General features: G+C 65.4%; 58 protein-coding genes, 1 pseudogene and 1 riboswitch (1 of these 60 cut by a window edge). Of the genes and pseudogenes, 30 read left to right on the top strand and 29 right to left on the bottom strand.

The window, feature by feature from the left end; translation table 11 throughout:
• The 5 genes and pseudogenes from J7359_RS12560 to J7359_RS12580 all read right to left on the bottom strand — a co-directional run.
• Positions 1 to 298 (bottom strand): annotated as a pseudogene (locus J7359_RS12560) (nitrite reductase large subunit); the annotation flags it as partial.
• A gap of 404 nt (positions 299 to 702) precedes the next feature.
• On the bottom strand, positions 703 to 1893 hold the full coding sequence (locus J7359_RS12565) for an ABC transporter substrate-binding protein (protein ID WP_209057252.1): 1191 nt from the start codon (positions 1891 to 1893) through the stop codon (positions 703 to 705).
• A complete protein-coding gene (locus tag J7359_RS12570) occupies positions 1893 to 2480 on the bottom strand; it encodes an ANTAR domain-containing protein (RefSeq protein WP_209057057.1) in 588 nt (195 codons plus the stop codon). The genes J7359_RS12565 and J7359_RS12570 overlap by 1 nt, the downstream gene beginning before the upstream one ends.
• 120 nt (positions 2481 to 2600) lie before the next feature.
• On the bottom strand, positions 2601 to 3314 hold the full coding sequence (locus J7359_RS12575; RefSeq protein ID WP_209057059.1) for a UTRA domain-containing protein: 714 nt from the start codon (positions 3312 to 3314) through the stop codon (positions 2601 to 2603).
• Positions 3311 to 4675 (bottom strand): formimidoylglutamate deiminase, encoded by a 1365-nt coding sequence (locus tag J7359_RS12580; RefSeq protein WP_209057060.1) that lies wholly within the window; start codon positions 4673 to 4675, stop codon positions 3311 to 3313. Before J7359_RS12580 ends, J7359_RS12575 begins: the two co-directional genes overlap by 4 nt.
• A 108-nt stretch (positions 4676 to 4783) precedes the next feature.
• Here J7359_RS12580 and hutI point away from each other — a divergent pair, with 108 nt between their 5' ends.
• The 10 genes from hutI (at position 4784) to J7359_RS12630 (ending at position 15760) form a co-directional block, all read left to right on the top strand.
• Positions 4784 to 5986, top strand: a complete 1203-nt coding sequence (gene hutI / locus J7359_RS12585) for an imidazolonepropionase (protein WP_209057061.1) — start codon at positions 4784 to 4786, stop codon at positions 5984 to 5986.
• A complete protein-coding gene (hutH, locus tag J7359_RS12590; RefSeq protein ID WP_209057062.1) occupies positions 5955 to 7508 on the top strand; it encodes a histidine ammonia-lyase in 1554 nt (517 codons plus the stop codon). The genes hutI and hutH overlap by 32 nt, the downstream gene beginning before the upstream one ends.
• Positions 7505 to 8296 (top strand): N-formylglutamate deformylase, encoded by a 792-nt coding sequence (gene hutG, locus J7359_RS12595; RefSeq protein WP_209057063.1) that lies wholly within the window; start codon positions 7505 to 7507, stop codon positions 8294 to 8296. Before hutH ends, hutG begins: the two co-directional genes overlap by 4 nt.
• Positions 8297 to 8300: 4 nt before the next feature.
• The gene (hutU, locus tag J7359_RS12600) at positions 8301 to 9965 is read left to right on the top strand and encodes a urocanate hydratase (RefSeq protein WP_209057064.1); all 1665 of its coding nucleotides are present in this window, start codon (positions 8301 to 8303) and stop codon (positions 9963 to 9965) included.
• Between the two features lie 41 nt (positions 9966 to 10006).
• Entirely contained in the window at positions 10007 to 10825 is an 819-nt protein-coding gene (locus J7359_RS12605; RefSeq protein ID WP_209057065.1) for a transporter substrate-binding domain-containing protein, read from the top strand.
• A gap of 52 nt (positions 10826 to 10877) precedes the next feature.
• Positions 10878 to 11525 carry an amino acid ABC transporter permease gene (locus tag J7359_RS12610; protein WP_209057067.1) on the top strand — a complete coding sequence of 216 codons (648 nt, stop codon included), beginning with the start codon at positions 10878 to 10880 and terminating at the stop codon, positions 11523 to 11525.
• Positions 11525 to 12187, top strand: coding sequence for an amino acid ABC transporter permease (locus tag J7359_RS12615; RefSeq protein ID WP_209057069.1), 663 nt, complete (start codon positions 11525 to 11527; stop codon positions 12185 to 12187). The genes J7359_RS12610 and J7359_RS12615 overlap by 1 nt, the downstream gene beginning before the upstream one ends.
• 1 nt (position 12188) lies before the next feature.
• Positions 12189 to 12962, top strand: a complete 774-nt coding sequence (locus tag J7359_RS12620; protein WP_209057071.1) for an amino acid ABC transporter ATP-binding protein — start codon at positions 12189 to 12191, stop codon at positions 12960 to 12962.
• Positions 12963 to 13088: 126 nt separating this feature from the next.
• Positions 13089 to 14375: an FAD-dependent oxidoreductase gene (locus J7359_RS12625; protein WP_209057073.1), complete on the top strand. Its 1287-nt coding sequence runs from the start codon at positions 13089 to 13091 to the stop codon at positions 14373 to 14375.
• Entirely contained in the window at positions 14375 to 15760 is a 1386-nt protein-coding gene (locus J7359_RS12630) for a VOC family protein (RefSeq protein ID WP_209057075.1), read from the top strand. The genes J7359_RS12625 and J7359_RS12630 overlap by 1 nt, the downstream gene beginning before the upstream one ends.
• Positions 15761 to 15767: 7 nt before the next feature.
• Here the strand turns inward: J7359_RS12630 and J7359_RS12635 are convergent, their stop codons facing one another.
• Complete coding sequence (locus J7359_RS12635; protein ID WP_209057076.1) at positions 15768 to 16343, bottom strand: DUF302 domain-containing protein; 576 nt, start codon at positions 16341 to 16343, stop codon at positions 15768 to 15770.
• A gap of 123 nt (positions 16344 to 16466) precedes the next feature.
• Between J7359_RS12635 and J7359_RS12640 the strand changes: the two genes are divergently transcribed.
• The 5 genes from J7359_RS12640 (at position 16467) to J7359_RS12660 (ending at position 20575) form a co-directional block, all read left to right on the top strand.
• A complete protein-coding gene (locus J7359_RS12640; RefSeq protein WP_209057077.1) occupies positions 16467 to 16850 on the top strand; it encodes a winged helix-turn-helix domain-containing protein in 384 nt (127 codons plus the stop codon).
• A gap of 100 nt (positions 16851 to 16950) precedes the next feature.
• Positions 16951 to 17703, top strand: coding sequence for a molybdate ABC transporter substrate-binding protein (gene modA / locus J7359_RS12645; protein ID WP_247740380.1), 753 nt, complete (start codon positions 16951 to 16953; stop codon positions 17701 to 17703).
• A 5-nt stretch (positions 17704 to 17708) separates the two neighbouring features.
• A complete protein-coding gene (modB, locus tag J7359_RS12650) occupies positions 17709 to 18401 on the top strand; it encodes a molybdate ABC transporter permease subunit (RefSeq protein ID WP_209057079.1) in 693 nt (230 codons plus the stop codon).
• A complete protein-coding gene (gene modC, locus J7359_RS12655; RefSeq protein WP_209057080.1) occupies positions 18401 to 19477 on the top strand; it encodes a molybdenum ABC transporter ATP-binding protein in 1077 nt (358 codons plus the stop codon). The genes modB and modC overlap by 1 nt, the downstream gene beginning before the upstream one ends.
• A gap of 180 nt (positions 19478 to 19657) precedes the next feature.
• On the top strand, positions 19658 to 20575 hold the full coding sequence (locus J7359_RS12660; protein WP_209057082.1) for a DUF2268 domain-containing putative Zn-dependent protease: 918 nt from the start codon (positions 19658 to 19660) through the stop codon (positions 20573 to 20575).
• Positions 20576 to 20577: 2 nt separating this feature from the next.
• On the opposite strand, the gene J7359_RS12665 is transcribed toward J7359_RS12660, so the two are convergent.
• The 6 genes from J7359_RS12665 to J7359_RS12690 form a co-directional block, all read right to left on the bottom strand.
• Positions 20578 to 21243 carry a rhomboid family intramembrane serine protease gene (locus J7359_RS12665; protein WP_209057084.1) on the bottom strand — a complete coding sequence of 222 codons (666 nt, stop codon included), beginning with the start codon at positions 21241 to 21243 and terminating at the stop codon, positions 20578 to 20580.
• Positions 21236 to 21448, bottom strand: a complete 213-nt coding sequence (locus J7359_RS12670) for a Trm112 family protein (RefSeq protein ID WP_209057086.1) — start codon at positions 21446 to 21448, stop codon at positions 21236 to 21238. The genes J7359_RS12665 and J7359_RS12670 overlap by 8 nt, the downstream gene beginning before the upstream one ends.
• A complete protein-coding gene (locus J7359_RS12675) occupies positions 21445 to 22071 on the bottom strand; it encodes an LON peptidase substrate-binding domain-containing protein (protein ID WP_209057088.1) in 627 nt (208 codons plus the stop codon). The genes J7359_RS12670 and J7359_RS12675 overlap by 4 nt, the downstream gene beginning before the upstream one ends.
• On the bottom strand, positions 22071 to 22985 hold the full coding sequence (trxA, locus tag J7359_RS12680) for a thioredoxin (protein ID WP_209057090.1): 915 nt from the start codon (positions 22983 to 22985) through the stop codon (positions 22071 to 22073). The genes J7359_RS12675 and trxA overlap by 1 nt, the downstream gene beginning before the upstream one ends.
• A 133-nt stretch (positions 22986 to 23118) precedes the next feature.
• Positions 23119 to 24072, bottom strand: coding sequence for an FkbM family methyltransferase (locus J7359_RS12685; protein ID WP_209057092.1), 954 nt, complete (start codon positions 24070 to 24072; stop codon positions 23119 to 23121).
• A gap of 128 nt (positions 24073 to 24200) precedes the next feature.
• Positions 24201 to 24986, bottom strand: coding sequence for an exodeoxyribonuclease III (locus J7359_RS12690; protein ID WP_209057094.1), 786 nt, complete (start codon positions 24984 to 24986; stop codon positions 24201 to 24203).
• Positions 24987 to 25131: 145 nt separating this feature from the next.
• Here J7359_RS12690 and J7359_RS12695 point away from each other — a divergent pair, with 145 nt between their 5' ends.
• The 3 genes from J7359_RS12695 to J7359_RS12705 all read left to right on the top strand — a co-directional run bounded on the left by J7359_RS12695 (position 25132) and on the right by J7359_RS12705 (position 28119).
• Positions 25132 to 26448: an MFS transporter gene (locus tag J7359_RS12695; protein WP_209057095.1), complete on the top strand. Its 1317-nt coding sequence runs from the start codon at positions 25132 to 25134 to the stop codon at positions 26446 to 26448.
• 53 nt (positions 26449 to 26501) lie between these two features.
• On the top strand, positions 26502 to 27476 hold the full coding sequence (locus J7359_RS12700; protein WP_209057096.1) for a glutathione S-transferase family protein: 975 nt from the start codon (positions 26502 to 26504) through the stop codon (positions 27474 to 27476).
• Between the two features lie 151 nt (positions 27477 to 27627).
• The gene (locus tag J7359_RS12705; RefSeq protein ID WP_209057097.1) at positions 27628 to 28119 is read left to right on the top strand and encodes a GNAT family N-acetyltransferase; all 492 of its coding nucleotides are present in this window, start codon (positions 27628 to 27630) and stop codon (positions 28117 to 28119) included.
• A 114-nt stretch (positions 28120 to 28233) separates the two neighbouring features.
• Here the strand turns inward: J7359_RS12705 and J7359_RS12710 are convergent, their stop codons facing one another.
• From J7359_RS12710 to pqqA, 7 genes are all read right to left on the bottom strand, one after another.
• The gene (locus tag J7359_RS12710) at positions 28234 to 28650 is read right to left on the bottom strand and encodes a VOC family protein (RefSeq protein WP_209057098.1); all 417 of its coding nucleotides are present in this window, start codon (positions 28648 to 28650) and stop codon (positions 28234 to 28236) included.
• Positions 28651 to 29143: 493 nt separating this feature from the next.
• On the bottom strand, positions 29144 to 29920 hold the full coding sequence (locus J7359_RS12715) for a quinoprotein dehydrogenase-associated SoxYZ-like carrier (RefSeq protein WP_209057099.1): 777 nt from the start codon (positions 29918 to 29920) through the stop codon (positions 29144 to 29146).
• A gap of 4 nt (positions 29921 to 29924) precedes the next feature.
• Complete coding sequence (gene pqqE / locus J7359_RS12720) at positions 29925 to 31073, bottom strand: pyrroloquinoline quinone biosynthesis protein PqqE (protein WP_209057100.1); 1149 nt, start codon at positions 31071 to 31073, stop codon at positions 29925 to 29927.
• Positions 31070 to 31363 (bottom strand): pyrroloquinoline quinone biosynthesis peptide chaperone PqqD, encoded by a 294-nt coding sequence (gene pqqD / locus J7359_RS12725; RefSeq protein WP_209057102.1) that lies wholly within the window; start codon positions 31361 to 31363, stop codon positions 31070 to 31072. The genes pqqE and pqqD overlap by 4 nt, the downstream gene beginning before the upstream one ends.
• Complete coding sequence (pqqC, locus tag J7359_RS12730; protein WP_348524381.1) at positions 31363 to 32112, bottom strand: pyrroloquinoline-quinone synthase PqqC; 750 nt, start codon at positions 32110 to 32112, stop codon at positions 31363 to 31365. Before pqqC ends, pqqD begins: the two co-directional genes overlap by 1 nt.
• Positions 32109 to 32990, bottom strand: a complete 882-nt coding sequence (pqqB, locus tag J7359_RS12735) for a pyrroloquinoline quinone biosynthesis protein PqqB (RefSeq protein WP_209057105.1) — start codon at positions 32988 to 32990, stop codon at positions 32109 to 32111. The genes pqqC and pqqB overlap by 4 nt, the downstream gene beginning before the upstream one ends.
• 72 nt (positions 32991 to 33062) lie before the next feature.
• On the bottom strand, positions 33063 to 33155 hold the full coding sequence (gene pqqA / locus J7359_RS12740; protein WP_043131127.1) for a pyrroloquinoline quinone precursor peptide PqqA: 93 nt from the start codon (positions 33153 to 33155) through the stop codon (positions 33063 to 33065).
• 193 nt (positions 33156 to 33348) lie between these two features.
• Between pqqA and J7359_RS12745 the strand changes: the two genes are divergently transcribed.
• From J7359_RS12745 to J7359_RS12795, 11 genes are all read left to right on the top strand, one after another.
• The gene (locus J7359_RS12745) at positions 33349 to 34356 is read left to right on the top strand and encodes a quinoprotein relay system zinc metallohydrolase 2 (RefSeq protein ID WP_209057107.1); all 1008 of its coding nucleotides are present in this window, start codon (positions 33349 to 33351) and stop codon (positions 34354 to 34356) included.
• A 108-nt stretch (positions 34357 to 34464) separates the two neighbouring features.
• Positions 34465 to 35802: an ABC transporter substrate-binding protein gene (locus J7359_RS12750; RefSeq protein WP_209057109.1), complete on the top strand. Its 1338-nt coding sequence runs from the start codon at positions 34465 to 34467 to the stop codon at positions 35800 to 35802.
• Positions 35803 to 35876: 74 nt separating this feature from the next.
• A complete protein-coding gene (locus J7359_RS12755; protein ID WP_209057111.1) occupies positions 35877 to 36872 on the top strand; it encodes a sugar ABC transporter permease in 996 nt (331 codons plus the stop codon).
• Positions 36872 to 38005: a carbohydrate ABC transporter permease gene (locus J7359_RS12760; protein ID WP_209057113.1), complete on the top strand. Its 1134-nt coding sequence runs from the start codon at positions 36872 to 36874 to the stop codon at positions 38003 to 38005. The genes J7359_RS12755 and J7359_RS12760 overlap by 1 nt, the downstream gene beginning before the upstream one ends.
• A gap of 10 nt (positions 38006 to 38015) precedes the next feature.
• Positions 38016 to 39542, top strand: a complete 1527-nt coding sequence (locus J7359_RS12765; protein ID WP_209057254.1) for an alpha-amylase family glycosyl hydrolase — start codon at positions 38016 to 38018, stop codon at positions 39540 to 39542.
• 18 nt (positions 39543 to 39560) lie between these two features.
• Positions 39561 to 40802: a sn-glycerol-3-phosphate ABC transporter ATP-binding protein UgpC gene (gene ugpC, locus J7359_RS12770; RefSeq protein ID WP_209057115.1), complete on the top strand. Its 1242-nt coding sequence runs from the start codon at positions 39561 to 39563 to the stop codon at positions 40800 to 40802.
• A gap of 83 nt (positions 40803 to 40885) precedes the next feature.
• Complete coding sequence (locus J7359_RS12775; RefSeq protein ID WP_209057117.1) at positions 40886 to 41857, top strand: GAF domain-containing protein; 972 nt, start codon at positions 40886 to 40888, stop codon at positions 41855 to 41857.
• Positions 41858 to 41967: 110 nt separating this feature from the next.
• Positions 41968 to 43494: an aldehyde dehydrogenase gene (adh, locus tag J7359_RS12780; RefSeq protein WP_209057119.1), complete on the top strand. Its 1527-nt coding sequence runs from the start codon at positions 41968 to 41970 to the stop codon at positions 43492 to 43494.
• 241 nt (positions 43495 to 43735) lie between these two features.
• A complete protein-coding gene (locus J7359_RS12785) occupies positions 43736 to 44065 on the top strand; it encodes a DUF779 domain-containing protein (RefSeq protein WP_209057121.1) in 330 nt (109 codons plus the stop codon).
• 69 nt (positions 44066 to 44134) lie between these two features.
• Entirely contained in the window at positions 44135 to 45052 is a 918-nt protein-coding gene (argC, locus tag J7359_RS12790) for an N-acetyl-gamma-glutamyl-phosphate reductase (RefSeq protein ID WP_209057123.1), read from the top strand.
• A gap of 170 nt (positions 45053 to 45222) precedes the next feature.
• Positions 45223 to 46137 carry a M10 family metallopeptidase C-terminal domain-containing protein gene (locus tag J7359_RS12795; protein ID WP_209057124.1) on the top strand — a complete coding sequence of 305 codons (915 nt, stop codon included), beginning with the start codon at positions 45223 to 45225 and terminating at the stop codon, positions 46135 to 46137.
• Between the two features lie 189 nt (positions 46138 to 46326).
• Here J7359_RS12795 and J7359_RS12800 read toward each other — a convergent pair whose 3' ends face one another.
• The gene (locus J7359_RS12800; protein ID WP_209057125.1) at positions 46327 to 46641 is read right to left on the bottom strand and encodes an antibiotic biosynthesis monooxygenase; all 315 of its coding nucleotides are present in this window, start codon (positions 46639 to 46641) and stop codon (positions 46327 to 46329) included.
• 147 nt (positions 46642 to 46788) lie between these two features.
• Here J7359_RS12800 and J7359_RS12805 point away from each other — a divergent pair, with 147 nt between their 5' ends.
• The gene (locus tag J7359_RS12805; RefSeq protein ID WP_209057126.1) at positions 46789 to 47841 is read left to right on the top strand and encodes a glycosyltransferase family 61 protein; all 1053 of its coding nucleotides are present in this window, start codon (positions 46789 to 46791) and stop codon (positions 47839 to 47841) included.
• Between the two features lie 3 nt (positions 47842 to 47844).
• On the opposite strand, the gene trxC is transcribed toward J7359_RS12805, so the two are convergent.
• From trxC to rpe, 9 genes are all read right to left on the bottom strand, one after another.
• Positions 47845 to 48285: a thioredoxin TrxC gene (trxC, locus tag J7359_RS12810; protein ID WP_209057127.1), complete on the bottom strand. Its 441-nt coding sequence runs from the start codon at positions 48283 to 48285 to the stop codon at positions 47845 to 47847.
• A 76-nt stretch (positions 48286 to 48361) separates the two neighbouring features.
• Complete coding sequence (gene gcvP, locus J7359_RS12815) at positions 48362 to 51202, bottom strand: aminomethyl-transferring glycine dehydrogenase (protein ID WP_209057128.1); 2841 nt, start codon at positions 51200 to 51202, stop codon at positions 48362 to 48364.
• Positions 51203 to 51217: 15 nt separating this feature from the next.
• The gene (locus tag J7359_RS12820; protein WP_209057129.1) at positions 51218 to 51562 is read right to left on the bottom strand and encodes a VOC family protein; all 345 of its coding nucleotides are present in this window, start codon (positions 51560 to 51562) and stop codon (positions 51218 to 51220) included.
• 85 nt (positions 51563 to 51647) lie between these two features.
• Positions 51648 to 52004 (bottom strand): glycine cleavage system protein GcvH, encoded by a 357-nt coding sequence (gcvH, locus tag J7359_RS12825; RefSeq protein WP_209057255.1) that lies wholly within the window; start codon positions 52002 to 52004, stop codon positions 51648 to 51650.
• Positions 52005 to 52019: 15 nt separating this feature from the next.
• On the bottom strand, positions 52020 to 53144 hold the full coding sequence (gene gcvT / locus J7359_RS12830; RefSeq protein WP_209057131.1) for a glycine cleavage system aminomethyltransferase GcvT: 1125 nt from the start codon (positions 53142 to 53144) through the stop codon (positions 52020 to 52022).
• A gap of 151 nt (positions 53145 to 53295) precedes the next feature.
• A riboswitch (glycine riboswitch) is annotated at positions 53296 to 53386 on the bottom strand.
• Positions 53387 to 53477: 91 nt separating this feature from the next.
• Positions 53478 to 54557 (bottom strand): ABC transporter ATP-binding protein, encoded by a 1080-nt coding sequence (locus J7359_RS12835; protein ID WP_348524383.1) that lies wholly within the window; start codon positions 54555 to 54557, stop codon positions 53478 to 53480.
• Between the two features lie 36 nt (positions 54558 to 54593).
• The gene (locus tag J7359_RS12840; RefSeq protein WP_209057132.1) at positions 54594 to 54761 is read right to left on the bottom strand and encodes a hypothetical protein; all 168 of its coding nucleotides are present in this window, start codon (positions 54759 to 54761) and stop codon (positions 54594 to 54596) included.
• Positions 54761 to 55540: an SDR family oxidoreductase gene (locus J7359_RS12845; protein WP_209057133.1), complete on the bottom strand. Its 780-nt coding sequence runs from the start codon at positions 55538 to 55540 to the stop codon at positions 54761 to 54763. Before J7359_RS12845 ends, J7359_RS12840 begins: the two co-directional genes overlap by 1 nt.
• Positions 55541 to 55742: 202 nt before the next feature.
• Positions 55743 to 56035 carry the 3' end of a ribulose-phosphate 3-epimerase gene (gene rpe, locus J7359_RS12850; RefSeq protein ID WP_209057134.1) on the bottom strand. 391 nt of this gene lie beyond the right edge of the window, so only the last 293 of its 684 coding nucleotides appear in the window; the start codon falls outside the window, past its right edge; the stop codon is at positions 55743 to 55745.

Consider the following 56035-nt stretch of genomic DNA (forward strand, 5'->3'; position numbering starts at 1 on the left):
ATTCGGCGCTGCTGTGATTGGAATGGACCACGCGGTTTTCGCGGTCGATCTGCACCACCGCCTGCCCAAACCGGCAATCGACGCCGTGGGCCCGATACCAGTCCTCGTCATGTGTGACGATCTGCTCATATGTCTTCTCGCCCGATAGCACGGGCGACAGCATCAGCCGGTTGTAGTTGCCGCGTGGCTCGCCGTTGAACAAAGTCACCTGCCAGGCGTCCGGGGCGGTGTCGAACAGATGCTCCAGCAGGCGGCCCGAGGCCATCCCGGCGCCGATGACGACCAGTTTCTTCTTCATGATCATGCCTCGTTCGTGCGGCGCGCAGGGGCGAACGACACCCGATGCAGGATCAGGTCGGGCAGGGGCCGGGCGTTGCGTGAAATCCGGTGTGGAAAAGGCGGCATGGGATGCTCCGATTGCTGGCGTGAGGCGGATCGCGCAGGCATCAGTCGTGGCATCCCGAAGATGCCAGGGGCTGACCGCGCAATCAGGCTGTCATGAGATCCGCGTCCTCGCGGAATCGTGCCGCATCTTTGCGAGCGGGCGACTGCCGCATCGTTGCTGCCCGCCCATGTGGCGTATCGTTGCGCGGCGGACGTGGCATCGCAAGCAGGGCGACGCGGAATCGGTCCCGATGATCATGACCAGACTTCCGGCGCATGAAATTTAGGCGCCTGGATGTGCCTTTGCCCAACAGGTGATCAGTCTTGCGACGCGGACGTGTCCGGGGATTCGCCTGGCGGCTCGAACACGAACCCGTCGAAGAAGCGGTCTGCGCGCAATGTCATCTGGCCGCGCTCTGCCGCCACGACCCGCTCTGCCTCGATCATACCCTCGACTCGCAGCGAGGCGCCGGGCAACGATGCACCCGCCGGACGCAGATGCTGCCGGTACAGATCGGTCCTGAAATGCGTCATCGCGCGACGCATGGCAGCGTCGGGCGCAAGGTCGTGCCGCACTGCGATGCTGCGGGCGATCAGCGCGGCAAGGCTTTTCCAGGGGAAACTGGCCGCGCCGGCGTTGAAGGCCAGAAAATTCGGAACGGATCGCACCTCGCCCCCGGTGGAAATCAGCAGTCGCCCGGTCAGGCCGCGTTCGGCCAGCTCCGCCGGCAGGTCCAGATAGTCCGGGCGCGACAGGATCTCTGCGGCGGTGCCCCGGTGGTCGGGTTCGTCAAGCCAGCGCCCGGCCCGCCAGATCGCCCGCATCAGTGCGCCGGTCTGGTCAGGCCGGGTCACGGCAAAGTCGCGGCGCAGCACCAACCCCTTCTCCGGAGGAGAGGCCCAGATCGCCGGTCCCGGCAGCAACAGCGCGGCGATGCCGCGTTCCACCGCGAACGATGCCCAGGGTTCGCCCACGCAGAACGCGTCGATCTCGTCCGCGGCCAGCGCGTCGGCCATCATCGGCGGCGGCACCGTCTTCAGCCGCAGATCATCGGGCCGGAAGCCGCAACCGGTCAGCCAGTGGCGGATCAGTTCAAGCTGGGTCGAGAACGTGAACGGCACGCCGACCCGCAACCTGCCCGGCGCCGCGCGCCGCAGCGCCAGTCCCGCGGCGCGCGCGTCGGAAAAATCAAAGCCGTGCCCCTCTGCGCGCAGGCGCTGTTCGATCCCGGCGCTGATTGCGACGGCCTGCCCGCCATGGGCAAGAAACATGACAAGGTCGAAATCCGGCAGGCGCGGCCCCAGCCCAAGGGCCTGTCCGATCGGCATCGGGACCAGCATATGGGCGGCGTCGATCAGGCCCGCCCCCAGCATGTCGCGGCTTTGCGCCCACGCCCCCAGACGGACAAGGTCCAGCGTCAGACCTTCCTCGGCGGCAAAGCCCAATTCGTGCGCCACGATCAGCGGCGCTGCGTCGATCAGGGGGATATAGCCAAGCCGCAACCGCATCATCGTCCCAGCAACCCTGCCGCCGTGACCAGTTGCTGGGCGATCTCACCGATGCGTTTGCCCTGGTCCATGGCGGTCTTGCGCAGCAGCGCATAGGCTTCGGCCTCGTCCATCCCGCGCGCCTTCATCAGGACCGCCTTGGCGCGATCCACGATCTTGCGTTCCTCCAGCGCGGCGCGAGTCGCGGCAAGTTCGGCGCGCAGTTGCTGCAGCATGTGGAACCGCGCCACTGCGGCATCGATGATGGGCTTGATCCTGTCCGGTCGCAGCCCGTCCACGACATAAGCCGAGATTCCCGCCTCGATCGCGGATCTGGTCAGTTGTTCGTCGGACCTGTCCACAAACATGGCGACCGGACGTTCTGCCGGGCCCGAGGCCAGCGCCAGTTCCTCAAGGATGTCGCGCGAGGGATCGGCGATGTCGATCAGGACGACATCCGGGCGCAGTTCGGCGACCCGCCGGGCAAGCGAGGATTGTTCGGCCACGATCCGGATGTCGTGGTCGCCGGTCTCGGCCAGACCGTCGGCAATCGACTGCGCCCGGTCGGTATCGGCTTCGACGACAACGATGAGAAGGTTTTTCAGCATGAGACATCCGTGATCATGTCGCGGTCTCATGCGCGTCGATCCGGAACAAGAGTTACTATGCTATGCGGACGCGGCGGCATCGCGGGTGCCTGATAAACAGGCAGCGATGCCGCAGAACGGTCAGTCTTTCGAGTTCATGACATGGCTGTTGGGAAATGCCGCGCGCAGCGTCGTGATGGGGCCGCTGTCATTCCATGTCGTCCGCTGCAGCAGCAGGATTGCCTCGCGGGGTGGAATGTCCAGCAGCCGCGCATCCCGGTCGCTGGCGTTTCTGGCCGAAATGGCGATCTCGGTCCGGGTGTAGGGCGCGTTGCGAACCAGCCATTCATTGGCGTTCACATGCCGGAAATCGACCTCGTTCATTCCCGGCACGGCAGCTGGATTGATCCAGCGATCATCGAATTGGAAAGGTTTTCCATCACCGTAGTGCACCGCCCGCAGATGCAGCAGAACCTGACCTTCCGGCAGTCCGATGCGCTGCGCGATCTCGGCCGGGATCGGACTGCGGCGTTGGGCGATGACGCGATGGCCGTAGTCCATGCCGGCGCTTTCGACCTGCTCGCGCACGATCGGGATGGTGAAGGTCGCCTTGCGCACGGGGTCGATCGCGACGCGGGTTCCGGCCCTGCGCCGTCGTTCCAGCAGCCCTTCGTCCGCCAGCAATTGCAGCGCCTTGTTCACGGTCGCCCGCGCCGCGCCGAACTGCACGGCCAGATCCGCCTCGTCGGGAATCCGCTGGCCCTGCCGCCATTCGCGTTCGATGATGCGGCGCCGCACCTCGGAGGCGATCAGTTGCGCCTTGGGCGCGGTCGAGCCGGGGACGCGTTCGGTCACATTCGTTCCTTCAGGCTGTCGATACAGTTCAGATAATCGGTGAGGATGCGGTCGCGGTCCAGATGCCGGCCCGCGCGCACAACATGCCGTCCGGCCGCCCAGACATCGCCGATCAGCCCGTCGCCGCCCGCAAAGACAAGGCTGTCCAGCATCTGATCGCCCGTACGCCCCGCCATCACCGGATTGCGCAGCGACACCGCGCACAGATCACCCCACAGCCCGGCCCGAATCGCGCCGGTGTCGCGCCCGGCGGCACGGGCACCGCCCCGAAGTCCGCTGTCATAGAGAACGCGCCCCGTCGATCGCGGCGGGTCGGCCAAGATGGCGCGTGCGTTGTCGCGCAGGCGCTGACTGTATTCCAGCGTGCGCAACTCCTCGATCATCGAGATGCGGATATTGCTGTCGGACCCGAAGCCCAGCTCGCCGCCCGCATCACGCCACGTCGTGCCGTTGAAGATGCCGTCGCCCAGGCTGCTTTCGGTGATCGGGCACAGCCCGGCCACCGCGCCGGTCGCGGCAAGGCGGCGGGTTTCGTCCGTGGTCATGTGGGTCAGGTGGATCAGCGTCCAGCGCGCGTCGGGGGCGTGATGTTCCAGCAACCATTCGACCGAGCGCAGGCCATAGGCCGCGCTGACCTCTTCGATCTCGGGGATCTGTTCGGCCAGATGCATGTGCAGCGGGCGGTCGGGGCGCAGCCCGGCGCAGATCGCCAGCGCCTCGGGCGAGATTGCGCGCAGCGAATGCGGCGCGACCCCGATCCCGGCATCCTCGGGCAGGGCGTGCAGCGCGGCTTCGGCAGCGTCCAGAAGCCGGGCGAAACCGTCGGGGTCAGTTCCAAAGCGCGCCTGGCCGGGGCCAAGCGGACGGCGGTCGCAGCCGCCAAACTGATAGTGAACCGGCAGCAGCGTCAGCCCGATCCCGGTCTGCGCGGCCGCGGCGGCGATGCGCTGCGACATTTCGGCGGGATTGGCATAGGCAGAGCCGCCCGGCTGATGGTGCAGATAGTGGAATTCGACATTGGTGGCGTAACCTGCTTCCAGCATCTCCATCTGGACCAGCGCCGCGATGGCCTGAACGTCGTCGGGCGTCAGCTGGTCCAGAAAACGGAACATGATCTGCCGCCAGGTCCAGAACGTGTCGCGCGGATGCGGGCCGCGCGCCTCGGACAGGCCGGCCATGGCGCGCTGGAAGGCATGCGAGTGCAGATTGGCCATCGCCGGTAACAGCAGCTCGACCCGCTGCCCGTCGGGCGGCATGCCCGCCTGGACCGATTCGATGCGTCCATCCGCCGCCAGCGTCACCTGTACATTTTCTGCCCAGCCCTCGGGCAGCAGCGCCCGTTCCGCCCACAGCACAGTCATCTGCATCCATCCCCGCGATTCGCGTTTGACGAGAAATATCTTTAGACATAGAAGATAAATAAGTTTAAACATAGAATTGCAGCTTGCGCAATCTAAAGCGGGTGACCGATGCAGCTTCTCAGCAATGCAAGAATCGCCGGGATCGATGGAAAATCAGGCCAGTATGGCCTGTCTTCGCCCCAAGTCATCGCGATTGATGGGGGGCGGATCGCGTGGGTTGGCGAGGAATCGGCGATCCCTGCCGCGTATCTGCGGGCCGCGCGGCACGATCTGGGCGGGCGTGCGGTCACGCCGGGGCTGATCGACTGCCACACCCATGTCGTCTTCGGCGGCGATCGCGCACGCGAATTCGAGATGCGGTTGGAAGGCGCCAGCTATCAACAGATCGCGCAGGCGGGCGGCGGCATTCTGTCGACCGTGCGCGCCACGCGCGACACCGACGAGGCTGATCTGCTGGCGTCGGCGCTGCGCCGGGTGGATGCGCTGCTGGCCGAGGGCGTGACCACGATCGAGGTCAAGTCCGGCTACGGGCTGGATATCGACACCGAGCTGAAGATGCTGCGCGTGGCCCGGCTGATCGAATCGCGCCGCGCCGTCAGCGTGCGGACAACCTGGCTGGCAGCCCACGCCTTGCCGCCTGAATATGCCGACGACCGGGCGGGGTATCTGCGCGACGTCGTGATCGCGGGCATGGATCGCGGCCATGCCGAGGATCTGATCGACGCGGTGGACGGGTTCTGCGAAGGCATTGCCTTCACCCCCGCCGAGATGTCGCAGGTCTTCGATCATGCGGTCGGGCTGGGCCTGCCAGTCAAGCTGCATGCCGAACAGCTGTCCGATCTGGGCGGGGCGGCGATGGCCGCGCGTCATCGGGCGCTGTCCGCCGACCATCTGGAATATCTGGATGCGGACGGAATTGCCGCGATGGCGCGGGCGGGCACCGTTGCGGTGATGTTGCCGGGTGCCTTCTACACCTTGCGGGAATCGCAGCTTCCGCCGGTGCAGGCGCTGCGCGATGCGGGGGTTCCGATGGCGCTGGCCACCGATTGCAATCCCGGCACATCGCCGCTGACCTCACTGCTACTGACGATGAACATGGGGGCGACACTGTTCCGCATGACGCCGTCTGAATGCCTTGCGGGGGTCACCGTCCACGCCGCCCGGGCACTGGGTCTGGCGGATCGCGGCGCGATCGCGCCCGGACAGCGCGCGGACCTGGCGGTGTGGGACATCGATCACCTGGCCGAGTTGTCCTATCGCATCGGCTTCAACCCGCTTCATGCCCGTATCGTCGGAGGCGAATTTGTCTGATCTCATCCTTGTTCCGAACCAGGCCACGCTGTCGCAGCTGGAACAGGTCTGGCGGCAGACCGGTTCCGTGCGGCTGGCCGACAGCGCGCATCAGGGCATCGCCGAATCCGCTGCGCGCATCCATGCGGCGGCGAACGGTTCGGTTCCGGTCTATGGCGTCAATACCGGCTTCGGGAAGCTGGCCTCGGTCCGGATCGCGGCCGAGGATACCGCGACGCTGCAGCGCAACCTGATCCTGTCGCATTGCTGCGGCGTGGGCGAGCCGGTCGAGGCGCAGACCGTCCGGCTGATCTTGGTGCTGAAACTGCTGTCGCTGGGGCGCGGCGCGTCCGGCGTTCGCCCCCAGATCATCGCGTTGCTGCAGGACATGCTGGCGCGCGGCGTGCTGCCGGTGATCCCGTCGCAGGGTTCGGTCGGCGCCTCGGGCGATCTGGCACCGCTGGCCCACATGGCGGCGGTAGTGATCGGCGAGGGCAGGGCGGTTCTTGACGGGTCCGAGATGTCGGGGGCCAAGGCCGGGCTGTCGCCGGTGACCCTTGCCGCCAAGGAAGGGCTGGCGCTGATCAACGGCACCCAGGTCTCGACCGCCTTCGCGCTGGTCGGCCTGTTCCAGGCCTTTGCCGCCGCCCGCGCGGCGCTGGTCACATCCGCACTTTCCACCGACGCGATCATGGGTTCGACCGCGCCGTTCCTGGACGAGATCCACCAGCTGCGCGGCCACCGCGGCCAGATCGTCGCGGCGCGCGCGATCCGCGATCTGATGGCGGGCAGCGAGATCCGGGAAAGCCACCGCGAAGGCGATGCCCGCGTGCAGGATCCCTATTGCATCCGCTGTCAGCCGCAGGTCACCGGGGCTTGCATCGACCTGCTGTGGCAGGCCGCGCGCACGCTGCAGATCGAGGCGAACGCCGCCACCGACAATCCGCTGGTGCTGGTGCAGACCGATCAGATCGTGTCGGGCGGCAATTTCCACGCCGAGCCGGTGGCCTTCGCGGCCGACCAGATCGCGCTGGCCATCGCCGAAATGGGCGCGATTGCGCAGCGCAGGGTCGCGCTGATGGTCGATCCCACCCTCAGCCATGACCTGCCGCCCTTCCTGACGCCCGACCCCGGTCTGAACAGCGGGCTGATGATCGCAGAGGTAACCAGCGCCGCGCTGATGAGCGAGAACAAGCATCTGGCCAACCCCTGCAGCACCGATTCCACGCCGACCAGCGCCAATCAGGAAGACCATGTCAGCATGGCCGCGCACGGTGCGCGCCGGCTGCTGAGGATGAACGCGAACCTGTCGCAGATCCTGGGGATCGAGGCGATCTGCGCCGCCGCAGGGGTCGAATTCCGCGCACCGCTGACGACATCGGCACCGTTGCGCGCGGTCATCGCCCGGCTGCGCGCGCATGTCCCCGCGCTGGATCAGGACCGCTATCTTGCCCCCGATCTTGCCGAGGCGGCGCGTCTGGTGCGCGAGGATGTGCTGACCGGCGCCGTGCCGGGCGATCTGCTGGCCGAGGTGCATCCATGACCCCGGTCGAGATCTGCGAAGGCGACAGCCCGGTGATTCTGGGCCTGCCGCATACCGGCACGTTCCTGCCTGCCGAAATCGTCGCGCGCCTGAATGCGCGCGGGCAGCTGCTGGCCGATACCGACTGGCATATCCATCGTCTCTATGACGGGCTGCTGCCCGGCGCGACGACGGTGCGGGCAACCTTTCACCGTTATGTCATCGACGCCAATCGCGGCCCTGACGACGCAAGCCTCTATCCCGGCCAGAACACCACCGGGCTGGTGCCGCTGACCGATTTCGACGGTCAGCCGATCTGGACCGAACCACCGACCGAAGACGACATCGCCGACCGCAGGGTGCGGTATCACGCGCCCTATCACGCGGCCTTGTCGGCGCAGATCGACCGGATCCGCGCGCGGCATGGCGTCGCGATCCTGTATGACTGCCATTCGATCCGCAGCCACATCCCGTTCCTGTTCGACGGCACGCTGCCGGATTTCAACATCGGCACCAATCTGGGCGCGACATGCGATCCGCGCATCGAGAACGCGGTCTCGGACATCGTCAAGGCGACCGGACGGACCTGGGCTCTGAACGGTCGCTTCAAGGGCGGCTGGACGACACGCCATTACGGCGATCCGCGCAACGGCGTTCACGCCATCCAGATGGAACTGGCGCAGGCCACGCATCTGACGCAGGAAACGCCGCCCTTCGACCTTGATCCTGAAAAGGCCGCGCCGCTGCGCGCCGCCCTGGCCGATATCCTGCACCAACTTGCGGCTTTGGCCGCCGATCTGAAGGCATGATCCGATGACCAATCCCCGCCACAACACCCGCGACATCTATCCCGCCACCGGAACGCAGATCTCCGCCAAAAGCTGGCTGACCGAGGCGCCCTTGCGGATGCTGATGAACAACCTGCATCCCGACGTGGCCGAAAACCCGCACGAGTTGGTCGTCTATGGCGGGATCGGCCGGGCGGCGCGGACATGGCGCGATTTCGACCTGATCGTGGACAGCCTGCGCGCGCTGGAAGAGGATCAGACCCTGCTGGTGCAATCGGGCAAGCCGGTGGGCGTGTTCCAGACCCACAGGGACGCGCCGCGCGTGCTGATCGCCAACTCGAACCTGGTGCCGCACTGGGCCAATTGGGACCATTTCAACGAACTGGATCGCAAGGGTCTGGCCATGTATGGCCAGATGACCGCCGGATCGTGGATCTATATCGGCAGTCAGGGGATCGTGCAGGGCACCTATGAAACCTTCGTCGAGGCCGGGCGGCAGCACTATGACGGCGATCTGACGGGGCGCTGGATCCTGACGGCGGGGCTTGGCGGCATGGGCGGCGCGCAGCCGCTGGCGGCGGTCATGGCCGGGGCGTGCTGTCTTGCCGTCGAATGCGACGAGACGCGGGCGGATTTCCGGCTGCGCACGCGCTATGTCGATGAAAAAACACATGATCTGGACAAGGCACTGGCGATGATCGACCGCTGGACCAAGGCGGGCGAGGCGAAATCCGTGGCGCTGATCGGCAACGCGGCCGAGATCTATCCCGAACTGGTGCGGCGCGGCGTGCACCCGGACATCGTCACCGATCAGACCAGCGCGCATGACCCGATCCACGGCTATCTGCCGCAGGGCTGGAGCGTGGCGGAATGGCGTGCCAGACAGGAAAGCGACCCCAAGGCCGTCGAAGCCGCCGCGCGCGCCAGCATGAAGACCCATGTTGCCGCGATGGTCGATTTCTGGAACGCCGGCGTGCCGACGCTGGATTACGGCAACAATATCCGGCAGGTCGCCAAGGAAGAGGGGCTGGAAAATGCCTTCGCCTTCCCCGGCTTCGTGCCCGCCTATATCCGGCCGCTGTTCTGCCGCGGCATCGGGCCGTTCCGCTGGGCCGCGCTTTCGGGCGACCCCGAGGATATCTACCGCACCGATGCCAAGGTGAAGGAACTGATCGACGATCCGCATCTGCACAACTGGCTGGACATGGCCCGCGAACGGATCAGCTTTCAGGGCCTGCCCGCGCGGATCTGCTGGGTCGGGCTTGGCCTGCGCCACAAGCTGGGCCTTGCCTTCAACGAGATGGTCCGCAGCGGCGAATTGAAGGCGCCCATCGTGATCGGCCGCGACCATCTGGACAGCGGCAGCGTCGCCAGCCCCAACCGCGAGACCGAGGCGATGCGCGACGGCAGCGATGCGGTCAGCGACTGGCCACTTCTGAATGCGCTGCTGAATTGTGCATCGGGTGCCACCTGGGTCAGCCTGCATCACGGCGGGGGTGTCGGCATGGGCTTTTCCCAGCATTCGGGCATGGTCATTTGCTGCGATGGCAGCAAGGATGCCGATGCCCGCATCGCGCGCGTTCTTTGGAACGATCCGGCCACCGGCGTGATGCGCCACGCCGACGCAGGATACCAGATTGCGCTGGACTGCGCGCGCGAGCATCAATTGAACCTGCCCGGTATCCTGTGACGCCGGAAAATCATAACAAGCCACCCAACAAGGAGAATCTCATGAAACTCGCAACATCGCTGAAGGCCGCAATGATCGGCATGGCGGCGCTGGCCGTGGCGGCGCCCGCCTCGGCCGACCTGCTCGAGGACGTGAAGGCCGCCGGCAAGGTCGTCACCGCGACCGACATGCACTATGCGCCCTTCGACATGCTGAACAACGGCACCTACGAAGGCATGACCAAGGACCTGTTCGACGAGGTCAGCAAGGAACTGGGCGTCGAGCCGGTCTATCAGGACATTCCCTGGCCTGCGGAATTGCCGGGGCTGGAAGTCGGCAAGTTCGACATCATCATCGCGCCGGTCACGATCACCCCGGAACGCCAGGAACGCTATGCGTTCGGATTGCCGATCGCCGATGCGACCGTCGGTCTGGTGCGCGCGGCAGCCAGCGACGCGGTGAGCAAGCCCGAAGACATCGCCGGCAAGACCGTCGGCGTCCAGCAGGGCACCGCGCAGTTCAAGCAGCTTGAAGCCTATGGCGAAAGCCTGGGCGGCGTCTCCATCAAGGAATACGGCACCACCGACGAGGCTTATGCCGATCTGGCGGCTGGCCGGCTGGATGCGGTCGCGGGCTCGTTTCCGAACCTTGCCTATCTGGTCAAGAACCGCGGCGAGACCTTTGCCCTGACCGAACCCGCCACTTTCGGTGAACCGAAATACTTCGCCTGGGCGATGCGCAAGGACGACAATTCGGCCAGCTTCGTCGCGGCGGTGAACGAGGCCATCCTGAAGATGCACGATGACGGCCGGATGACCCAGATCCAGGAAAAATGGCTTGGCGCAGCGCCCGATCTGCCGCGCGAAGTGCCCGCCAACTGATCCGGCGTCGGGCGGGGTCTGACCCCGCCCACGCCCCTTCGAAAGGCCGGCGATGTTTTCCACCCAGACCTTTTTTGACAGCTTCGGTCCGCTGTTCTGGGCCGCGCGCTATACGCTGCTGGTATCGGGCCTTGGCATCGCGCTGGGACTGGTGATCGGCGCGCTGGTCTGCGCCGCGGCGCTGTCGCGGGTGCGAGCGCTGCGCCGGCTCGCCGCATTGTGGGTCAGCTTCCTGCGCGGGGTTCCGCTGCTGGTTCAGCTCCTGCTGATGTATTACCTGCTGCCGGTCATCGGCATCAATGTGCCCGCCATCGCCGCCGCGGTCATCACCGTCGGCATCTGCGCCAGCGCCTATATCAGCGAGATCTGGCGCGGCGCGATCGGCGCGCTGCCCCCTGGCCAGTCAGAGGCCGCCGCCGCGATCGGCATGGCACCGCGCGACATCTGGGCGCGGATCGTGCTGCCGCAGGCGGTGGTGATGTCGCTGCCCGCGCTGGTCAACGAACTGATCCTGCTGGTCAAGGCCTCGTCGCTGGTCTCGGTCGTCGGCATCCTCGAAGTCACCCGCGCCAGCCAGGCGCAGGCGGCGACGACGTTCCGCCCGCTCGAGGTCTATCTGGCCGCTGCCTGCATCTATCTGCTGATCAATCTCTGCCTTGCCGGACTGGGCCGCTACCTCGAACACAGGATGGCCGTCTGATGGAACTGAGCGTTTTTCAGGACTACGGCCCGATGCTGCTTCGCGGTTTCGGCGTCACCATCTTCTGCTGGCTGGCGGGCACCGTGCTGGGCATGCTTCTGGGTCTTCTGGTCGCGCTGGCACAGCGTTACGGCCCGCGCCCGCTGCGCTGGCTGCTGCAGGTCTATATCGAGGTGATCCGCGGCACGCCGTTCCTGGTGCAGTTGTTCGTCCTTTACTATGGCGGCCCGCTGATCGGGCTGCGGCTGGACGCGCTGCCCGCCGGGCTTCTGGGCCTGACCGTCTATGGCAGTCCCTATTTCGCGGAAATCTTCCGTTCGGGCTTTAACGCGGTACCCATCGGACAGATCGAGGCTGCGCGCGCCATCGGCATGGCGGAACCGTCGATCGTGCGGCGTATCCTGCTGCCGCTGGGGTTGGTCTCGGCGTTGCCCGCGCTGGTCAATTTCTCGATCATCCTGACCAAGGAAACGGTTATCCTGTCGATCATCACGGTCCCCGAACTGATGTATCAGGTCCAGCGCATGTCCACCGAAACCTTCCGCTATCTGGAAGCGAATCTGGTGCTGGCGCTGTTCTTCTGGGGGCTGGTCGAAACGATATCGCGCGCGGGGCGCAGGCTGGAAACCCGCATCACCCGACATCTGATCGAAAGGGTCTGAGATGGTTCAGGCATCCGCGGTCGAGATCCGCAATCTCGACAAGTTCTATGGTCCGTTTCAGGCGCTGAAGCAGATCGACCTGACGATCCCGCCCGGCAAGGTGACCTGCCTGATCGGTCCGTCCGGGTCGGGCAAGTCGACCTTGCTGCGCTGTATCAATTTCCTCGAGGAATACGACGCGGGCGAGGTCCGGATCGACGGCCAACTGATCGGCTATGAGGGTCCGGGCAGGAAGATGTCCGCCCGCAAGCTGCGGCAGATGCGGCGCTCGATCGGCATGGTGTTTCAGCAGTTCAACCTGTGGCCGCACATGACCGCGTTGGAAAACGTCGCCGAAGGGCTGATCCGGGTGCGCGGTTTGGGCAAGGCAGACGCCGCCACCCGCGCCGCCGAGGCGCTGCGCAAGGTGGGGCTGGAAGACAAGATGCAGAACCACCCGGCACGCCTGTCGGGCGGACAGCAGCAACGTGTCGCCATCGCCCGCGCCATCGCGATGGAGCCGCGCCTGATGCTGTTTGACGAACCGACCAGCGCGCTGGACCCCGAACTGGTGGGCGAGGTGCTGCAGGTCATGAAGACGCTTGCGGGCGAGGGCATGACCATGGCTGTCGTCACCCACGAGATGGGCTTTGCCGCCCATGTCGCCGACCAGGTCGCCTTCATGGAGGCGGGCGAACTGGTCGCCGTGAACAGCCCGGACGCGATCCTGCACAACCCGTCCGATCCGCGCATCTCGGACTTTCTGCGCACCTATCACGAACGCAACGCCTTCTAGGGACGGCGCGGCCAACCGGCTTTTGTCTGCCGCACAAAGGCCCTAGTCTGGCGTGGAACCGGATGTTCCGGGAACGAGATCGGGCATGATGACAGCACGCCACTTCCCACCGCGCAGGGGGCCGGCTTGAAGGCCGAGCCGACCTCGCTGTGGTCGATCAGCGCGGGCGAACGCATCCCTGCCGCGCCGCTGGATCGGGATGTCACCGTGGATCTGGCCATCGTCGGCGCGGGTTTCACCGGCTGCTCGGCCGCGCTGGAGGCGGCGCGCCGGGGGGCATCCGTGGCCGTGTTCGAGGCGTCTCGGGTGGCGTTCGGCGGGTCGGGCCGCAATGTCGGGCTGGTCAATGCCGGGCTGTGGCTGCCGCCGGACCAGATCATTTCGCAGATGGGCGAGGCCGACGGGACGCGCCTGATCGACCGGCTGGGTCAGGCGCCACGGCTGGTCTTCGACCTGATCGAACGCGAATCCATCGCCTGCGAGGCCACGCGCAGCGGCACGCTGCATCTGGCGCATTCGGCATCCGGGCTTGCCGATCTGCGGGACCGCTTTGCGCAGGGCAACCGGATCGGGGCGCCGCTGCGGCTGCTGGACGCGCAGGACACGGCCCGCCGTGTCGGCTCCGGGGCGTTCCATGGCGCGCTGCTGGACCCGCGCGCGGGGACGGTGCAACCGCTGGCCTATTGCGCGGGGCTTGCCCGTGCGGCGCAAGGGGCCGGGGCGCGGCTTCACGAAGGCAGCGCGGTCAGCGATATCGCCCGGCAGGGTGACGGCTGGCACCTGACCGTCAACGGGCGCACCGTGCGCGCGCGCGCCGTGCTGGTAGCCACCAATGCCTACCAGTCCGGTCTTGCGCGGCCCAGAACATCGTTCTCGACCGTGAACTACAGCCAGTTCGCCACCGCACCGCTGCCCGATGATCTGCGCGCCCGGATCCTGCCGGGCGGCGAGGGATGCTGGGACACCGGGCTGGTGATGACCTCGATCCGCACGGACAGGGCCGGTCGCCTGATCCTGGGCGGCATGGGCGATGTGGCGGGGCCGGGCGGCCGCGCGCATGCCGCATGGGCAAGGCGCAAGCTGCGCGTTCTGTTCCCGGAACTGGACGGCATCGCGTTCGAATACCAATGGTCGGGCCGCATCGCGATGACCTCGGACCATGTGCCCAAGGTGCTGCGCTTCGGACCGCGCGGACTGGCGATCTTCGGCTATTCCGGGCGCGGCATCGCGCCGGGCACCGCGTTCGGCACTGCCGCCGCGGCAGCCCTGCTGGACGACCGCCCCGAGGCGATGCCGCTGCCGGTCGTGTCAGGCCACACGGAACGCTTTACCACATTGCGCGGCGCCGTGTTCGAGGCCGGCGCGACCCTGATCCATGCGCTTCCCCCGTCACGTTTCCAAGGCAGATCCTGATGACCGACCATTTGCACGGCGACGAAATCCGCACGCTGTTCTCGTCGGCGATGTCCGACATGTATCGCACCGAGGTTCCGCAATACGGCACGCTGATCGATCTGGTGGCCAGGGTGAATGACGATGTGCTGCGCGCCGATCCGGCGCTGCGGGCGCGGATGCAGGACGCCGATGAACTGGACCGCCTGACGGTCGAGCGTCACGGCGCGATCCGTCTGGGCACGGCCGGGGAACTGTCCGCCATCCGGCGCATGTTCGCGGTGATGGGCATGTTCCCCGTCGGTTACTACGATCTGTCGGTCGCGGGACTCCCGGTGCATTCGACCGCGTTCCGGCCGATCGACCCCACTGCCCTGTCGCGCAACCCGTTTCGGGTCTTCACCTCGCTGGTCCGGCTGGAGTTGCTGCCGGACCGTGATCTGGCCGATGCGGCGGCGCAGATCCTGTCGCGTCGCCAGATCGTCACGGACGGCGCGATGCGGATGATCCGCAAGGCCGAAACCGACGGCGGCCTGACCCGTGACGAGGCCGCGATCTTCGTGGCCGAGGCGCTGCAGACATTTCGCTGGCATGCGCGTGCGACAGTCGATGCGCAGACCTATGCCCGCCTGCATGACGCGCATCGCCTGATCGCGGATGTGGTGTGTTTTCGTGGCCCGCATATCAATCACCTGACCCCGCGCACGCTGGATATCGACGCGGTGCAGGCGGCAATGCCCGCGCACGGCATCGCGGCGAAGGCCGTGATCGAGGGGCCGCCGCGCCGCGACTGCCCGATCCTGCTGCGCCAGACCGCCTTCAAGGCGCTTGAGGAACGGGTGATCTTCGATGGTGTCCCCGGCTCGCACACCGCACGCTTCGGCGAGATCGAGCAGCGCGGTGCTGCCCTGACCCCCGCCGGACGCGATCTTTATGATCGCTGCCTTGCGCGGACGCGGGCGGATGTGTCCGTCGCTGCGGATGGTCGGAACGCAGCCGACTATGTCGCGGCACTGAACGCCCGTTTCGCGGATTTCCCCGACGATCCGGACGCGCTGCGTCGCGCCGGGCTGGCACGGTTCCGCTATCGCGCGACATGCGGCGCGGTTGCGCCCGCGGACAACGTCGATCAGTTGATCGCGTCAGGGCATCTGGCCGTCGATCCGCTGACCTACGAGGATTTCCTGCCCGTATCCGCCGCCGGGATCTTTCAGGCGAATCTGGGATCGGACGGTCAGTCGAACTATGACGCGACCGCCAACCGCGATGCGTTCGAACAGGCGCTTGGCGCGACGGTCACGGACCCGGACGACCTGTATGAACGGACCGAACGCGCCAGCCTGACCGATGCGCTGACCCAGCTTGCGCAGGTGCATCTTCTGCCGGGCGCACCGGGACGCGACTGATCCGCGGCTAGAAGGCGCCCTCGGCGGCGCCGTCCATGACCGCCAGCATCGCCGCCCGCACCCCTTCGGCCTCTCCGCGCAGCTCGTCGGGCAGGGGCCTGCCGCCATACAGCATCAGGTCCATGTTCATCGTGATCAGCCATAATTGCCCGTCGCCATCCTCGACCAGGCTGATCCGGCAGGGCAGATAGGCCGCGAAGGCGGGCGAATATTCGACCATCCGCGCCGCCGTCAGCGGGTTGCAGAACAGATAGACCTGCAGGCTGCGCCAGTCCTTGCCCTGCATCGCGGCGACCTGTTCCCCCAGCGGCAGCTGGCCGACATCGCGCAGGTTCCGGTCCGCCGCCAGCGACCGGATCGACTGGTCCACCTCGGCAAAGCTCAACCCTGATGCGACCAGGCGCTTCCAGACCGTCGCCTCGGCCGGGTCGCCGGTCCTGGCCAGAATGCGCGCCATGTCCCAATAGACCGCGCCCGCGCGATCAGAGAAACCGCGAAACATCGTGAAGACCAGCACCGCGGCGACCAGCGCGGCCGCCGTCGCAACATATCCGATCGCGGCGAAGAATGTCCTGAAAGGCAATCGCGCCTCCTGTTCCAGCTTCGTGCAAAGACATTCCACGCCGGTCCCGCGCCCGCAAGCCCGCCATGCCACCGGGCGTGATATCGGTTGCATCGCGGATCGCGGCCTTGGCATAGATCGGACATGACCCAGCCGCAGCCCGACCCGACGGAAGATCCCCGCCTCAGGTTCCGAATCCTGTTCGGCCCCGACTGTTATCTGGGGCCGGGCAAGGCCGATCTGCTGGAACGCATCCGCGAGACCGGCTCGATCTCTGCCGCCGGACGGTCGATGTCGATGAGCTACAAGCGCGCCTGGCTGCTGGTCGAGGAAATGAACCGGATGTTTCGCGACCCGCTGGTCGATTCGACACGCGGTGGCAGCAAGGGCGGGGGTGCGCGGCTGACTGCTGCGGGCGAGGCGGTTCTGGATCATTACCGTGAACTGCACCGGATCATGACCGATGCAGGGTCGAACCGGATCGCCGCCTTGCAGGCGATGCTGGTCGATATGTCTGACAGGAAATAAGGCTTGCCCGCGCATGATCCCGCTGCGATATGTTCGTGAAAACATATCTGAGGAGGAAATTCCCTTGCCGCATATCGCGCAGGAAAGTTTGTCGGCGGCGCTGGCCGTCACCGGCGCGATCTGCGCCGGTTTGCTGTCGTCCAGCGCGGCGGCGGAACAGATCACTGTCTTCGCCGCTGCCAGCATGACCAATGCCATGGCGCGGATCGAACAGGATTTCGAAGCCGGGACCGGGCATGATCTGGTCGTGTCGCTGGCCGGGACGTCGGTGCTGGCCCGCCAGATCCAGCAGGGCGCGCCCGCGGATATCTTCATCTCGGCCAATGCGGACTGGATGGATGCGCTGGAACAGGACGGACTGATCGAACCCGGCACGCGGTTCGATCTGCTGGCAAACGCGCTGGTGCTGGTCGCGCATGGCAAGGACGCCAAGCCGGTCGCGATCGGCCCCGACACGGATCTTGCCGGTCTTGTGGGCGATGGCAGGCTGGCCATGGCGCTGGTCGATGCGGTGCCTGCGGGGATCTATGGCAAGGCGTCGCTTGAAAGCCTGGGTCTGTGGGACAGCGTCGCGCCCGCCGTGGCTCAGGCCGACAATGTGCGGGCCGCGCTGCGCCTTGTGGCGACCGGCGAGGCGAGGCTTGGCATCGTCTATGCCACCGATGCGGTGGCCGAAAAGGACGTGTCCGTGATCGGCAGCTTTCCCGCCGACAGCCACCCGCCCATCGTCTATCCGGCGGCCGACATCGCCGGGCGCGACCTGCCGGCCGAGACCGAATTCCTTGACTATCTGCGTGGACCACAGGCGCGCGAGGCTTTCGAGCAGCAGGGTTTCGTGGTCATGGCGCGGTAACCGGCATGGGCTTTCTGGCACCCGAGGAATGGCAGGCCGTCGCGCTGTCGCTGCGCGTGTCGCTGCTGGCGACGGCGGTCAGCCTGCCCTTGGGTATCCTTGTCGCCCACGCGCTGGCGCGCTGGCGCTTTCCGGGCAAGCAGATCCTCAACGGGGCGGTGCATCTGCCGCTGATCCTGCCACCGGTCGTCACCGGCTATCTGCTGCTGCTGACGATGGGGACGCAGGGGCCGGTCGGCGGGTTTCTGGCGGAACTAGGCATCGTCGTGGCGTTTCGCTGGACCGGCGCGGCGCTGGCCGCCGGCATCATGGCCTTTCCGCTGATGGTCCGGGCGATCCGGCTGTCGATCGAGGCGACCGATCCGGGGTTGGAACAGGCGGCCTCGACGCTGGGTGCCTCGCCGCTGTGGGTCTTCGTCACTGTGACCCTGCCGATGGCACTGCCGGGGATCATCGCGGGCGCAATCCTGGCCTTTGCCAAGGCGATGGGCGAATTCGGCGCGACGATCACCTTCGTGTCGAACATTCCCGGCCAGACCCGCACCATCCCGTCGGCGATCTATGCCTTCCTGCAGGTGCCCGGGGGCGAGGATTCGGCGATGAAGCTGGTCGCGGTCTCGGTCGTGGTGGCGATGGGCGCATTGCTGGCCTCTGAAATCCTGGCCCGCCGGGTCGCGGCGCGGGTGGGGGGGCGGTGATGCTGTCCGTCGCCGTCCGCCATCGCCTGGGCGACTTTGCGCTGGATGCGGAACTCACCGCGCCGCCGGGCATCACGGTGCTGTTCGGCCGGTCAGGATCGGGCAAGACCACGCTGATCAACGCGGTTGCCGGATTGCTGATGCCCGATTCCGGCCGGATCGCGGCGGGCGACTGGGTGATGCTGGATACCGCGCAGGGCATCCGGCTGCGGCCTCATCGCCGCCGCCTCGGCTATATCTTTCAGGAAGATCGGCTGTTCCCGCATCTGACCGTGCGCCAGAACCTGGCCTATGGCGCGTGGTTCGCGCCGCGGGACGCCACGCGCGAGGATACCGGGCGGATCGTCGATCTTCTGGGTATCGGACATCTGCTGGATCGCCGCCCCGGCCGCCTGTCGGGGGGCGAGAAACAGCGCGTGGCGATCGGGCGGGCGCTGCTGTCGGCGCCGCGGCTGATCCTTGCGGACGAACCTCTGGCGGCGCTGGACGCGGCCCGCAAGGCCGAGATCCTGCCCTATTTCGAACGGCTGCGGGACGAAGTGAACATCCCCATCCTCTATGTCAGCCATGCCGCGTCCGAGGTCGCGCGTCTGGCCACGACGGTCGTCGCGCTGGATGCGGGGCGCGTGGTCGCACAAGGATCGGCGGCCCAGGTGCTGGGCGACCCGGCGATCCTGCCCGCCGGGATCCGTCAGGCCGGCGCGGTTCTGTCCGCAACCGTCGCGGCCCATCACCCCGACGGGCTGACGCAGCTGGATGCGGGCGGTGTCGCGCTGTTCCTGCCCGCGCTGGCACGCGATATCGGCAGGCCCATCCGGGTGCGCATCGCGGCACATGACGTGATGCTGGCGGTGTCGCGACCCGACGGCATCTCGGCGCTGAACATCGTGCCGGGAACAGTTCAGCGCATCCATCGCGGCGAAGGACCAGGGGCGATGGTCGTGCTGGATACGGCGGCCGGACGGCTGCTGGCGCGGGTCACGCAGCGTTCCGTCGATGCGATGCAGCTTGTGGTCGGGCGAAACTGCCATGCGATCATCAAGTCTGTCGCCGTCGCACCCGAGGATGCCGGCTGATCCGATGTCCGGCACCGGATGCGCGGGACGGACAGACCTGTCCGATCGGCGGAACATGGCCGGAATCTGCCGATCGCGCATTCAGCGTGCGCGCCGCATGAGTTATAACGCCGACGCAAGGCTTGCCGACCATGCAGGCGGCAGGCAGGGATGCAATCGCGAAAGGTCCGATCAGTCCGCATGACAGTCTGGAACATTCATCTTCTGAACGCGCGCAACGCCCTGACCCTTCTTCTGCCACAGATCAGGGCAACCGCACGCGAGGCGGTGGCGCGCGTGTCCCAGCACGCCGATCTGCCGCGATTCGATCTTGTGGTGAAGGCGCAACCGGGTGGCGGTATCCCCGATTGGGGGGTCGGCGGTTACGCCGCCGCGCCGGGCCTGATCGAGGTGACACTGAACCCCGACCGCTTCGACGCCGCTCTGCTGTTGCGGACGCTGGTCCACGAGATGCATCACCTGATTCGCTGGGACGGCCCCGGCTATGGACGATCCCTGGGCGAGGCGCTGGTCAGCGAAGGGCTGGCGGGGCATTTCGTCCTGCAGGTGCTGGGTGGCAAACCCGATCCCTGGGACGCGGTCACCCCGGCTGCAGGCGTCGCACGGCAGGCGATGAACGAATGGGCACGGCTGGATCACGACCATGCGCGCTGGTTCCTGGGAAAGGGCGATCTGCGCAAATGGACCGGCTATGGGCTTGGCCACCGCCTGATCGCCGAACATCTGGCGCAGGCGCAGGGCGACGACGCGGTAACGCTGTCGACCACCCGCGCCGATGCGTTCCGCCCGGCGATGCGCCGCCTGGTCGGCACCGACGGCCAGTCGCCCGAGGATGAGATGGCCAAAGATGAGGTAGCCGAGGACGAGATGGCCGATCAGGACGCCACGACCGGCGACAAGCCGGGCGACGGCGCCGCCACACCCGCGTCCGAACTTGGCGATACCGACGCGGCTGCGGCCGACACGGTCCCGACTGACAGGCCATCAGACAGCGGCGCCGAAGATCGCTCTGCGCAGGACGACGAAACCGTGTCGACCGGCAAGCCTGCCCCGGGTGATGGCGACCCGAAGGCCTCGGCAGACGACAAGAAGGGCTGAGATCAGACCCGACGTGCGGCGGCCAGCGCCAGCCCGATCCCGATGACGGCACCCATTGCCGCGCCGCCCAGATGCGCCTGCCACGCGATCGAGGGCACCAGCACCGTGATGGCCACGTTCAGCGCCAGGATCAGCCCGACACTGCGCCACATCTGGCCCATCGGCCGCCGCCGGCGATGACCGACGATCGCGGCATAGCCGATCAGCGCCCCTGCGACGCCGAACACGGCGCCTGATGCGCCGATCATCGGCCCCGCCGCGGGTTGCATCACCGCGAACAATGCCGCCGCAGCGATCTGGCTGGACAGGTAGATCAGCGCCATCAGCCCCGGCCCGATCAGCCGGTGCAACTCTCGGGCGACGAAGGCCAGCGAGATCATGTTCATCGCCAGATGAATCGGCCCCGAATGCAGCAGCCCATAGGTCAGGAACATCAGCAGCGGCTGTCCGGGATACAAACCGTATCCGTCATGGATCAGCGGCGACCAGAACCCGGCCAGCATGAAGACGGCCTGCCGTGCAGAGGGATAGCCCGCAAGGATCGCTAGCTGCAGCGCGGCCTCGACCAGGCAGCACACGACGATCAGCACGGTGACCCAGCGCGGCAATTGCGATCTTGCCGCGGATGCAGGCGAGGGCTGTCGGATCAGCGGGATGCGGTCAGTCATCGGCCCTGATCTGCCGGGCCTCGTCGATCAGCATGATCGGAATTCCGGCGCGGATCGGAAACGCCAGCCCCGCCGCCTCCGAGATCAGCTCTTGCCGCGCGGCGTCATAGCGCAGGGTCGCATGCGTCACCGGGCAGACCAGTGCCTCGATCATGTGGCGGTCAAAGCCCGCGCCGCCGCCGGTCTCGTTCGGTGTTTCGGTCATTGCAATCGGTCCTCTTCATCGCCGCCATGCAGGGCGAACTCGATCAGTCCCTGCAACAATTCGCGCCGGTCCGACAGGGTCGGGCTTTCCAGCAGCGCCTGCTTGTCGCCCGGCGAAAAGGGCAGCATCATCGACAGCGAATTGACCAGCGTCTCGTCGCCCGCCCGCGCCGCAGCCTCCCAGTCGGTGGACAGGTCATGCGCCTCCATATAGCGGTGCAGACAGGCGAACAGCGCATCCCGGTCCAGCCCGGGATCGCGTTCCGATCCCGTCAGGTCGCGCCCGAACGGCGCCCAGTCGATGCTGCCCTGGATATAGGGGGCAAAGCCGTCCTCGGTGGCGATCAGCCGAAACCGCGACACCGCCTTCAGCGAAATCATCATCCGGCCGTCGTCGCCTTCGGAAAAGGCAATCACCCGCCCCGCAGTGCCGATCGCCGCCAGCCCGTCGCCCTCGGGCTGGATGATCCCGATCAGCCGGTGCTCGGTCTTCAGGACATCTTCCAGCATCTGCAGATAGCGTGGCTCGAAGACATGCAGGGGCAGGCGGGTGCGCGGCAGCAGCACCGCGCCCTCCAGCGGGAAAAGCGCGATCCGCCCGGGCAGATCGAAATGCGGCCGCATCAGGCGAAGATCATCGAAGACAGCCGGCGGCGGCCCTTCTGGCCGACCGGGTCGGTGGGCTTCAGGCTGTCGAAGATGGTCAGCAACTGCGCCTTGGCCGCGCCCTCGTTCCAGTCGCGGTCCCTGCGGAAACTGTCCAGCAGCACATCGATTGCCTCTTCGACGTGACCCGCCGCATGCAGGGCCTGGGCATAATCCAGCCGTGCCTGCTGGTCGTCGGGATCGGCCTCGACCCGCGCCTGCAACTCGGACAGCGGACCCGCGCTTTCCGCCTGCTGCGCCAGTTGCAGCTGCGCCCGCGCGGCTTCCACCGGGGCCGAACCTGCGGCCTTCTGCGGCACCTGCTGCAGGGTCGATGCGGCAGCCGCCGCGTCGCCCGCCGCCAGATGCGCCCGGATCAGCCCGCCCCATGCCTCGGGGCTTTCGGGTTCTTCGCCGATGATCGCGGTAAAGGTCTCGATGGCGTCACCATGCGCGCCCTCTTCCAGCATCGCCTCGGCGGCCGCCAGCGCATCGCCCAGCCCGCCATCTTCACCCGACATCGCCGCCAGCTTGTCCACGAACTGCTTCAACTGGCTTTGCGGCACCGCGCCCTGAAAGGCGTCGACGGGCTGGCCCTGATAAAAGGCATAGACGGTAGGGATCGACTGAACCCGCAACTGGCCCGCGATCATCTGGTTTTCGTCCACATTGACCTTGGCCATCTTCACGCGGCCCTTGTGGCGCATCACCTCGGCCTCAAGCTGCGGTCCCAGCGTCTTGCAGGGGCCACACCAGGGCGCCCAGAAATCGACGATCACCGGCACCTGCATGGACGCCTCGACCACCTCGGCCATGAAGTCGGCTTCGGTCACGTCCTTGATGAAGTCCGGGGATTGGGGGGCGTCCTGAGCGCCATCGAAAAGTATCGTCATGTCGTTCCCATTCAGTTCGGGCCGTTCGGCCAGAGTCAGTGCGGTTCGTCAGCAATATGGGGCGGCAGCCGCCCAAGCGAAAGGGTGGATAATGGCTGCGAACCAGCTCGCGGACATCAGACGAACCGACAGATCACATGCCGGCCCGCTGATGGCGCGGTATGGCGAACAGGACCATTTCGCGCGGCAGCCAGTGATAGTGCCGCAACTTGAAACTGTACCAAAGCCCGTAACTGTCGATCAGCCCCGGAATCCGGAATATGTCGCTTGGCCTGTGATAGATTGCGACCATGCAGGTCGGGCGATGGTTCCGCAACGTATTGACGGCACCGCGAAGGGCATCAACCTCGGACCCTTCGATATCGAATTTCATGAAGTTGACCTGCCGGATCTTTTCCTTTCTGACGAAGCTGTCAATCGTGGTCAGCTTCAATTCGGCCTTGTCCTGCGGGTCCTCGACATTGCCGACCAATGGACGTGTTCTGGGTCCTTGCAGCGCGAACTCGATCGTCTTCTCGCGTTCCGCGACGCCCAGATTGACCGCCGTGATCGACGGATACGCGGCGCAGTTCTGGCTGACGACCGGGAACAGCCGGGGATTTGGTTCGAACGTATAGACGCGGCCGGTATCGCCGACCAGCTTGGCGAACTGTATCGCGTTGTTGCCGTTGAAAGAGCCGATATCAAACACGACATCGCCGGCTTGCGGCTGGACCACGTCTTCGATCACATAACCGTTCAGGACATTGGTTTCGATGACCTCATCCAGATGCTCGCTGACGGTGCCGCCGGGCTCTTTCATCAGCGCATCCGCCCTTGATCTGTAGTCCTGCCAGCGCTGTTCGTTGTGAACACCCCGAAACGCCCGAAAACGCTTGAACCTGTCCGCCTTGCCCATCTCGCGCGATATCTGCCCGGCCAGATACCAATGGAACAGCGATCGCGACAGGTCGTCGTCAAAGCGGTCATGAAGCTCGTTGATCGAATCCCAATTCTCAAGAAGCTGTTCGACCCATCTCAGCGGACGGTCGCTTGTATCCGCCAACACCTGAAAGGCCAGCCGAAGAATCTTGGTTCTGGGGTCCATACTGCGCCTGTCCTTCCCGATGATCTGTAATCTGGAAAAGCTACAGGTTCAGTCTGGCCTCAAGACCGACCGATGTCACGGCTCGTGATGCGGTCGCGGTTTCCGGTCCGCACCGCGCGAGTTCTGGCCTACAGATCGAAGCTGGCAAAGACCGGAACGTGGTCGCTGGGTTTTTCCCATCCGCGCAGATCGCGCAGCACGCGGCTGCCGTGACCCGCATTGGCGATATCGGGGCTGGCCCAGATATGGTCCAGACGCCGCCCGCGATCCGAGGCGTCCCAGTCGCGGTTGCGATAGCTCCACCATGAATAAAGCTGACCCTCGGGGATGTCCTGGCGGGTGATGTCCACCCATTTGCCCGCGTCCTGCGCGGCCAGCAGATGCTCGACCTCGATGGGGGTGTGGCTGACGACCTTCAGAAGCTGCTTGTGCGACCAGACATCGTCTTCGCGCGGGGCGATGTTGAAATCGCCGACCATGATCGCACGTTCGGGCCGGTCGGCATGGAACACGTCGCGCATCTCGGACACGAAATCCAGCTTCTGGCCGAATTTCTCGTTCATCTCGCGGTCGGGCACGTCGCCGCCGGCGGGAATGTACATATTGTGGATGGTGACGCCGTTTTCCAGCCGTGCCGCGACATGCCGGGCATGTCCAAGCCGGGCATAGTCACGATCGCCCGCATCGGTGATCGGCAGCCGCGACAGGATCGCCACGCCGTTGTACCCCTTTTGCCCGCGCGCCACGATATGGCCATAGCCAAGCGCCCGGAACTGATCCATCGGGATCTTCTCGACCGGCGACTTGCATTCCTGCAGGCACAGGATGTCGGGGGCCTCGTCGCGCAGCAGCCGGGCGACCAGATCCTCGCGCAGGCGGACCGAGTTGATGTTCCATGTGGCCAGTGTGAACATGCGGATCTCCTTTTGCCGCGCGACCCTAGACCTGCCGCCACGGGGTGTCGAGCCAATGCCGCGGCGCCGCAACAAATCCTTGGTATTCCGGCATGCGGGGCGTTACGCAGTCTTACAGGCAAGGCGACCGGCAAGGGGCAAGGCGATGCGGCTGACCGTGGACGAGGCACTGGCGCGTGGCGGAACCGGGCGGTTCCAGTGGCGGCTTCTGGGGATTTTCGGGCTGGTCTGGGCGGCCGACGCGATGCAGGTGATCGCGGTGGGCTTCGCCGCGCCATCGGTCGCCGCAACCTTCGGCATCGACCGGGTGACGGCGTTCCAGATCGGCACGGTGTTCTTCCTGGGCATGTTTGTCGGCGCCTGGGGCTTCGGGCGGCTGGCCGACCGGATCGGCCGGCGCAACCTGCTGATCCTGACCGTCGGCATGGACGCGGTGTTCGGTCTGGCCTCGGTCTTCGCGCAGGATTTCACCCTGCTTCTGGTCCTGCGCTTCCTGACCGGCGCCGCGGTGGGCGGCACGCTGCCGGTCGATTACGCGATGATGGCCGAATTCCTGCCGCCGAAGAATCGCGGTCGCTGGCTGGTCTGGCTGGAAGGGTTCTGGGCCGTCGGCACCATCGTCATCGCGCTGACCGCGTGGATCGCCGCCGCCAACGGCGCCGTCGCCCCGTGGCGCTGGATCTTCGCCGTGGCGGCGTTCCCTGCGCTGATCGGGATCTTCCTGCGCATCTGGGTGCCGGAATCGCCCATGTATCTGGTCCGCAAGGGTCGTGCGGACCAGGCGCGCGTGGTCATCGACCGTGTGCTTGCCGCCAACGGGACGCAGGCCCTGCCGCGCGATGCCGAACTGGTCCCCGCCTCGGTGCCCGCAGGGGCGGAAAGCTCGATCTTCGCGCCGCTTCTGCGCAGCCGCACCATCGGCGTGCTGGCGGTCTGGTTCCTCGTCTCGCTGTCCTATTACGGGGTCTTCGTCTGGGTGCCGGGACAACTGGCAACCGACGGGTTCGGCTTCGTGCGCGGCTACGGGTTCCTGGTCATCCTGGCGCTGGCGCAGATCCCCGGCTACGCGCTGGCCGCCTGGGGGGTCGAGGCGGTGGGCCGCCGCGCCACGCTGATGGGGTTCCTGATCCTCAGCGCGGCGGGCTGTGCACTGTTCACCATGGCCTCGGGCACCGCGATGGTCGCCACCGCCCTGATCCTGATGAGCTTTGCGTTGCTGGGCACCTGGGGGGCGCTTTACGCCTTTACCCCCGAACTTTACCCGACCCATCTGCGTGGCACCGGCATGGGCACGGCCAGCGCGATGGCCCGGCTTGGCGGAATCCTGGCACCCAGCTTGCTTGCCGTCGTCTTCGCGCGCGGCTTCGGGGTGGCCATCGGGGTCTTCGCGGTCCTGCTGCTGCTGGCGGCGGCGGCGCTGCTGCTGGTCAGGGCCGAAACCCGCGATCAGGCCATCGGCTAGACGAAACCGCAGCGCATCCCCGACCGTTGCGTTGCGAAACGGAGGACATGACGATGGGCCAACTGGTTGACGGCGTCTGGAAGGACGAATGGTACGACACCGACGCGCATGACGGCGAATTCGTTCGCGACAGCGCGAAATACCGCAGCTGGGTGACCGCCGACGGCACGCCCGGCCCGACCGGCGACGGCGGGTTCAAGGCCGAAACCGGGCGCTATCACCTCTATGTCTCCTATGCCTGCCCGTGGGCGCATCGGGCGCTGATCTTCCGCGCGCTGAAGGATCTGACCGACCATATCCAGGTCTCGGCGGTCCATCCCGACATGCTGTCCGAGGGCTGGGAATTCCGCCAGGACTTTCCCGGCGCGACCGGCGACCTTCTGTTCGACAGCGCCTATATGCGCGACATCTATCTGCGCGCGAACCCCAAGGCGTCCGGCCGCGTCACCGTGCCGGTTCTGTGGGACCGTGAACGCGACACGATCGTGTCGAACGAAAGCGCCGACATCATTCGCATGTTCAATTCCGCCTTCGACGGAATCACCGGCAACGACGACGATTACTGGCCCGAACATTTGCGCGACCAGATCGAACAGGTGAACGCCCGCATCTACGACACCGTGAACAACGGCGTCTACAAGGCCGGCTTCGCGACCTCGCAGGCCGCCTATGACAAGGCGGTCGCGCCGCTGTTCGACAGCCTCGACTGGATCGAGGGGCTGCTGGCCCGGACCCGCTATCTGACCGGCCAGCGCATCACCGAGGCCGACTGGCGCCTGTTCACCACCATCGCCCGCTTCGATCCGGTCTATCACACGCATTTCAAATGCAACCGCCGCCGGGTCGTCGATTATCCGAACCTGTGGGGCTGGGCGCGTGAACTGTATCAATGGCCCGGCGTCGCGCCCACCGTCCGCCCCGACCATTTCGTGCGCCACTACTACTACAGCCACGACACGGTGAACCCGCACCGCATCATCCCCATCGGCCCCGACGAGGACTGGACCGCCCCGCACGGCAGGGGCTAAGCGGGCCTGCGCCGGCGGGCAACGGCTTGCCGACGTCGCGTCTGATACCAGCGAACGCCAAGGGGGTGCTTTGAGCTCTTTCAGGAAGTCGAATCCCTTGCGGCCCTGTCTTTCTTCCTCGACGCTTTCTCTCTACAGGTTGTGACCAGCCATGGACGACGTGCGGGTAGTGAAACTGGCAGCCGACGATCTGCCAATCTTCAAGGCGATCCGGTTGGAGTCCTTGAAGATGGCACCGGAGGCATTTGCCAACACCTTCGCGGACTGGTCATCCCTGTCAGACGAAGAATGGCTCGACCGCATGAAGATCCCGGTCTTTGTGACGCTGAAGGGGTCGGAACCTGTCGGAGTCATGGGGCTGATGCCCCAACGTGGGGAAAAGCGTTCTCACCGGGCGTCAATCATCATGGTTTACCTTCGCGAAAGCGAACAGGGGTCCGGCTTGGCGAATGTTCTGCTGCAGGCACTCATGGATTTTGCCAAGGAAAGCGGCGTGCGCCAACTCGAGCTCAACGTAAACCAAACCAACATTCGGGCCATCCGCTTCTACCAGCGGCACGGCTTCCAGACGGTGGGGCGAATTCCGGCAGCGCTGATCGCAAACGGCCTCGAAGTGGACGAACTGATCATGGTTCGTCGGTGAACCAGCCAAGGTCTGCTTCGTCCCTCGTAGCTATCGCAAAAGCGATGCAAAGATAACCTTGGTTGAAGCCCAAACCAGATGATTCTGCGCCTGAAAAAACTATTAGCTGCCGTGCTATTCGTCGCGCCCGGGCTCATTCGTGTCGCTCGAGAACAATGCGATCTTGTTGCCGTCCGGGTCACGAACATAAGCGACATAGAAGTGGGGACCATACATGGCCCGAAACCCGGGCTGCCCATCATCAAGGCCGCCCGCGGCCAGCGCGGCGCTGTGAAGGTCACGAACCTGCTTCTGCGATCGCGCCTGAAACGCGACCATGACACCATTCCCGGCCGACGCAGCTTGCCCATCGAAAGGTGATTTGACGTAGAAATCTGGTTGGACCGAGGGCTCGCCCGACCGTGCGGGCAGAATATAGCTCAAGTCTCCCTGATACTCTTCCAGCCCGTAACCAAGATCCGGCAGGAATGCCGAGTAGAAGCGTTCTGCCCGCGTGATGTCGTTTGCTCCTACAGTGACGTAAGCGATCATGATGTGCGTCCTTCTGGTGGTTCGGCGATGGTGATGGGTTCACCGGTATGGCCCGCATAGACGATTTCGGCTCCCTCGTCACATCGCGCCCGCCTCTGGCACGATCAGCCTTCCGTCCGGGGTGCTTCCTGCGCCTCTGTTGCGTGGCAGGTGGGGCGTGCAACGCGCGCAAGCGGTGTACAGGCTGTGCACGCCCTGTGCGCGTGTCGTGTACGCTGTGTGATCCGTGAAACGCAGCATTTGCAGGGATTTTCGCGGTCCCGCCGAAATTCCCTGCATCGCGCAACGCGCGCACCCGTTGCGCGGCTCTGAACCGAAAGATCCTGAAACGCGAAACCCCGGCGCGGGAAACGCCGGGGCATCAGAGAGAGAGGGTGTGGCCGCATCCGCCGACCACTGGGCTTCGGTGGTCTAACGCCCGCCACGCGGGGCGGTTCCCCAAAGAAACACATGCGCGAATTCCTGCCGTGACCGGCGTCGTTGCGTGCCGAAGTCAGCCGGAAACGTCGAAGCTCTGATCCCAGATATTGCCATCGACATCCTCGGCATGGACCCGGATCGGCTGGCCGTTCGGGCGATAGGCAAAGCGGAACACCGGGTCTTCACTGACCGAAATACCGGCCTTCATCGCGAACAGCAGATCGTCGCCCTGCTGCACCTCGAGCCGGTCGATGAAATTCGCGGGAATGTTCAGCAGAGTCACCTGATCGCGCTGCAGCCCCGAGAACATCGGATGCCGGATCATCAGCGTGCCGATGTTCCGGCCGTCCGCTTCGGCAGTTTTCCAGCGCATCTGGCCCTTGCTGGCCTCGACCGCTGCCATGTCCTTGCCGGCGGGCGCCGAACAGCCGCCCGAGGCCTTGACGAACCGCCCGGCCATGATCTTGCCGCCATCCACCCGAGTGCCGATCGCGCGCACGTCGGAATAGGCGTCCACGCGGACCCGCACCTCGAAATCCAGGGGCATCAGCGCGTCGCCGAAGCTGTATTCGGCGGCGACGGGGGCCGGATTCTCGTCGATGACCAGGGTCAGGTCGGTCAGGGGCGCGGCATCCGGGGCCTGGGTCAGCCGGATCGGCACGATGGCCGCGTCATTGGCACGGAACGGCGCGTCCAGATCCAGCGCGGTGGCATCGATCGGCGGTTCCTCGGTCAGCCCGACGACCGATTCACGCAGGTCGTTCCAGGTTTCCGAGGGCAGCAAGGGGTTGTCCTGCGCGAATGCGGGCGAGGCCAGCAGAAGCGCCGCGGCGGTAAGCCATGCCTTCATCACTTCATCCTCCCTTTTTCATGCGCCGGTAGATGAATTCTGCCGTATCGGCGGCCGCATCCTCCTCGGCCCGCGCGACGACCTGCGCATGCAGCGGTGATTTTGAACAGACCGGATCGGTTGCCCGCGCATCGCCCGCCAAGGCCATAGCTTGACACCGACAGCCGCCGAAATCCACGGTTTTCCGCTCACAAGACCGGCATGGTTCGGGCATCCATTCGGTGCCGCGAAAGGCGTTGAAGGCGTCGGACAGGTTCCAGATGTCGGACAGGCTGCGGTCGCGGACATTGTCGAACCGCATCCAATCGATGGATTGGGCGGCATGGCAGGGCAGGACCGATCCATCCGGCGCCACGTTCAGACCGGTGCTGCCCCAGCCGCCCATGCAGGCCTTGGGGTAGATCGCATGATGATCGGCGGGCACATAGTCGATGACCATCCGGCCGCGCAGCCGCAGGCGCGATTCGTTGACGATGCGTCGGGCGAAGGCGGCCTGTTCCTGCGTCGGCATCAGCGCGGCGCGGTTCAGGTCGGCCCATCCGTGGAACTGCACCGTTGCCACCTCGATCCGCCGCGCGCCCAGGTGTTCGGCCAGGTTGATCATGTCGGGCAGACGTTCCATGTTCTGGCGGTGGACGACGGCATTGATGGTCAGCGGAAAGCCGATTTCCGTGACCCAGTCGGCGAAACCCATCTTCTTGTCCCACGACCCCGGATGGCCGCTGATCCGGTCGGCCATGTCGGGACGGATCCCCTGCAGGGACAGTTGAACGTGATCGACACCGGCGCGGTCCAGTTCGATCAGCCGGTCGCGGGTGATGCCGATCCCCGAGGTGATCAGGTTGACGTAAAGCCCCGCGTCGCGGGCGCTGGCGACGATCTGGGCCAGGTCGCGGCGCGCGCCGGGTTCGCCGCCCGAGATATGGACCTGCAGGACGCCCAGATCGGCGGCTTCGCGGAACACCCGCGCCCAATCCTCTGCCGGCAATTCCTGCGCGGCGCGGGTCAGTTCGACCGGGTTGGAACAATAGGGACAGGCCAGGGGGCAGCGGTGGGTGATCTCGGCCAGCATCGCCATGGGCAGGCCGGGCGTGACCGGGTTGCCGTCAAGATCCCTTGGCTGAACAGGGGGCTGGCCGGGAAGATCCTTCATGTCGCCTCCTTCAGAAACACCATGCGGCGTTCGATCAGGCCGGTCAGGAAATCGCGGATATCGCCCGCGATCTGATCCTGCGGCGCGTTGTAGCGCGCGGCGAGATCGGCAGCGATCTGGGACATGCTTCGCACGCCGTCCAGTTCCGACAGGATCGCATCGCCGATCGGGTCCAGCTGCATGGCCCGTTCGGGCGCCTGCAGCACGCGAATGCCGCGCACTCGGTCATCTGCAAGCCGCACGCCGCGCGGCAGATAGGGAATGTCGGCCGGTTCGATAAGCGGTTCCATCAGGCCATGCCCTCGCCGGGCCGCCAGGCGCCGGGCGGGATGTTGCCTTCGACATAGCCGTGCCACAGCGCGTCCAACTGCGCCCACAGCACGTCGGTCTTGAAGATCAGCGCGGCGGCGGCGGCGTCCTGCTTTTCCTTGGTGTCGGCGTTGGTCAGGACGTAGTCGAGGCCGAATTTGACGTCCTCGGGCGCCTCGGTCAGGCGCTTTTTGAAGTAGGCCAGGCTGGTGTCGTCGGCGAAATCGTAATGGGCCAGCAGCCCCTCGATCCGCTGCGCGTGGATCCGTGGGGCGAACAACTCGGTCAGGCTGGCTGCGACGGCATCCAGCAGGGGCATGTCGCGCACGAAGCGCACATAGGCGTCCACGGCAAAGCGTGTGGCGGGCATGATGCCCGTGCCGCTGGCGACATAGTCGGGGTCCAACCCGACGGCCTGCGCCAACGCCAGCCAGCGGCGGATGCCGCCGCCTTCGGTGGTTCCGCCGTCGTGATCCTCGATCCGCTTGCGCCAGGCCCGGCGCAAAGCGGGATCCTCGACGCGCGACATGAAGGCCGCGTCCTTCATCGGGATGCGGGACTGATACATCCAGCGATTGATGACCCAGGCGCGCACCTCGTCGGGGGTGCATTGCCCACCGTGCAGGCGGGCGTGGAACGGGTGGCGATCGTGATAACGCTCGGCCCCGATGGCACGCAGCCGGGCCTCGAAATCCTCGCGCGATTGCGGGCCGTCATTGATGTCCTTCACAGCGTGATCTCCATACCGTCGCGGCCGATCTGCCATCCCTGCGCCTCGGCCCGTGCCGTCTCGGCGCTGTCCGGATCGGTCAGCGGGTTCGAATTGTTCATGTGGACGAAGATGCGCCGCCTGACCGGCACCCCGTCCAGCGCCGCGATCGTTTCGCTGGCGGCCATATGACCCATGCGGCGGCCGGTCTTGCGACCCAGCCCCGCCCGGATCATCTCGTCATCCTGCCACAGCGTGCCGTCGAACAGCAGCGCATCGGCGTCCTTGATCCTTGCCGTCAGCCAATCGGGCATCTCGGCGCAGCCGGGAATGTAAAGGGCGCGCCGACCGTTCGCGGCCAGTTCGACGCCCACGGTCGCCTCGCCCATCAGCCCGGTCTCGACGACCTCGCCTTCCTGGTACAGCGGCACCTTGCCGGGCACGGCGAACAGGGTCGCGGTCAGGCCCGGCGCCAGGTCGATGGCCTGATCCAGCGCGACGGTCCGACGCGGCACCAGATCCGGCTGCAACGCGGCCAGCATCGGGTTCTGCGCCAGCGCGTCGTGAATCGCGGCGGTCGCAAAAAGATCGAAGGGCTGACTTTCGCGCAGTGTCAGTAGACCCGCGACATGGTCGATATCGCCGTTCGTCAGCAGAACCGCGCGCAACGGCATGTCGCGCGGCCCCGTCGGATGCAGTGCGGGCGTGGCCGCCAGTTGCATCCTGATATCGGGCGACGCGTTCAGGATCGCCCAGTCGCGCCCATCGGCGCTGACCGCGATCGAGCTTTGCGTCAGCGACGGGATGCGACCCGCGCGCGCAGCGTCGCAATTTCGGCAACCGCAGTTCCACTGCGGCAAACCTCCTCCTGCGGCTGCGCCTAGAATGATGATGTGCATATCGGTCCAGACGAAACGGCCCTGCCCGAATAGGTCGGACAGGGCCGGTCTTGCGTCTGTTCTGTCAGTTGATCAGAACAGGACAGGCTCGTCCTCGGCCGGGGCATACATGTTGATTTCCATGCCGCAGGCGATTTCCTTAAGGATTGGTTTCGTCCATGCCATTCTTGCTTCTCCTCCAATAGCCGGAGCCGCAGAAATCGCGGCTGGATTTCATGTTAGATGAGGGGCAGGATGAATCAACACGACTAAGGTCGCAGTCACGGGAATTTGGCTGCGTGCGACCGTAGATCGGGAAGGTTCGGCAATGTTCCATCTGATACTGACTGCCTGCCTTGCTGGACCATCCGCGCCTTGCGTGCCGATTCTTCTGCCCCAGGGTGACGCCGCTTCCGGGCCGGCCTGCAGGCAGGGCGCCGCGCGAATCAGCAAGGACTGGTTGGACCGTCATTCCGATCTGGTCGCGGACGGGACAGAATGCGTGCCGACCGAAGATCTGCCCGCGCTGGATCTGCGACAGGTCGCGCCGGGGGTATTTGCGTTCTTCGGCCAGGCCGTCCAGCTTGAAGACAGCGCCGATGGCAGGATCGCCAATCTGGGGGTGGTGATCGGGCAGGATTCGGTGGCGGTCATCGACACGGGCGTGTCGCGGATGCAGGGCCAGCAGCTTTATGCGGCGATCCGTCGGCTGACGCCGAAGCCGGTCAGCCACGTCATCCTGACCCACATGCATCCCGATCATGTTCTGGGAACTTCGGTCTTCCAGGACGCCGGGGCGCAGGTGCTGGGCCATCACGCCCTGCCGCTGGCCCTGCAGATGCGGGCGGGCGGGTATCTGGAGAACATCGCGCGGCTTCTGCCGCCTGAAGAAGTTCTGGGAACCGAAGTCGTGCTGCCCGACACGACCGTGCAGGACAGTCTGCGGATCGATCTGGGGGGGCGGTCGCTGCTGCTGCGCGCGGAACAGACGGCACATACCGACAACGATCTGACCGCATTCGATGACACGACCAACACGCTGTTCTCGGGCGATCTGATCTTTCGTGAACTGACCCCGATCATTGACGGGTCGTTGACCGGCTGGCTGGGCTGGATCGCAGCACCGCCGCAGCCTGAGCCGCGCGTGATCGTGCCCGGCCACGGAGACGTTGCCCGTGAATGGCAGCAGGCGATCGCGCCACAATCGGATTTTTTGAAAGCGCTTGCGGATGTGACGCGATCGCAGATAGATGCCGGAACACCGCTTTCAGAGGCCGTCGAGATCATCGTTAATAATCTGAATTACATGAATAAAAATTGGAATTCCTTCCCGGCCTCGGTCGCCCGCGATGCAACGGCCGCATACAAAGAGCTGGAGTGGGAATGATAAGCGTTTGACAGCTTCGCCGAAGTTGTTGATTGATCGAAGCAAGGGTCGGAAACTGAACGTGATTCTGGCCTGACAAGGGAGGAAAAATTGAAGTCAGCATTTTTCATGACAGTCGCGGTCGCCGCGCTGTCTGCGGGGGCGGTCTGCGCGCAGATGGTCATCGAGCCGGGCAGCGACGATCGCATCGACTGGCAGAGCCTTGAAGACTTCAAGGCGGCGCACGGCGATCTGGACGGGCAATCCTTCACCATTCTCGGTCCCTGGCTGGGCGCGGACCAGGAACTGTTCACTTCGATCCTGCCCTATTTCCAAGAGGCGACCGGGGCGGTGGCCAACTATTCCGGGTCTGACAGCTTCGAACAGCAGATCGTGATCGACAGCGAAGCGGGCTCGCCGCCCGATGTCGCCGTGTTCCCGCAGCCCGGTCTTGCCGCCGACCTTGCCAAGAAAGGGCATCTCACGCCGTTGGGGGACGAGACGGCACAATGGGTGCGCGACAACTATGCCGCCGGTGACAGTTGGGCCAGACTTGGCACCTATGCCGGACAGGATGGCGCGGAACATTTCTACGCCTTCCCCTACAAGGCCGACGTGAAATCCCTGGTCTGGTTTGTCCCCGAGAACTTCGAAGATGCCGGATACGAAATTCCCGAAACCTACGAGGATCTGAAGGCCCTGACCGAACAGATCGCTGCGGATGGCGAAACCCCATGGTGCATCGGACTGGGGTCGGGTGGTGCGACGGGGTGGCCCGCGACCGACTGGGTCGAGGATCTGATGCTGCGCACCAACACGCCCGAGGATTACGACGCCTGGACGACCAATGCTCTGCCGTTCAACGATCCAAAGGTGGTCGCGGCGATCGATGAATTCGGCTGGTTCGCGAAGAACGACGACTATGTGTCCGGTGGCAGCGCGGCGGTCGCCTCGACCGATTTCCGCGACAGCCCGAAGGGTTTGTTCGAAAGCCCGCCTGCCTGTTACATGCATCGTCAGGCCAGCTTCATTCCGTCGTTCTTCCCCGAGGGAACCGAAATCGGGCTGGATGTCGATTTCTTCTACTTCCCGGCGCCGGCGGATGGCAGCCTTGGTCAGCCGGTCCTGGGCGGTGGGACGCTGTTCTCGGTGCTGTCGGACAACCCTGCCGCGCTGGCATTCGTCGATTTCCTGAAGACGCCCGCCGCGCACGAGATCTGGATGGCGCAGAAAGGGTTCCTGACTCCGCATACCGGCGTCAACACCGAAGCCTACGGTGACGAGACCCTGAAGAAGATGGGTCAGATCCTGCTGGATGCGACGACCTTCCGCTTCGACGGATCGGACCTGATGCCCGGCGCCATCGGTGCGGGGGCGTTCTGGACCGGAATGGTCGATTTCGTCGGAGGCAAGCCCGCCCAAGACGTGGCCGATCAGATCCAGCAGACCTGGGATACGATCAAGTAAAGACCTCGGTCGCATGACAAGGCTCTGGCGCGGCCACCGCGCCGGACCACAAGAAAATCCGGGGGGATTGAGGGATGGAACTGTTCTGGCTGGCGATCAGCACGATCGTGATTGGCGTATTCGGCTGCGTGGCGTGGTTCTGGGGATCGAACATGGTCCTGGACGCGATCTACCCGCCGCGCGGCGAGAATGCAGGCGACAATATCCGCAGGGCGAACCAGGTGCGGCCATGGCTGTTTCTGGGGCCGGCGCTGCTGTTTCTGGGCCTGTATCTGGTCTATCCGGTGATCGACAGCCTGTGGCGATCGCTGCACAATGCCGATGGAAGCCGCTTTGTCGGCGGGTCCAACTACAGCTGGCTTCTTGGCGACGGCAAGTTTCGCGAGTCCATGCGAAACAACATGCTGTGGCTGCTGGTCGTGCCGGCCCTGTCCACATTTTTCGGGCTGATTGCAGCGCAGCTGACCGACCGGATCAAGTGGGGCAATATCGGCAAGTCGCTGATCTTCATGCCGATGGCGATCAGTTTCGTCGGCGCCGGCGTGATCTGGAAATTCATCTATGAATACCGCGCCCCCGACGAGATCCAGATCGGTCTGCTGAACTGGATCGTGACCAAGCTGGGCGGCGATCCGCAGATCTGGCTGACGCTGCTTCCGTGGAACAACTTCTTCCTGATGATCGTGCTGGTCTGGATCCAGACCGGGTTCGCCATGGTGATCCTGTCCGCCGCCCTGCGCGGCATCCCCGAGGAAACCATCGAGGCCGCGATCCTGGACGGCGCCTCGCCGATGCAGGTCTTCATGAAGATCAAGGTGCCGCAGATCATGGGCACCATCGCCGTGGTCTGGACCACCATCACCATCGTCGTGCTGAAGGTCTTCGACATCGTGTTCGTGATGACCAACGGCCAGTGGGGCACGCAGGTGCTGGCGAACCTGATGTATGACTGGATGTTCCGCGGCAGCCCCGACTACGGGCGCGGGTCGGCCATCGCTATCGTCCTGATGATCCTGGTCACGCCGATCATGGTCTGGAACATCCGCAACGCACGCAAGGAGGTCCGCTGATGGAGGGCATGGCAGGACAGAAATCCTCGCTGACATGGGCGGTCAACATTGCGGCCTTCCTGCTGGTGCTGGCATGGACGATCCCGACACTGGGCCTGTTCGTGTCGTCGTTCCGCGATCGCGACCAGATCGCGTCAACCGGCTGGTGGCAGTCATTTTCGGGGTCCGAACAGACCGGCTTCGTGCGCACAGGCACTGATGACGACGCGACTCAGGTCGATGGCATGTATGTCATCGAGGGCAATGTGCTTGAGGGCGAGCAGAGCCTGATCGCCTGGGGCACCGGTGCCCGGCAGCCGGCAGAATTCCAGCCGGGCGAGACGGCCCAGATCGAGGACGGCTGGGATCTGACCGTGAACGAGGACGGCAGCTATCGCCTGAGTTCGGCCGAACCGTTCGAGATGCGACGAGGCGAACGGATCTTCACCACCACCGAGGTGCCGCCGAAATTCACCACCGCGAATTATCAGCGCGTTCTGACGGCCGAGGGGCTTGGCCGGGCCTTCATGAACACCATGACGGTGACGATCCCGGCGACGGTGATCCCGATCCTGATCGCGGCCTTCGCGGCCTATGCGCTGGCGTGGATGGAATTTCCGGGCAGGGCGATCCTGACTGCTGCGGTCGTCGGGCTGCTGGTCGTGCCGCTGCAGGTGTCGCTGATCCCGCTGTTGCGGCTTCACAACGATCTGGGCATCGGCAAGGGCTATCTGGGGATCTGGCTGGCGCATACCGGCTTTGGTTTGCCATTGGCGGTCTATCTGCTGCGAAACTACATGGTCGGCCTGCCGCGCGAGGTGATCGAAAGCGCCCGCGTCGATGGCGCGACCGAATTCCAGATCTTCCGCCGCATTATCCTGCCGCTGTCGTTCCCCGCGCTGGCCAGTTTCGCGATCTTCCAGTTCCTGTGGGTCTGGAACGACCTGCTGGTGGCGACTGTTTTCCTGGGCAACACCCGCGAACAGCTGGTCATGACCGGGGTGTTGCGCGAACTGATGGGATCGAAGGGCGGCGAATGGGAAATCCTTGCGACATCTGCGTTCATCTCGATCGCGGTGCCGCTGATCGTTTTCTTCGCAATGCAGAAATATCTGGTCCGCGGGCTGCTGGCCGGATCGGTGAAAGGTGGCTGACTTGACGGAAATGACGGCAGACTGGTGGAAGGGCGGGATCATCTATCAGGTGTATCCGCGCAGTTTTCAGGACACGACGGGCGACGGCATCGGCGATCTGGCCGGCATCGCGCAGCGTCTGCCCTATGTCGCCTCGCTGGGGGTGGACGCGGTCTGGATCTCGCCCTTCTTTACGTCGCCGATGAAGGATTTCGGTTACGATGTCAGCGATTATCGCGGCATCGACCCGATCTTCGGCACGATGGACGATTTCGACTGGCTGATCGAACGGGCGCACGAGCTGGGCCTGAAGGTGATGATCGATCTGGTCATGTCGCACACATCGGACCAGCATCCCTGGTTCAAGGAAAGCCGGTCCAGCCGCGACAACGCCAAGGCCGAATGGTTCGTGTGGTCCGACCCCAAGCCGGACGGCACGGCCCCCACCAACTGGTTGTCGATCTTCGGCGGCAGCGCGTGGCAATGGGATGCACGGCGCGAACAATATTACCTGCACAACTTTCTGGCCTCGCAGCCGGACCTGAATTTCCACAATCCCCAGGTTCAGGACGCGCTGCTGGAAATGGCGAATTTCTGGTTGGACAAGGGCGTGGACGGCTTCCGTCTGGACACGATCAACTTCTATTTCCATGACAAGGAATTGCGCGACAACCCGCCTCTGGCACCCGAACTGCGCAAGGCGGATACGGCGCCCGCGGTGAATCCCTACAACCACCAAAGCCACAAGTTCGACAAGTCGCAGCCCGAGAATGTGGCGTTCCTGGAACGCTTCGCGACCACCTTGAAGCCGCGCGGCGCCGTGGTGGTGGGCGAGATCGGCGACAGCGAACGCGGGCTTGAACTGCTTGAGGAATATACCGGCGTGCCGGGCCGGGTGCAGATGTCCTATGTCTTCGACTTCCTGTCGGGCGACAATCTGCCGGCGGACCGGATCGTGGCCGTTTTCGAGCAGTTGCAATCGGTCGCACCGAACAGCTGGCCGTGCTGGGCGATGTCGAACCATGACGTGATGCGCCACATCACCCGCTGGAATCTCAGCGATCAGGCGGCCAAGGCCTATTGCACGGTGCTGATGTGCCTGCGCGGCAGCGTCTGCCTGTATCAGGGCGAGGAACTTGGCCTGCCTGAAGCGGATCTGAACTTCGAGGATCTGCGCGATCCCTATGGCATCGAATTCTGGCCCGAATTCAAGGGCCGCGACGGATGCCGCACGCCGATGGTGTGGGATATGGGCGTTAATGGCGGATTCTCGACCAGCCAGCCGTGGCTGCCGGTGCCGCATGCGCATCTTCAGCGCACCGTTGTCGCCGAAGAGGCCGACGCACAGTCGGTGCTGCACCATTATCGGTGGGCAATCGGCCTGCGCAAGAAACACAGCGCGCTGCGCCTGGGCGCGATGACGGATATCCGTGCCGACGGTCCGGTCCTGTCCTTCACGCGGTCGGACAGCGAACAGACATTGCGGATAAAAGCCAATCTTTCCGAGGAAGAGGTTGGCGGACTGGGACCGTGGCAGGTCCAGATCATCGAGGGTTAACGGGGGGAGGGATCGCGAATGGCCGATCTGAAGCTGACCGACATCGCCAAGTCGTATGGCGACGTGCAGGTACTGAAGAATATCGACCTCGACATCAAATCGGGCGAATTCATCGTGTTCGTGGGCCCGTCGGGTTGCGGCAAATCCACGCTGCTGCGCATGATCGCGGGGCTTGAACGGATCACGGGGGGCGAGTTGCAGATTGGTGGGCAGGTGATGAACGACATCCCGCCCAGCCAGCGCGGCATCGCGATGGTGTTCCAGTCCTATGCCCTCTACCCGCACATGACGGTGCGCGACAACATGGCCTTCGCGCTGAAGATCGCCGGGCAGTCGAAAGATCAGATCCAGCAGGCCACCGACCGGGCCGGCAAGATGCTGCAACTGACCCCCTATCTGGACCGCCTGCCCAAGGCGCTGTCGGGCGGCCAGCGTCAGCGGGTGGCCATCGGACGCGCAATCGTGCGCGATCCGCAGGTCTATCTGTTCGACGAACCGCTGTCGAACCTGGACGCCGCCCTGCGCGTCGCCACCCGGATCGAGATTGCGCAGCTGAAGGCTTCGATGCCCGACCGCACGATGATCTACGTGACCCATGACCAGACCGAGGCGATGACCCTGGCCGACCGCATCGTGGTGCTGGCCGGCGGCGGCATCGCGCAGGTAGGCGCGCCGCTGGAATTGTATGAACGCCCGGTCAACGAATTCGTGGCGCAGTTCATCGGCAGCCCGGCGATGAACCTGCTGCCGGGCAAGGTCAAGACAGTGGGCCAGATGACCACGGTCGCGCTGGATGGCGGGCTGGAGGCGCAGGTGGCCATTCCGACGCGCCCCGGCGACGAGGGCATGTCCGTCAATCTGGGCGTTCGCCCCGAGGACATGCGCGAGACCGACGGAACCCCGGTCTTCGAAGGCAAGGTCGACCTGACCGAGGCCTTGGGCGAGGTGACGCTGCTGTATTTCGGCACGGCCGAGGATATCGTGCCGGTGACGGCCAAGCTGCCGGGCATCCATCCCGGCCTGAACGGCCGCACCATCCGGCTGACGGCCGACCCCGAGGCGCTGCATCTGTTCCACAAGGGAAACTCGCTTCTCTATCGCGACGGGGTGGACCTGCCCCCCTATCAGCCCCGCACGAACCGGCCTTCGGGCAGCGTGGGCGGCGAACACGGCGCCAGCGCGATGCCGTCGGAGGCGGGGGACGCATCCGATGGTCGCATCGACAATGGGCTGATCAAGCCCGAAGGCCCCGTCAGGTAAGGCGAGAACGCGCCGGGGCGCGACGAAAGTCGTAAATCGCGACCCGGCGTTTCTGATATACTCTCCCCACCGGGGGAGGAATCATGACGCAACGCAGCCACGCGGATCGGGTGGCCGAGCAGTCGCAGTCGAAATCCGCGACGTCGGCGCTTGCTGCATCCTGGCGCAGGTCGATGCTGAAATACGGGCTGGATCCGGGCGACGGGCGTCGCCCAGAACGGCTGAGCCTTGCCGAATTGTCCGTCCGCCGCCAGGCCATGGAACATTTCCTGAAGGTCGCGGGTCTACAGCTTGACCAGCTTTACACCATTGTCGGCCTGTCGGGCTGCAACGTCCTGCTGACCGACGCGACCGGCGTGGTGCTGGATCAGCGGGTCAGCGACGCCGATGCCGCCCAGTTTCGCGACTGGGGCCTGTGGCAGGGCATGGACTGGTCCGAAGCCGCACAGGGCACGAACGGCATCGGAACCTGCCTGGTCGAGGGTCGCCAGGTGACGATCCATCGTGACGAACATTTCCGGACCAACAATATCGGCATGTCCTGCATGGATGCGCCGATCTGGGGGCCTGACGGACGCCTGCTGGCCGCGCTGGATGTCAGCTCTGCCCGCGCCGATCAGACCGAACGCTACAACCGCCTGATCGGCGCGCAGGTCGCCCAGACCGCCCGCGCCATCGAGGCCGTGTTCTTTCATGCATCGTTCCCGCAGGCCCGGATCGTGGTGGCCGCCGATGACAGCGTGGACGCCACGATGCTGCTGGCGGTGGACAAGGACGATCTGGCCATCGGCGCGACACGGGCGGCGCGCCGCGCGCTGGGTCTGGAACGTGAAGGCGCGTTTCGTCCACGCCCTGCGGCCGACCTGCTGGGGCGCGATGACGATCTGCGCGGCTTTGACCGGGCCGAGCGCGCGGCTGTCGCACGGGCCTTGGCGCGGGCGGGCGGCAACGTCTCGGCCGCCGCGCGCGCGCTGGGGATCGGCCGGGCGACGCTGTATCGCCGCATGGCGCGGCTGGGACTGAGCGAAAAACAGTCGCGACTGTCTCACGGTTGAGACAATTGCCCGCGACCGCGACCTTGGTGTTGTTGAAACGAATCCTCACAGCGCCAAGCTAGGGACCAGACCCGAAGAAGGAGACTTCGGGATCATCAGAGGAGGATACGATGCCGAACGATCAGACGCATGAGTTCAAGGGCGTGGGCGTGATGCCCTTTGCCAAGCGGTATGACAACTTCATCAACGGCCAGTGGATGGCACCGAAGTCGGGCAGGTATTTCATGAATACCACCCCGATCACCGGCGGCGAAATCGGCGAGATCGCTCGCTCCGGCGCCGAGGATATCGAGGCCGCGCTGGACGCCGCGCACGCCGCCAAGGACAAGTGGGGCCAGACCTCCGCCGCGGAACGCGCCAATGTCCTGAACCGGATCGCCGACCGGATGGAAGCCAACCTGGAACTGCTGGCCACCGCCGAGACCTGGGACAACGGCAAGCCGATCCGCGAGACGATGGCCGCCGACCTGCCGCTGGCCGTCGATCACTTCCGTTATTTCGCCGGTGTCCTGCGGGCGCAGGAAGGCGGGATCTCGGAAATCGACCACGACACCATCGCCTATCACTTCCACGAGCCTCTGGGCGTCGTGGGCCAGATCATTCCGTGGAACTTCCCGCTGCTGATGGCGACGTGGAAACTGGCGCCTGCGCTGGCTGCCGGCAATTGCGTGGTTCTGAAGCCCGCCGAACAGACCCCCGCGGGGATCATGGTGTTCGCCGACCTGATCGGTGACCTGTTGCCGCCGGGCGTCCTGAACATCGTCAACGGCTTCGGCCTGGAAGCCGGCAAGCCCCTGGCCAGCAACCCGCGCATCGCCAAGATCGCCTTTACCGGCGAGACGACGACCGGCCGGCTGATCATGCAGTATGCCTCGGAAAACCTGATCCCGGTGACGCTGGAACTGGGCGGAAAATCCCCCAACATCTTCTTCGAGGATGTCGCCCGCGAGGATGACGATTACTTCGACAAGGCCATCGAGGGCTTCGTGATGTTCGCGCTGAACCAGGGCGAGGTCTGCACCTGCCCGTCGCGCGCCCTGATCGCGGAATCGATCTATGACAAGTTCATGGATCGCGCCTTGCAGCGCGTGAAGGACATCGTGCAGGGCGATCCGCGCGACAGCGCGACGATGATCGGCGCGCAGGCATCCAGCGAGCAGAAGGAAAAGATCCTGTCCTATTTCGACATCGGTCGGAAAGAGGGCGCCGAGGTTCTGACCGGCGGCGAGGCGGCCGATCTGGGCGGTGAATTGTCCAGCGGCTATTATATCAAGCCGACGGTCCTGAAGGGCCACAACAAGATGCGGGTCTTCCAGGAGGAAATCTTTGGCCCGGTCGTCTCGGTGACCACCTTCAAGGATCAGGACGAGGCCCTGTCGATCGCCAATGATACGCTTTACGGTCTTGGCGCCGGCGTCTGGTCGCGCGACGCGAATACCTGCTATCGCTTTGGCCGTGCGATCAAGGCGGGGCGCGTCTGGACCAACTGCTATCACGCCTATCCGGCCCATGCGGCCTTCGGCGGCTACAAGCAGTCGGGCATCGGCCGCGAGAATCACCGCATGATGCTGGACCACTATCAGCAGACCAAGAACATGCTGGTCAGCTATAGCCCGAAGAAACTGGGCTTCTTCTGAGAAGATGAACGGACCGGCCCCCTGCGGGGCCGGTCCTTCCCCGCGATCTGCGGGCGCCTGTGGCGTCGGGACCTAACGCCCCTCCCTGCCGGACAGTCCCGATGCCTCAGGCACCGCCACATCATGCCAGGGTGATACAGGCCCCGCCGGCTGACCAACGCCATTGCAAGGCCCAGGCTGGAAATGCCCTGCAGGATGGTTCACAATCCGGCAGGTCCACCCCGAAAAGGAGGTTGAAGACATGAGCACCGTGACGGCCACACCAGAGGCGCTGCAACTGCTTGAGGAAATCACCGCCGATCACGGGCCGGTCCTGTTCCACCAGTCCGGCGGCTGCTGCGACGGGTCCAGCCCGATGTGTTATCCGCAAAGCGATTTCAAGGTCAGCGACCGCGATGTGAAGCTGGGCGAGATCGGCGGTGCGCCGTTCTACATCTCGGCCAGCCAGTATGAGACATGGAAGCATACCGATCTGGTCATCGACGTGGTGCCGGGCCGGGGCGGCATGTTCAGCCTGGATAACGGGCGTGAGAAACGCTTTCTGACCCGGTCCGAGATGTGTTCGATCTGAAGCCCCCGACGCAATTGTGATGCCCCCGGGTTTCGCCTATAAACGGCGCGTTCACCCGGAGGGTCTATCATGGAATACAGCATCTTCATCGACGGCGAAGCCGGCACGACGGGTCTGCAGATCCGCGAGCGGCTGGAGGCGCGTGAAGACATTCGCCTGATCCAGATCGACCCCGCACGCCGCAAGGATGCCGATGCCCGCCGCGAAGCGTTTCAGGAAGCGGATGTCGCGATCCTGTGCCTGCCTGACGACGCCGCCCGCGAGGCGGTGGAACTGACCAGCGATCTGGACGTCCGTCTGATCGACGCCTCGACCGCGCATCGGGTCGATGACCGCTGGGTCTATGGCTTTCCCGAACTGTCGGACGAGATTCGCGACCAGATCGCCGAGGCGCAGCTTGTCAGCAATCCCGGCTGCTATTCCACCGGATCGATCGCGATCATCGCGCCGCTGATCGCGGCGGGGCTGATCGATGCGGACGAGCCTCTGGCGATCAACGCGGTCAGCGGGTTCACCGGCGGCGGCAAGGCTTTGGTCGCCGAATATGGGGATGGCGCGGCGCCTGCGCATTTCGTCTATGGGCTGAACCAGCGCCACAAGCATATCCCCGAGATCATGGCCCATACAGGCCTGATGCTGCAGCCGGTCTTCGCCCCCTCGGTCGGCAATTTCGCGCAGGGCATGGCGGTGCAACTGCCGCTGCATCTGGACGACGAACGGACCGTCAAGGCGCTGTTCGAGGCGCTGTCGGATCATTACGACGGACAGAAATTCGTCCGCGTCGTGCCTGCGGCCGAAATCGGCGCGCGCATCGTGCCCACCGCGATGAACGGCAGCAATGTGATGCAGATCAGCGTGCATGGCGATGATGACAATGGCTGCTGCATGGTGGTCGCGGTGCTGGACAATCTGGGCAAGGGCGCGTCCGGCGCGGCGGTTCAGAACCTGAACATCATGCTGGACATGGACGAGGGCGAGGGGCTTTGACCCCCGTGGGTTCACGCTTGGGCCGGCTTTCGCCTGTTGCGGGCCGCCGGATGGGCGGGACTGTTCCGACGACGCGCCGGCTCGCTTGACGCCCGGCGCGCTTCCGGCGCACCTCTGACGCTGAAATCCGGCGCGGTCGTGACGCCGGATACGGGCAAGAGGTCCAGCGCGTGGCTGTCATCAGATCGCAACATTCCTTCAACATTCTCAGCATCGACCTGCATCGGCTGGATTATGGTGCGACCGGTCACGATTTCGATGACAACGTCAATCTGAGATATGCCGGCCAATCCCACCGCGATGTCTATGAATACGCGTGGGAATTGCCGGGCTATCAGTACAGCAGCCGCTATATGGGCGACGACCTGCGGGTTTCCGGGTCGGGTGACCTGGCCTCGGGCGTCGTCGATACCTATTCCGAACGTGTCTGGACGGGATCGGACTGGTGGGAACTGTGGCGCATGAGCGGCGTGTCGATCGACGCCGGTGACCTGGCCGATGCCATTTCCAGCCCCTCGGTCGCCGATGATCGACGGCTGTATCGCGATGCGTTCTCGGGCGACGACCTGTTCCGCCTCAGCATCAACGCCGACCGCGCCTATGGATATGCGGGCGACGATACGCTGAAGGGGGGCGCGGGCAACGACACGCTGGCCGGGCAGGCAGGGCAGGACCGGCTGTTCGGCGGTCAGGGGAACGATTCGATGAATGGCGGGCCGGGGCGCGATCACCTGAAGGGGGATGGCGGTGCGGATGTCTTCATCTTCCAGTCCACGCGCGACATCGGCAACAGCTATGGCGGAAGCGATATCGTCGTCGATTTCCACGAGGGGCAGGACGTGCTGCACCTGTCAAGGATCGACGCCAGCACGCAGCTGGCCGGGAACAACGGGTTTGTGTGGCGCGGCGAAGGCGACTTCACGGGCAGCGCGAAGGGCGAGGTGCGCTATGACAGCATCGACCGTCCGGGCACCGCGAACGACGTCACGCTGGTCTATATCGACACCGACGCCGATCGCGGGGCCGAGGCAACGATCCGGCTTCAGGGGCTGCACGATCTGACCGCCGACGATTTCCTGTTCTAGCCGCGTCCGGCGCGGGTCGGTGCGTCATTCTGGACAAGGACGGTCCTGCGCGCTATCGGCAAGAAAATGCCGATAAACTCCGACCCGGCCTGTGTGGTCGATTTGCGGATCAGCAGGACAAGCCGACAATGGCCGAAATTTTCGCATCATCGAATTGTGGGCTGCCGCGCCTGACCGCAGCCGGGGTGATCAACGCCCCTCTGGCGGACGCGGCTCGACCAGAACGTCCTGAAAATAGCGCTTGCTGCGCTGGCCGGTCGTGATGGGGGTGATTTTTTCGATGCAGGCGCGGTAATGCGGGGTCTGACCATGGGCCTTCAGCGCCTCGATCCCGGTAAAGATCTCATAGACCGTGAACCGGTTCTGGTCCTCGGGGTCGCACAGAAGGTCAAAGCGCAGATTTCCGGGTTCCTGTCGCGTGCCTTCCCAATTGATGCGGAAGGCCTCGATGAACTCGTCCCGGTGGCCGGGCAAGACTTCGATGCTGACCAGTTGCACAAGCATGGGCGTTTCCTTGATAGGCCGTTCGAAGGCTGTCGGCCCGGCATTCCTAGTCGATTTTCCGAAACTCGGCCAGTGTCAGGGAAGCCATGCGTTCGGACATTCGGGACATTCGACGGTTTTTCGTTACCTCTACAAGGTTGATTTCAGATGTTTCATTCGATCAGACCCGTGACTTCGCGCCTGCGCCGGCTGGCCGGCCTTCCGCCAAGGGATTTCTTTCGGAACGCCGAGGAAAGCTGGCAGATTTCACCCGCCGAGACCATCCAGTTCCGGCCCGCCTACGCGCTGCCCGGGCAGGTCGAACGTATCGCCGGCACCATGTTCGCGTCGATGGCCGACACCGTCGAGGCCCTGACCCGCGATGGGGCGGCGTCGGAACGCGCGACCCGTGCCTGGCGGCTGCGCGGCGTCGATCTGATCGATGGCGTGCTGTATCACGGCGGCGGCGAATATCATCTTCGGACCCGCCGCAACCGGTTCGGGCTGGCGCGCCGCCCGCGCAGCGAAACCAGCGGCGCGCTGTACGAGACCTGGACGACGAACCGCTGGTTCGGAAGCTGGCTGATGGATGCCACGCTGGCGCATGGCCTTGCCGCAGCCGAAGGCCCCGCCCTGACAACCGCGCCCGAACCCGCGCCGGGCGGTCATCAGGCCGCGTATGAACAGCTGATCGGCATGACGCCGCAGCGCCTGCCGGGCGATGTTCATTTCCGCGAACTGGTTCTGTTCGATGATCTGCCGAACAATGGCGGCAAGGCCGCGCGCGCCAAGGCGCTGCGCCGTCGGCTTCTTGATGCGGCGCCGCCGGTCCCGGTGCCGGGTGTTTTCCTGTTGCGGGGCGAGGCGGGCGACCGTCGCGTGCTTGCAAACGAACGCCAGCTTGCCGACAGCCTCGCCGAAAGCCGGGGGTTTCTGGTCATGGACCCGCTGCAGGTGACGGTAGAGGATCTGATCCGTGCCTGCGGTGCCGCCCGCGCCATCGTCGGGGTCGAGGGCAGCCATCTTGTCCACGGCATCACCGTTGCACCCGAAGGCGCCGCGATCGTGCCGATCCAGCCGCCGCAGCGCGTCGCCGCCACGTTGAAGCAGATGACCGACCGGCTGGACCAGCGGTTCGGCCTGCTGGTGGCCGAGGGCAACGATACCGATTTCACGCTGGCGCGCGACGACCTGTTCGCGACGCTGGATCTTTTCGACTGAGGGTCAGCGACCTGCCATCGCGGCGTCGGTCATCCGCACAAGATCCGCCGCGGGGCGGGCGCCCGCCTGACGGCTGACCTCGCGCCCGTCGCGAAACAGGATAAAGGCCGGGATGCCGCGAATGTTCCAGCGCGCCGACGCTGCGGGATGGGTTTGCGTGTCGATCTTGACCAGCCGCGCCCGGCCCTTCAACAGGGCTGCGGCCTTTTCGAACTCGGGTGCCATCATCCTGCACGGACCGCACCACGGCGCCCAGAAATCGACCAGTAGAGGAACCTGATCGGTCCTGGCCGCCTTCTGCAGCGTCGCGTCATCGACGGCCACCGGCTTTGCCGGCATCAGCGCCGCGCCGCAGGTGCCGCATTTCGGGTTTGCGTCCAGTCGTTCCGACGGCACGCGATTGGCCTGTGCGCAGGACAGGCAGACAAGCTTCCGGGGCGACATCGCGGCCTCCTATTCCATGATTCGAATATGAAGCCGCGCGCGCGGTTTTCAAGATGATCGTGCGAGGCCTGCGGAATTATTCCGCAGCCTCGGCATAGCTGTCCAGCGGCGGACAGGTGCAGATCAGGTTGCGGTCGCCGAAGACGTTGTCCACCCGTCCGACCGGAGGCCAGTACTTGTCCACCCTGAACGCGCCCGCCGGGAAACAGCCCTGCTCGCGCGAATAGGGGCGATCCCAGTCCGCGACCAGATCCTCGACCGTGTGGGGCGCCCGGCGCAGCGGGCTTTCCTCGGCGGCGATCCGCCCTTCCGCGACCTCGGTGATCTCGTCGCGGATCGCCAGCATCGCGGCGACAAAGCGGTCGATCTCGGCCTTGGTCTCGGATTCCGTAGGCTCCACCATCAGCGTTCCGGCGACCGGCCAGGACATCGTGGGGGCGTGGAAACCGTTGTCGATCAGCCGCTTGGCGATGTCGTCCACGGTCACCCCGTGATCCGCGAAGGGCCGCGTGTCCAGGATGCATTCATGCGCGACGCGCCCGCGATTGCCCATGAACAGGATCGGATAGGCACCCGCCAGCCGCGAGGCGATGTAATTGGCATTCAGGATCGCCACGCGCGTCGCCTGGGTCAGGCCGGCGCCGCCCATCATCAGGCAGTAGGCCCAGGAAATCAGCAGGATCGACGCGCTGCCATAGGGGGCCGCGGACACGGCGCCGCTGTCGTCATCCCGCGGATCGCCCGGCAGATGCGGGGCCAGATGCGCCTTGACGCCGATCGGGCCCATGCCAGGGCCGCCGCCGCCATGCGGGATGGCAAAGGTCTTGTGCAGGTTCAGGTGGCTGACATCGCCGCCGATCTCGCCCGGCTTCACCAGCCCGACCAGCGCGTTCAGGTTCGCCCCGTCGATATAGACCTGACCGCCGTGGTCGTGGGTGATCCGGCAGACATCGCGCACCGTATCCTCGAAGACGCCATGGGTGCTGGGATAGGTGATCATCACGGCGGCCAGACGGTCGCCCGCCTTCGCCGCCTTGTCGGCGAAATCCTCCAGATCGATGTCGCCGTTCGGCGCGGATTTCACCACCACGACCTTCATGCCGCACATCTGCGCGCTGGCCGGGTTGGTGCCATGCGCCGACATCGGGATCAGGCAGATGTCGCGCTGATCATCGCCGCGCGCCCGGTGATAGGCCTGGATCGTCAGCAGCCCGGCATATTCCCCCTGCGCGCCGCTGTTCGGTTGCATCGAAAACGCATCATAGCCGGTGATCTCGCACAGCTTCGCGTCCAGATCCGCGATCGCCTCGGCATATCCCGCCGCCTGGTGGCGCGGCGCAAAGGGATGCAGCGCGCCGAATTCGGGCCAGGTGATCGGCATCATCTCGGCGGCCGCATTAAGCTTCATCGTGCAGGACCCCAGCGGGATCATCGCCCGGTCCAGCGCCAGATCGCGATCCGACAGACGCCGCATATAGCGCATCATCTCGGACTCGGCGCGGTTCATGTGAAAGACCGGATGGGTCAGGTAGTCGCTGTCGCGCAGCAGATCGTCGGGGATCGCGGGGCCTTGCGCGGGGGCGGGCGCGTCCTCGATGCCGAACGCGTCCAGCAGCCGCAGAATGACATCGGCATCGGTCGTCTCGTCGACGCTGATCCCGACGCGGTCGCGACCCACGCGGCGCAGGTTGATGCCGCGCTGTTCGGCCGCGGCCAGGATTCCAGCCTGACCGACCCCGACCTTCACGGTGACCGTGTCGAAGAATGCCTGCGGGGCGACCTCGGCCCCCGCGCGACGCAGCGCCTCGGCAATCGTCACTGCGCCCAGATGGACGCGCTGCGCGATGGCGCGCAACCCCTCGGGGCCGTGGAACACCGCGTAGAAGCTGGCCATGACGGCCAGCAGGGCCTGCGCGGTGCAGACATTCGAGGTCGCTTTCTCGCGCCGTATATGCTGCTCGCGCGTCTGCAAGGACAGGCGATAGGCCTGATTGCCCTTGGCATCGATGCTGACCCCGACGATCCGGCCGGGCATCGCACGCTTCAGTTCGTCGCGGCAGGACATGAAGGCGGCGTGCGGCCCGCCATAGCCCATCGGCACCCCGAAACGCTGTGCCGACCCGACGGCGATGTCCGCGCCCATCGCACCGGGTTCCTTCAGCAGGCACAAGGCCAGCAGGTCGGTCGCGACGATGGCCAGCGCCTTTGCGTCATGCAGCGCCTCGATCTCGGGCGTCAGGTCGCGGACATGGCCATAGGTGCCCGGATACTGAAAGATCGCGCCGAAGACCTCGGCGGCATTCAGATCGTCGATGGACCCCTTGATGATGCGGATGCCCAACGGCGCGGCCCGCGTCTCGATCACGGCGATGGTCTGGGGGTGCAGGTCATGGGCAACGAAGAACGCATCGGCCTTGGATTTGGCTTGCCGCCGCGCCATCGCCATCGCCTCGGCCGCCGCCGTCGCCTCGTCCAGCAGGCTGGCATTGGCGATGGGAAGCCCGGTCAGATCGGCGACCATGGTCTGAAAATTCAGCAGCGCCTCAAGCCGTCCCTGGGCGATCTCGGGCTGATAGGGGGTATAGGCGGTGTACCAGGCCGGGTTTTCCAGAATGTTGCGCTGGATCGCCGGCGGGGTGAAGGTGCCATGATAGCCTTGTCCGATCAGGCTGGTCATCACGGTGTTCTTCTTCGCCACGTCCTGCATGCGGGCCAGCAGCGCGGCCTCTGACAGCGCGGGCCAGCCTAGCGGCTCATCCTGACGGATTGCCTGCGGCACGGTCTGGTCGATCAGCGCATCAAGGCTTTCCGCGCCCACGACACGCAGCATCTCGGCCATTTCGACGGGCGAGGGGCCGATATGCCGGCGGTTGGCGAAATCATCGGGATGATAGTCGGTCGGGTTCCAGCGGGTCATACGCGCCTTCTTTCGTTATCCTTGGCCCTGCCCGGCATGGCAAAGCACGTTCACAAGATTTCCTTCCGGGTCGCGCAGATAAATGCGCCTGACGCCCCATGGCTCATCCGCCGGGCCATAGACGATCGCGTCGCCCGCCCGCGCAGTCACGGCCTCCAGATCGTCCACCTCGATCGAGATGACCGGCAGATCTGTGCCCGACCCGCCTTGCGAGGCCAGCGACAGCTGCGTGACCTGCGACTGCCCGCCAAGCGTGACGATGAATCCATGATCCATCGCCACGTCCAGCCCCAGCAATTCGCGATACCATTTGGCAAGACGCGCGGGATCGCGGGCGGGAACAATGCGCAGAACGCTCATCCTCGGCTTCCCCTTAAAGATACGGTGCGGCCCGGAGGCGCAAACCCCATGGGGTTTCGCCGGACCCTAACCCCGCGTGCGCCTGTCACCCGATCAGTTCGTCATAGGCGGCCTCGTCCATGAAACCGTCGATCGCGCCCGCCTCGGCGGGCTTGATCCGAAAGAACCATGCCGTCAGCGGATCTTCGTTCACCGCGCCGGGATTGTCGGCCAGATCGGCATTGACCGCCACGATCACCCCCGCAACCGGGGCCGAGATGTCTGACGCCGCCTTGACCGATTCGATCACCACGATCTCGTCGCCGGCCTCGACCTCGCGTCCTTCCTCGGGCAGTTCGACGAACACCACGTCACCCAGCTGTTCGCTGGCATGTCTGGTGATGCCCACGACGATCTCGTCGCCATCGGCGCGCAGCCATTCGTGGTCTTCGGTATATTTCAGCATGGGTCAGGCTCCTCAGCGTTTGTAGGACGGCGTGATGAAGGGCAGGGGGGTGACGGTGACCGGCAGGCGCTTGCCGCGCAATTCGGCGTAAAGGGTCGCGCCGTCGGGAATATCGGTGGGAATGCGGGCCATGGCCACCGGGCCGCCGACGCTGGGGCCGAAGCCGCCCGAACTGACCCCGCCGATCGGTGTTCCGCCCTCGGCATCGGCGAAGATCGGCACCCCCTCGCGGATCGGTGCGCGGCCTTCGGGGCGCAGGCCACGGCGGGTTTGCGCCGCGCCGCGATCCATTTCCGCCAGCACGATTTCTGCGCCGGGGAATCCGCCGGCGCGATCGCCGCCATGGCGGCGCAGCTTCTGGATCGCCCAGCCAAGCCCGGCGGCGGCCGGGGTCACGCCCGCATCCATGTCATGGCCATAAAGCGGCATGCCGGCCTCAAGGCGCAGGCTGTCGCGCGCGCCCAGACCGATCGGCGCGACCGCATCCTCGGCCAGCAGCGCCTTGGCGAAGGCCACAAGCTGCGCGTCGGGGACCGAAATCTCGAACCCGTCCTCGCCGGTATAGCCCGACCGCGAGATCCAAAGCTCCGTGCCCTGCCAGTCCAGGATGCGGCTGTCCATGAAGCGCATCGTGGCGGTCTCGGGGACGATCCGCGCCAGAACCTGCACGGCGTCCGGTCCTTGCAGCGCCAGCAGACCGCGATCCGTCACCGGCGTCACGACGACCTCGTCCAGTGTCTTCAGATGCGCGATGTCCTGATCGGCGCAGGCGGCGTTGACGACCAGCAGGTAATGGTCGCCGCGATTTGCGAACATCAGGTCGTCCAGAATCCCGCCTTCGGGATTGGTGAACAGGCCATAGCGCTGCCGCCCCTGCGGCAGGCCCAGCACATCGGCCGGGATCAGGCGTTCCAGCGCCAGCGCCGCGGTTTCCAACCTGCCGTCGCGCGGCGTGACAAGAACCTGTCCCATATGGCCGACATCGAACAGCCCGGCATGGGCGCGGGTGTGCAGATGTTCGGCCATCACGCCGGTCGCATACTGGACCGGCATTTCCCAACCGGCAAAGGGCACCATGCGCGCCCCATAGGTCAGATGCAGATCGTAAAGCCCGGTCCGGCGCAATTCCTCGGCCATCTGGCCTCCCTGTGGTCTTGCCGGGGATCCGGCATCGGTTGGGCAGGCGTCTTCAGCCTGCGTGACGATGCCCCCTCTGTCCTTGCCCGATCCGGGCGCCTGAGATCGTTATCCCTTCGGCGGACCTGTTGACGGTCCCTCTCCAGAGTCTTGCCGGAAAACGGTCTTTTTGCCTGAGAGTTTACCGGGGCGGTTGCTCCGTCGGCACCGGCGCGGGGGCCAGCTTCTCCCGAATTCCTGCCTCACAGCTAGCCGCCGCGCGGCGGCAAGGCAAGACCTTTGTCGCAGTTCGCGCGGGGTCCCGCAAAGGCGAACGGGCAGGTCACGGGGGTGCTAGCCCCGTGGAAAGACAAACACGCGGTCGCGCCGCAGCATCAGCCACATCTTGGTGCCTTCCGGCGGCAGGAACACCCCCGGCAGGGTCGCGTTCAGGGCGATCGCGTCCTGTTCGGTCCTGAACTCGACCAGCGATTCGCGACCCAGATAGCGCGCCCGCACCACGCGGGCCAGGGCGGCGCTGCCGTCTTCGGGCGTGGCCGCGGGCCCCTTTCCGCCGCGGTCAAAGTCGATCTTCAGGTGCTGGGGACGGATCACGATGTCGATCGGGGTGCCGTCGGGCAGGCCGGGGGTCAGGAAATCCCCGAACGGCGTGGCGGTCAGCGACCCTCGAACCAGACCCGTCAGCACGTTGATATCGCTGAAGAAGGCCGCCACCTGCCGGTCCGCCGGGGCGTTGTACAGATTATAGGGCGCGCCCTGCTGAACGATCCGCCCGTCGCGCATCAGCAGGATCTGATCGGCCATCCGCATCGCCTCGTGGGGTTCGTGCGTGACCAGCAGCACGGCCGTCCCCTCTTCCTTCAGCAGGGCCAGCGTCTCGTCGCGGATGCCGTCGCGCAGCCGTTCGTCCAAGCCGCTGAACGGCTCGTCCATCAGCAGCACGCGCGGCCGTGGTGCCAGCGCGCGCGCCAGCGCCACCCGCTGCTGTTCGCCGCCCGACAACTCGTGCGGATAGCTGTCGATATGGCTGGTCATGCGCACCCGGTCCAGCAATTCGGCAACCCGGGCGCGATTGGCCGCGTGCCCGCCCTTCAGCCCGAAGGCGACATTCTCGCTGACCGGCAGATGCGGGAACAAGGCGAAATCCTGAAACATCAGCCCGATGGCGCGGCGTTCGGGCGGAAGCCGGAAGACGGTGTCGCAGACCAGCTTGCCATCGACAAAGATCCGCCCGCTGTCCTGCATGTCCACGCCGGCGATCATCCGCAGCGTCGTGGACTTGCCGCATCCGGACGGGCCAAGCAGGCACGCGACCTGCCCGGCCGGGACGCCGAAGGACACATCCGCGACCACGCGCTGACCGTCAAAGGCGCGGTTCAGGTTCTGGACCTCCAGTCGGGGCGGCGTCGTCACGGCTTGGCTGATTCTTTCGGTTGGGCTTTTGCTGGCCTAGCAGCGGCTGTCCGGGTCCGCAACTGCCTCGGCCAGCCGCCAGCCATGCAGAGGGCTCAGCGCCGGCATCCGCGACCGGCCATGGTCTGACAGGGACCAGCGTGGCACGGGAACGGCCGGATCGATCAGCACCTGCGGATGGCTGAGATATCGCAGGACCGCCATCAGATCGTGACGTTCAGCGCGCCCCCGTCCAGCAGGATGTTCTGGCCGATGATGAACTTGGCGTGTTCGCTGCACAGGAACGCGCAGGTCGCGCCGAAATCCTCGGGCTGGCCATAGGTGCCGGTGGGGATGCCGGCCTGACGCTGTGCGCGGGCCTCGTCCATGCTGATGCCCTGCTGCTGCGACACGCCCTTGTCCAGGCTGTCGGCGCGGTCGGTCGCGTGAATGCCCGGCAGGATGTTGTTCACGCAGACCCCGTGCCCCGCGACCTGCCGCGACATGCCCGCGACAAATCCGGTCAGCCCGGCGCGCGCCGTGTTGGACAGCCCCAGCACCGCAATGGGCGAGCGGACCGATTGCGAGGTGATGTTGACGACCCGGCCCCAGCCGCGATCCATCATGCCGGGCACCAGCGCCTGCATCAACGCGATGGCGGTCAGCATGTTGGCGTCGATGGCCTTGATGAAATCGTCGCGGTTCCAGTCGGTCCACGTCCCCGGCGGCGGGCCGCCGGCATTGTTCACCAGAATGTCGATCTGCCCGGCTGCGTCCAGCACGCGGGCGCGGCCATCCTCGGTCGTGATGTCGGCGGCGACGGGGGTGACGCTGACGCCATGCCTGTCCGCGATCTCGCCCGCGGTGCGGACAATCTCGTCCTCGGTGCGGCTGTTGATGACCAGATCGACCCCGGCTTCGGCCAGCGCCTCGGCGCAGCCCCGTCCCAATCCCTTCGAGGCGGCGCAGACCAGTGCGCGCTTGCCCTTGATACCCAGATCCATCGCGTCCTCCTGTGATCGGGGCGCAGGGAAGCGCGCGGGCAGCAGAATGTCAAATGGCGATCTTCAAGGACGCCGGTGCCGCCGGGTATGCGGGGCATCGCCCCGCGGCGGCCAAGGGGCTCGATGCCCCGCAGGCCGCCTGTCCCCAGTATCGTCCCGGGTATTCTTACCATGCCCGGCGTGAAGGCGGGGCATCCAGCGCCTACAGCGTTGCCGCCTCACGGATGGCCCGGATATTCTCGCCATAGACCTGCGGTTGATCGACCGAGCCGCCCCGGAAGACCGCCGATCCGGCGACCAGCACATCGGCGCCGGCCTTGGCGACCAGCGGCGCGGTCTTCGGATCGATGCCGCCATCGACCTGGATATGGATCGGGCGGTCGCCGATCATGCCGCGCAGCCGGGCGATCTTGTCAACCTGGCTGTGGATGAATTTCTGTCCGCCGAAGCCTGGATTGACGGTCATCACCAGCACCATGTCGCACAGGTCCAGCA

It is taken from the genome of Paracoccus sp. R12_2, assembly GCF_017744015.1.
In the GTDB taxonomy this organism is placed as follows: Bacteria; Pseudomonadota; Alphaproteobacteria; order Rhodobacterales; family Rhodobacteraceae; genus Paracoccus.

What these genes read in the sequence shown, in the direction of transcription:
- J7359_RS12820 (WP_209057129.1), bottom strand. Translation starts at nt 51,562, where the DNA reads ATGAGCGTTCTGCGCATTGTTCCCGCCCGCGATCCCGCGCGTCTTGCC.
- gcvP (WP_209057128.1), bottom strand. Translation starts at nt 51,202, where the DNA reads ATGACCCGCTGGAACCCGACCGACTATCATCCCGATGATTTCGCCAAC.
- hutG (WP_209057063.1), top strand. Translation starts at nt 7,505, where the DNA reads ATGACCCCGGTCGAGATCTGCGAAGGCGACAGCCCGGTGATTCTGGGC.
- J7359_RS12565 (WP_209057252.1), bottom strand. Translation starts at nt 1,893, where the DNA reads ATGCGGTTGCGGCTTGGCTATATCCCCCTGATCGACGCAGCGCCGCTG.
- modC (WP_209057080.1), top strand. Translation starts at nt 18,401, where the DNA reads ATGCTGTCCGTCGCCGTCCGCCATCGCCTGGGCGACTTTGCGCTGGAT.
- J7359_RS12800 (WP_209057125.1), bottom strand. Translation starts at nt 46,641, where the DNA reads ATGCTTGTGCAACTGGTCAGCATCGAAGTCTTGCCCGGCCACCGGGAC.
- J7359_RS12640 (WP_209057077.1), top strand. Translation starts at nt 16,467, where the DNA reads ATGACCCAGCCGCAGCCCGACCCGACGGAAGATCCCCGCCTCAGGTTC.
- J7359_RS12700 (WP_209057096.1), top strand. Translation starts at nt 26,502, where the DNA reads ATGGGCCAACTGGTTGACGGCGTCTGGAAGGACGAATGGTACGACACC.
- trxC (WP_209057127.1), bottom strand. Translation starts at nt 48,285, where the DNA reads ATGTCGCCCCGGAAGCTTGTCTGCCTGTCCTGCGCACAGGCCAATCGC.
- hutH (WP_209057062.1), top strand. Translation starts at nt 5,955, where the DNA reads ATGCCCGTATCGTCGGAGGCGAATTTGTCTGATCTCATCCTTGTTCCG.
- J7359_RS12690 (WP_209057094.1), bottom strand. Translation starts at nt 24,986, where the DNA reads ATGTTCACACTGGCCACATGGAACATCAACTCGGTCCGCCTGCGCGAG.
- J7359_RS12665 (WP_209057084.1), bottom strand. Translation starts at nt 21,243, where the DNA reads ATGACTGACCGCATCCCGCTGATCCGACAGCCCTCGCCTGCATCCGCG.
- J7359_RS12765 (WP_209057254.1), top strand. Translation starts at nt 38,016, where the DNA reads ATGACGGCAGACTGGTGGAAGGGCGGGATCATCTATCAGGTGTATCCG.
- J7359_RS12660 (WP_209057082.1), top strand. Translation starts at nt 19,658, where the DNA reads ATGACAGTCTGGAACATTCATCTTCTGAACGCGCGCAACGCCCTGACC.
- J7359_RS12785 (WP_209057121.1), top strand. Translation starts at nt 43,736, where the DNA reads ATGAGCACCGTGACGGCCACACCAGAGGCGCTGCAACTGCTTGAGGAA.
- pqqB (WP_209057105.1), bottom strand. Translation starts at nt 32,990, where the DNA reads ATGCACATCATCATTCTAGGCGCAGCCGCAGGAGGAGGTTTGCCGCAG.
- trxA (WP_209057090.1), bottom strand. Translation starts at nt 22,985, where the DNA reads ATGACGATACTTTTCGATGGCGCTCAGGACGCCCCCCAATCCCCGGAC.
- J7359_RS12610 (WP_209057067.1), top strand. Translation starts at nt 10,878, where the DNA reads ATGTTTTCCACCCAGACCTTTTTTGACAGCTTCGGTCCGCTGTTCTGG.
- J7359_RS12840 (WP_209057132.1), bottom strand. Translation starts at nt 54,761, where the DNA reads ATGGCGGTCCTGCGATATCTCAGCCATCCGCAGGTGCTGATCGATCCG.
- hutU (WP_209057064.1), top strand. Translation starts at nt 8,301, where the DNA reads ATGACCAATCCCCGCCACAACACCCGCGACATCTATCCCGCCACCGGA.
- pqqE (WP_209057100.1), bottom strand. Translation starts at nt 31,073, where the DNA reads ATGAAGGATCTTCCCGGCCAGCCCCCTGTTCAGCCAAGGGATCTTGAC.
- J7359_RS12760 (WP_209057113.1), top strand. Translation starts at nt 36,872, where the DNA reads ATGGAGGGCATGGCAGGACAGAAATCCTCGCTGACATGGGCGGTCAAC.
- J7359_RS12750 (WP_209057109.1), top strand. Translation starts at nt 34,465, where the DNA reads ATGACAGTCGCGGTCGCCGCGCTGTCTGCGGGGGCGGTCTGCGCGCAG.
- J7359_RS12670 (WP_209057086.1), bottom strand. Translation starts at nt 21,448, where the DNA reads ATGACCGAAACACCGAACGAGACCGGCGGCGGCGCGGGCTTTGACCGC.
- J7359_RS12710 (WP_209057098.1), bottom strand. Translation starts at nt 28,650, where the DNA reads ATGATCGCTTACGTCACTGTAGGAGCAAACGACATCACGCGGGCAGAA.
- pqqD (WP_209057102.1), bottom strand. Translation starts at nt 31,363, where the DNA reads ATGGAACCGCTTATCGAACCGGCCGACATTCCCTATCTGCCGCGCGGC.
- J7359_RS12620 (WP_209057071.1), top strand. Translation starts at nt 12,189, where the DNA reads ATGGTTCAGGCATCCGCGGTCGAGATCCGCAATCTCGACAAGTTCTAT.
- J7359_RS12775 (WP_209057117.1), top strand. Translation starts at nt 40,886, where the DNA reads ATGACGCAACGCAGCCACGCGGATCGGGTGGCCGAGCAGTCGCAGTCG.
- J7359_RS12675 (WP_209057088.1), bottom strand. Translation starts at nt 22,071, where the DNA reads ATGCGGCCGCATTTCGATCTGCCCGGGCGGATCGCGCTTTTCCCGCTG.
- argC (WP_209057123.1), top strand. Translation starts at nt 44,135, where the DNA reads ATGGAATACAGCATCTTCATCGACGGCGAAGCCGGCACGACGGGTCTG.
- J7359_RS12605 (WP_209057065.1), top strand. Translation starts at nt 10,007, where the DNA reads ATGAAACTCGCAACATCGCTGAAGGCCGCAATGATCGGCATGGCGGCG.
- J7359_RS12580 (WP_209057060.1), bottom strand. Translation starts at nt 4,675, where the DNA reads ATGACTGTGCTGTGGGCGGAACGGGCGCTGCTGCCCGAGGGCTGGGCA.
- J7359_RS12705 (WP_209057097.1), top strand. Translation starts at nt 27,628, where the DNA reads ATGGACGACGTGCGGGTAGTGAAACTGGCAGCCGACGATCTGCCAATC.
- hutI (WP_209057061.1), top strand. Translation starts at nt 4,784, where the DNA reads ATGCAGCTTCTCAGCAATGCAAGAATCGCCGGGATCGATGGAAAATCA.
- J7359_RS12805 (WP_209057126.1), top strand. Translation starts at nt 46,789, where the DNA reads ATGTTTCATTCGATCAGACCCGTGACTTCGCGCCTGCGCCGGCTGGCC.
- gcvT (WP_209057131.1), bottom strand. Translation starts at nt 53,144, where the DNA reads ATGGCCGAGGAATTGCGCCGGACCGGGCTTTACGATCTGCATCTGACC.
- J7359_RS12630 (WP_209057075.1), top strand. Translation starts at nt 14,375, where the DNA reads ATGACCGACCATTTGCACGGCGACGAAATCCGCACGCTGTTCTCGTCG.
- pqqA (WP_043131127.1), bottom strand. Translation starts at nt 33,155, where the DNA reads ATGGCATGGACGAAACCAATCCTTAAGGAAATCGCCTGCGGCATGGAA.
- ugpC (WP_209057115.1), top strand. Translation starts at nt 39,561, where the DNA reads ATGGCCGATCTGAAGCTGACCGACATCGCCAAGTCGTATGGCGACGTG.
- modB (WP_209057079.1), top strand. Translation starts at nt 17,709, where the DNA reads ATGGGCTTTCTGGCACCCGAGGAATGGCAGGCCGTCGCGCTGTCGCTG.
- J7359_RS12615 (WP_209057069.1), top strand. Translation starts at nt 11,525, where the DNA reads ATGGAACTGAGCGTTTTTCAGGACTACGGCCCGATGCTGCTTCGCGGT.
- J7359_RS12715 (WP_209057099.1), bottom strand. Translation starts at nt 29,920, where the DNA reads ATGAAGGCATGGCTTACCGCCGCGGCGCTTCTGCTGGCCTCGCCCGCA.
- adh (WP_209057119.1), top strand. Translation starts at nt 41,968, where the DNA reads ATGCCGAACGATCAGACGCATGAGTTCAAGGGCGTGGGCGTGATGCCC.
- J7359_RS12695 (WP_209057095.1), top strand. Translation starts at nt 25,132, where the DNA reads ATGCGGCTGACCGTGGACGAGGCACTGGCGCGTGGCGGAACCGGGCGG.
- J7359_RS12685 (WP_209057092.1), bottom strand. Translation starts at nt 24,072, where the DNA reads ATGGACCCCAGAACCAAGATTCTTCGGCTGGCCTTTCAGGTGTTGGCG.
- J7359_RS12755 (WP_209057111.1), top strand. Translation starts at nt 35,877, where the DNA reads ATGGAACTGTTCTGGCTGGCGATCAGCACGATCGTGATTGGCGTATTC.
- J7359_RS12570 (WP_209057057.1), bottom strand. Translation starts at nt 2,480, where the DNA reads ATGCTGAAAAACCTTCTCATCGTTGTCGTCGAAGCCGATACCGACCGG.
- J7359_RS12845 (WP_209057133.1), bottom strand. Translation starts at nt 55,540, where the DNA reads ATGGATCTGGGTATCAAGGGCAAGCGCGCACTGGTCTGCGCCGCCTCG.